The sequence below is a fragment of the Pseudomonas rustica genome, from assembly GCF_018336155.1.
Classification (GTDB): Bacteria; Pseudomonadota; Gammaproteobacteria; order Pseudomonadales; family Pseudomonadaceae; genus Aquipseudomonas; species Aquipseudomonas rustica.
On the sequence record NZ_JAGYHF010000013.1, the window covers coordinates 54,459 to 110,649 of the forward strand.

General features: G+C 57.1%; 57 protein-coding genes and 1 pseudogene (2 of these 58 only partly in view). 24 read left to right on the plus strand and 34 right to left on the minus strand.

Features of this window, described 5'->3' with window-relative positions; genetic code table 11:
• From KFS80_RS22995 to KFS80_RS23010, 4 genes are all read left to right on the plus strand, one after another.
• Positions 1–703, plus strand: partial view of an LLM class flavin-dependent oxidoreductase gene (locus KFS80_RS22995; RefSeq protein ID WP_212546036.1) — the 3' portion only. Its footprint begins 623 nt before the window's first position; only the last 703 of its 1,326 coding nucleotides appear in the window; the start codon falls outside the window, past its left edge; it ends in the stop codon at positions 701–703.
• A gap of 110 nt (positions 704–813) precedes the next feature.
• Positions 814–1,341, plus strand: coding sequence for a GNAT family N-acetyltransferase (locus KFS80_RS23000; protein WP_212546037.1), 528 nt, complete (start codon positions 814–816; stop codon positions 1,339–1,341).
• A gap of 302 nt (positions 1,342–1,643) precedes the next feature.
• A complete protein-coding gene (locus KFS80_RS23005; protein WP_159811425.1) occupies positions 1,644–3,122 on the plus strand; it encodes an APC family permease in 1,479 nt (492 codons plus the stop codon).
• Between the two features lie 51 nt (positions 3,123–3,173).
• Positions 3,174–4,358: an iron-containing alcohol dehydrogenase gene (locus tag KFS80_RS23010; RefSeq protein ID WP_212546038.1), complete on the plus strand. Its 1,185-nt coding sequence runs from the start codon at positions 3,174–3,176 to the stop codon at positions 4,356–4,358.
• 3 nt (positions 4,359–4,361) lie between these two features.
• Here KFS80_RS23010 and KFS80_RS23015 read toward each other — a convergent pair whose 3' ends face one another.
• From KFS80_RS23015 to KFS80_RS27035, 6 genes are all read right to left on the minus strand, one after another.
• Entirely contained in the window at positions 4,362–5,258 is an 897-nt protein-coding gene (locus tag KFS80_RS23015; protein ID WP_053120439.1) for a LysR family transcriptional regulator, read from the minus strand.
• Between the two features lie 130 nt (positions 5,259–5,388).
• Positions 5,389–6,879, minus strand: a complete 1,491-nt coding sequence (locus tag KFS80_RS23020; RefSeq protein WP_212546039.1) for a DUF1254 domain-containing protein — start codon at positions 6,877–6,879, stop codon at positions 5,389–5,391.
• A 17-nt stretch (positions 6,880–6,896) separates the two neighbouring features.
• Entirely contained in the window at positions 6,897–8,315 is a 1,419-nt protein-coding gene (locus tag KFS80_RS23025; RefSeq protein WP_420851070.1) for a DUF1254 domain-containing protein, read from the minus strand.
• A 165-nt stretch (positions 8,316–8,480) separates the two neighbouring features.
• Entirely contained in the window at positions 8,481–8,855 is a 375-nt protein-coding gene (locus tag KFS80_RS23030; RefSeq protein ID WP_371925868.1) for a cytochrome c, read from the minus strand.
• 47 nt (positions 8,856–8,902) lie between these two features.
• Entirely contained in the window at positions 8,903–9,109 is a 207-nt protein-coding gene (locus KFS80_RS23035) for a hypothetical protein (RefSeq protein ID WP_246542003.1), read from the minus strand.
• A 47-nt stretch (positions 9,110–9,156) separates the two neighbouring features.
• Positions 9,157–9,327 carry a hypothetical protein gene (locus KFS80_RS27035; protein WP_246542006.1) on the minus strand — a complete coding sequence of 57 codons (171 nt, stop codon included), beginning with the start codon at positions 9,325–9,327 and terminating at the stop codon, positions 9,157–9,159.
• Between the two features lie 186 nt (positions 9,328–9,513).
• Here KFS80_RS27035 and KFS80_RS23045 point away from each other — a divergent pair, with 186 nt between their 5' ends.
• The gene (locus KFS80_RS23045) at positions 9,514–10,047 is read left to right on the plus strand and encodes an ATP-binding protein (protein WP_212546041.1); all 534 of its coding nucleotides are present in this window, start codon (positions 9,514–9,516) and stop codon (positions 10,045–10,047) included.
• 78 nt (positions 10,048–10,125) lie between these two features.
• Here the strand turns inward: KFS80_RS23045 and KFS80_RS23050 are convergent, their stop codons facing one another.
• Positions 10,126–10,929: a hypothetical protein gene (locus tag KFS80_RS23050; RefSeq protein WP_212546042.1), complete on the minus strand. Its 804-nt coding sequence runs from the start codon at positions 10,927–10,929 to the stop codon at positions 10,126–10,128.
• Positions 10,930–11,001: 72 nt separating this feature from the next.
• Here KFS80_RS23050 and KFS80_RS23055 point away from each other — a divergent pair, with 72 nt between their 5' ends.
• Positions 11,002–11,451 carry a GNAT family acetyltransferase gene (locus tag KFS80_RS23055; protein WP_212546043.1) on the plus strand — a complete coding sequence of 150 codons (450 nt, stop codon included), beginning with the start codon at positions 11,002–11,004 and terminating at the stop codon, positions 11,449–11,451.
• Here KFS80_RS23055 and KFS80_RS23060 read toward each other — a convergent pair.
• The 4 genes from KFS80_RS23060 to KFS80_RS23075 form a co-directional block, all read right to left on the minus strand.
• On the minus strand, positions 11,442–11,864 hold the full coding sequence (locus KFS80_RS23060) for a hypothetical protein (protein ID WP_218959393.1): 423 nt from the start codon (positions 11,862–11,864) through the stop codon (positions 11,442–11,444). The two genes, KFS80_RS23055 and KFS80_RS23060, sit on opposite strands and share 10 nt — an antisense overlap.
• A gap of 88 nt (positions 11,865–11,952) precedes the next feature.
• Entirely contained in the window at positions 11,953–12,660 is a 708-nt protein-coding gene (locus tag KFS80_RS23065; protein WP_212546044.1) for a class I SAM-dependent methyltransferase, read from the minus strand.
• Between the two features lie 107 nt (positions 12,661–12,767).
• The gene (locus KFS80_RS23070) at positions 12,768–13,277 is read right to left on the minus strand and encodes a nucleoside deaminase (RefSeq protein ID WP_212546045.1); all 510 of its coding nucleotides are present in this window, start codon (positions 13,275–13,277) and stop codon (positions 12,768–12,770) included.
• 30 nt (positions 13,278–13,307) lie between these two features.
• Complete coding sequence (locus KFS80_RS23075; protein WP_212546046.1) at positions 13,308–14,648, minus strand: nucleobase:cation symporter-2 family protein; 1,341 nt, start codon at positions 14,646–14,648, stop codon at positions 13,308–13,310.
• A 225-nt stretch (positions 14,649–14,873) separates the two neighbouring features.
• Here KFS80_RS23075 and KFS80_RS23080 point away from each other — a divergent pair, with 225 nt between their 5' ends.
• Both KFS80_RS23080 and KFS80_RS23085 read left to right on the plus strand, forming a co-directional pair.
• Positions 14,874–15,788, plus strand: a complete 915-nt coding sequence (locus KFS80_RS23080; protein WP_212546047.1) for a LysR family transcriptional regulator — start codon at positions 14,874–14,876, stop codon at positions 15,786–15,788.
• A 394-nt stretch (positions 15,789–16,182) separates the two neighbouring features.
• Complete coding sequence (locus KFS80_RS23085; protein WP_212546048.1) at positions 16,183–16,545, plus strand: DUF6124 family protein; 363 nt, start codon at positions 16,183–16,185, stop codon at positions 16,543–16,545.
• A 207-nt stretch (positions 16,546–16,752) separates the two neighbouring features.
• On the opposite strand, the gene KFS80_RS23090 is transcribed toward KFS80_RS23085, so the two are convergent.
• The 3 genes from KFS80_RS23090 to KFS80_RS23100 all read right to left on the minus strand — a co-directional run bounded on the left by KFS80_RS23090 (position 16,753) and on the right by KFS80_RS23100 (position 18,145).
• On the minus strand, positions 16,753–17,319 hold the full coding sequence (locus tag KFS80_RS23090; RefSeq protein WP_212546049.1) for a hypothetical protein: 567 nt from the start codon (positions 17,317–17,319) through the stop codon (positions 16,753–16,755).
• A 76-nt stretch (positions 17,320–17,395) separates the two neighbouring features.
• A complete protein-coding gene (locus tag KFS80_RS23095) occupies positions 17,396–17,803 on the minus strand; it encodes a tautomerase family protein (protein ID WP_212546050.1) in 408 nt (135 codons plus the stop codon).
• A 6-nt stretch (positions 17,804–17,809) separates the two neighbouring features.
• Positions 17,810–18,145: a carboxymuconolactone decarboxylase family protein gene (locus KFS80_RS23100; RefSeq protein WP_212546051.1), complete on the minus strand. Its 336-nt coding sequence runs from the start codon at positions 18,143–18,145 to the stop codon at positions 17,810–17,812.
• A 105-nt stretch (positions 18,146–18,250) separates the two neighbouring features.
• On the opposite strand from KFS80_RS23100, the gene KFS80_RS23105 reads away from it, so the two are divergent.
• Positions 18,251–19,138 (plus strand): LysR substrate-binding domain-containing protein, encoded by an 888-nt coding sequence (locus KFS80_RS23105; RefSeq protein WP_212546052.1) that lies wholly within the window; start codon positions 18,251–18,253, stop codon positions 19,136–19,138.
• Between the two features lie 67 nt (positions 19,139–19,205).
• Here KFS80_RS23105 and KFS80_RS23110 read toward each other — a convergent pair whose 3' ends face one another.
• The gene (locus tag KFS80_RS23110) at positions 19,206–19,838 is read right to left on the minus strand and encodes a LysE family translocator (protein WP_212546053.1); all 633 of its coding nucleotides are present in this window, start codon (positions 19,836–19,838) and stop codon (positions 19,206–19,208) included.
• A gap of 214 nt (positions 19,839–20,052) precedes the next feature.
• Between KFS80_RS23110 and KFS80_RS27370 the strand changes: the two genes are divergently transcribed.
• Positions 20,053–20,313 carry a DUF6124 family protein gene (locus KFS80_RS27370; RefSeq protein ID WP_420851071.1) on the plus strand — a complete coding sequence of 87 codons (261 nt, stop codon included), beginning with the start codon at positions 20,053–20,055 and terminating at the stop codon, positions 20,311–20,313.
• A gap of 86 nt (positions 20,314–20,399) precedes the next feature.
• Here KFS80_RS27370 and KFS80_RS23115 read toward each other — a convergent pair whose 3' ends face one another.
• Positions 20,400–20,855 (minus strand): GNAT family N-acetyltransferase, encoded by a 456-nt coding sequence (locus KFS80_RS23115; RefSeq protein ID WP_212546054.1) that lies wholly within the window; start codon positions 20,853–20,855, stop codon positions 20,400–20,402.
• 208 nt (positions 20,856–21,063) lie between these two features.
• Between KFS80_RS23115 and KFS80_RS23120 the strand changes: the two genes are divergently transcribed.
• Positions 21,064–21,735: a lipopolysaccharide kinase InaA family protein gene (locus tag KFS80_RS23120; protein WP_212546055.1), complete on the plus strand. Its 672-nt coding sequence runs from the start codon at positions 21,064–21,066 to the stop codon at positions 21,733–21,735.
• 261 nt (positions 21,736–21,996) lie between these two features.
• On the opposite strand, the gene KFS80_RS23125 is transcribed toward KFS80_RS23120, so the two are convergent.
• The 4 genes and pseudogenes from KFS80_RS23125 to KFS80_RS23140 all read right to left on the minus strand — a co-directional run bounded on the left by KFS80_RS23125 (position 21,997) and on the right by KFS80_RS23140 (position 24,570).
• Positions 21,997–22,572 (minus strand): hypothetical protein, encoded by a 576-nt coding sequence (locus KFS80_RS23125; RefSeq protein ID WP_212546056.1) that lies wholly within the window; start codon positions 22,570–22,572, stop codon positions 21,997–21,999.
• A 353-nt stretch (positions 22,573–22,925) separates the two neighbouring features.
• Positions 22,926–23,138 (minus strand): annotated as a pseudogene (locus KFS80_RS23130) (transposase); the annotation flags it as partial.
• Positions 23,139–23,229: 91 nt separating this feature from the next.
• Positions 23,230–24,138, minus strand: coding sequence for a hypothetical protein (locus tag KFS80_RS23135; RefSeq protein ID WP_212546057.1), 909 nt, complete (start codon positions 24,136–24,138; stop codon positions 23,230–23,232).
• A gap of 30 nt (positions 24,139–24,168) precedes the next feature.
• Positions 24,169–24,570: a hypothetical protein gene (locus KFS80_RS23140; RefSeq protein ID WP_212546058.1), complete on the minus strand. Its 402-nt coding sequence runs from the start codon at positions 24,568–24,570 to the stop codon at positions 24,169–24,171.
• Between the two features lie 18 nt (positions 24,571–24,588).
• On the opposite strand from KFS80_RS23140, the gene KFS80_RS23145 reads away from it, so the two are divergent.
• Positions 24,589–26,118: a DUF2235 domain-containing protein gene (locus tag KFS80_RS23145; RefSeq protein WP_212546059.1), complete on the plus strand. Its 1,530-nt coding sequence runs from the start codon at positions 24,589–24,591 to the stop codon at positions 26,116–26,118.
• A gap of 666 nt (positions 26,119–26,784) precedes the next feature.
• Entirely contained in the window at positions 26,785–30,915 is a 4,131-nt protein-coding gene (locus KFS80_RS23150) for an nSTAND1 domain-containing NTPase (protein ID WP_212546060.1), read from the plus strand.
• A 355-nt stretch (positions 30,916–31,270) separates the two neighbouring features.
• Here KFS80_RS23150 and KFS80_RS23155 read toward each other — a convergent pair whose 3' ends face one another.
• Positions 31,271–31,636 carry a hypothetical protein gene (locus KFS80_RS23155; RefSeq protein ID WP_212546061.1) on the minus strand — a complete coding sequence of 122 codons (366 nt, stop codon included), beginning with the start codon at positions 31,634–31,636 and terminating at the stop codon, positions 31,271–31,273.
• A 285-nt stretch (positions 31,637–31,921) separates the two neighbouring features.
• On the opposite strand from KFS80_RS23155, the gene KFS80_RS23160 reads away from it, so the two are divergent.
• Entirely contained in the window at positions 31,922–32,338 is a 417-nt protein-coding gene (locus KFS80_RS23160; protein WP_212546062.1) for a glycine zipper domain-containing protein, read from the plus strand.
• Between the two features lie 133 nt (positions 32,339–32,471).
• Positions 32,472–32,744, plus strand: a complete 273-nt coding sequence (locus tag KFS80_RS23165) for a hypothetical protein (RefSeq protein WP_212546112.1) — start codon at positions 32,472–32,474, stop codon at positions 32,742–32,744.
• Between the two features lie 44 nt (positions 32,745–32,788).
• Here KFS80_RS23165 and KFS80_RS23170 read toward each other — a convergent pair whose 3' ends face one another.
• From KFS80_RS23170 to KFS80_RS23200, 7 genes are all read right to left on the minus strand, one after another.
• The gene (locus KFS80_RS23170) at positions 32,789–33,310 is read right to left on the minus strand and encodes a hypothetical protein (RefSeq protein WP_212546063.1); all 522 of its coding nucleotides are present in this window, start codon (positions 33,308–33,310) and stop codon (positions 32,789–32,791) included.
• 172 nt (positions 33,311–33,482) lie between these two features.
• Positions 33,483–34,805 carry a purine-cytosine permease family protein gene (locus tag KFS80_RS23175; protein ID WP_212546064.1) on the minus strand — a complete coding sequence of 441 codons (1,323 nt, stop codon included), beginning with the start codon at positions 34,803–34,805 and terminating at the stop codon, positions 33,483–33,485.
• Between the two features lie 111 nt (positions 34,806–34,916).
• The gene (locus KFS80_RS23180) at positions 34,917–35,891 is read right to left on the minus strand and encodes a 5-oxoprolinase subunit C family protein (RefSeq protein WP_212546065.1); all 975 of its coding nucleotides are present in this window, start codon (positions 35,889–35,891) and stop codon (positions 34,917–34,919) included.
• Positions 35,888–36,760 carry a 5-oxoprolinase subunit B family protein gene (locus KFS80_RS23185; RefSeq protein ID WP_212546066.1) on the minus strand — a complete coding sequence of 291 codons (873 nt, stop codon included), beginning with the start codon at positions 36,758–36,760 and terminating at the stop codon, positions 35,888–35,890. The genes KFS80_RS23180 and KFS80_RS23185 overlap by 4 nt, the downstream gene beginning before the upstream one ends.
• Entirely contained in the window at positions 36,757–38,130 is a 1,374-nt protein-coding gene (locus KFS80_RS23190; RefSeq protein ID WP_212546067.1) for an acetyl-CoA carboxylase biotin carboxylase subunit, read from the minus strand. Before KFS80_RS23190 ends, KFS80_RS23185 begins: the two co-directional genes overlap by 4 nt.
• 10 nt (positions 38,131–38,140) lie before the next feature.
• On the minus strand, positions 38,141–38,386 hold the full coding sequence (locus tag KFS80_RS23195) for an acetyl-CoA carboxylase (RefSeq protein ID WP_212546068.1): 246 nt from the start codon (positions 38,384–38,386) through the stop codon (positions 38,141–38,143).
• A 94-nt stretch (positions 38,387–38,480) separates the two neighbouring features.
• On the minus strand, positions 38,481–39,239 hold the full coding sequence (locus KFS80_RS23200; protein ID WP_212546069.1) for a 5-oxoprolinase subunit PxpA: 759 nt from the start codon (positions 39,237–39,239) through the stop codon (positions 38,481–38,483).
• A 126-nt stretch (positions 39,240–39,365) separates the two neighbouring features.
• Here KFS80_RS23200 and KFS80_RS23205 point away from each other — a divergent pair, with 126 nt between their 5' ends.
• Positions 39,366–40,283 carry a LysR family transcriptional regulator gene (locus KFS80_RS23205; protein ID WP_212546070.1) on the plus strand — a complete coding sequence of 306 codons (918 nt, stop codon included), beginning with the start codon at positions 39,366–39,368 and terminating at the stop codon, positions 40,281–40,283.
• A gap of 108 nt (positions 40,284–40,391) precedes the next feature.
• Positions 40,392–41,276 (plus strand): serine hydrolase domain-containing protein, encoded by an 885-nt coding sequence (locus KFS80_RS23210; RefSeq protein ID WP_212546071.1) that lies wholly within the window; start codon positions 40,392–40,394, stop codon positions 41,274–41,276.
• Positions 41,277–41,368: 92 nt separating this feature from the next.
• Here KFS80_RS23210 and KFS80_RS23215 read toward each other — a convergent pair whose 3' ends face one another.
• A complete protein-coding gene (locus KFS80_RS23215) occupies positions 41,369–41,725 on the minus strand; it encodes a hypothetical protein (RefSeq protein WP_212546072.1) in 357 nt (118 codons plus the stop codon).
• A 97-nt stretch (positions 41,726–41,822) separates the two neighbouring features.
• On the opposite strand from KFS80_RS23215, the gene KFS80_RS23220 reads away from it, so the two are divergent.
• The 3 genes from KFS80_RS23220 to KFS80_RS23230 all read left to right on the plus strand — a co-directional run bounded on the left by KFS80_RS23220 (position 41,823) and on the right by KFS80_RS23230 (position 45,431).
• Complete coding sequence (locus KFS80_RS23220) at positions 41,823–42,281, plus strand: metallophosphoesterase family protein (protein WP_212546073.1); 459 nt, start codon at positions 41,823–41,825, stop codon at positions 42,279–42,281.
• A 72-nt stretch (positions 42,282–42,353) separates the two neighbouring features.
• Complete coding sequence (locus tag KFS80_RS23225; protein ID WP_212546074.1) at positions 42,354–44,729, plus strand: DUF3772 domain-containing protein; 2,376 nt, start codon at positions 42,354–42,356, stop codon at positions 44,727–44,729.
• Positions 44,730–44,969: 240 nt separating this feature from the next.
• On the plus strand, positions 44,970–45,431 hold the full coding sequence (locus tag KFS80_RS23230) for a DUF3574 domain-containing protein (protein WP_212546075.1): 462 nt from the start codon (positions 44,970–44,972) through the stop codon (positions 45,429–45,431).
• 246 nt (positions 45,432–45,677) lie between these two features.
• Here KFS80_RS23230 and KFS80_RS23235 read toward each other — a convergent pair whose 3' ends face one another.
• The 4 genes from KFS80_RS23235 to KFS80_RS23245 form a co-directional block, all read right to left on the minus strand.
• The gene (locus KFS80_RS23235) at positions 45,678–46,586 is read right to left on the minus strand and encodes an APC family permease (protein ID WP_276516109.1); all 909 of its coding nucleotides are present in this window, start codon (positions 46,584–46,586) and stop codon (positions 45,678–45,680) included.
• The gene (locus tag KFS80_RS27120; protein WP_276516110.1) at positions 46,583–47,077 is read right to left on the minus strand and encodes an APC family permease; all 495 of its coding nucleotides are present in this window, start codon (positions 47,075–47,077) and stop codon (positions 46,583–46,585) included. The genes KFS80_RS23235 and KFS80_RS27120 overlap by 4 nt, the downstream gene beginning before the upstream one ends.
• Entirely contained in the window at positions 47,067–49,433 is a 2,367-nt protein-coding gene (locus KFS80_RS23240) for a TonB-dependent receptor plug domain-containing protein (RefSeq protein ID WP_212546076.1), read from the minus strand. The genes KFS80_RS27120 and KFS80_RS23240 overlap by 11 nt, the downstream gene beginning before the upstream one ends.
• Positions 49,434–49,869: 436 nt before the next feature.
• On the minus strand, positions 49,870–50,310 hold the full coding sequence (locus KFS80_RS23245; RefSeq protein ID WP_212546077.1) for a carboxymuconolactone decarboxylase family protein: 441 nt from the start codon (positions 50,308–50,310) through the stop codon (positions 49,870–49,872).
• A 297-nt stretch (positions 50,311–50,607) separates the two neighbouring features.
• Between KFS80_RS23245 and pdxR the strand changes: the two genes are divergently transcribed.
• From pdxR to KFS80_RS23265, 4 genes are all read left to right on the plus strand, one after another.
• Complete coding sequence (gene pdxR, locus KFS80_RS23250; RefSeq protein WP_212546078.1) at positions 50,608–52,041, plus strand: MocR-like pyridoxine biosynthesis transcription factor PdxR; 1,434 nt, start codon at positions 50,608–50,610, stop codon at positions 52,039–52,041.
• Between the two features lie 123 nt (positions 52,042–52,164).
• Entirely contained in the window at positions 52,165–52,458 is a 294-nt protein-coding gene (locus tag KFS80_RS23255; protein ID WP_053121122.1) for a putative quinol monooxygenase, read from the plus strand.
• 211 nt (positions 52,459–52,669) lie between these two features.
• Entirely contained in the window at positions 52,670–53,071 is a 402-nt protein-coding gene (locus tag KFS80_RS23260; protein WP_212546079.1) for a cupin domain-containing protein, read from the plus strand.
• Positions 53,072–53,300: 229 nt separating this feature from the next.
• Positions 53,301–54,014, plus strand: a complete 714-nt coding sequence (locus KFS80_RS23265; protein WP_053121126.1) for a hypothetical protein — start codon at positions 53,301–53,303, stop codon at positions 54,012–54,014.
• Between the two features lie 165 nt (positions 54,015–54,179).
• Here KFS80_RS23265 and KFS80_RS23270 read toward each other — a convergent pair whose 3' ends face one another.
• Positions 54,180–56,191 carry the final stretch of an NAD-glutamate dehydrogenase gene (locus KFS80_RS23270; protein ID WP_212546080.1) on the minus strand. 2,884 nt of this gene lie beyond the right edge of the window, so 2,012 of the gene's 4,896 nt are visible here — the last part of the coding sequence; its start codon lies beyond the right edge, outside the window; it ends in the stop codon at positions 54,180–54,182.

Here is a 56,191-nt window from a genome sequence, read left to right on the forward strand (position 1 = left end):
GCGCACGCCACAGGGTTACCCGGTGCTGATTCAGGCTGGCTCCTCGGAACCGGGCAAGGCCTTGGCCGCGCGCACCGCTGAAGTGGTGTTCACCGCACAACAGACCCTGAGCAATGCCCAAGCCTTTTACGCCGACGTCAAAGGTCGCCTCGCCGGCTACGGCCGCCGTCCTGAGCAGTTGAAAGTCATGCCGGGGATTTCGCCGGTGATTGGCCGCACGCAAAGTGAAGCGGAAGACAAATACCAACAGTTGCAGGATCTGGTCGAGCCACGGGTTGGACTGGCGATGCTCGCGGGCATGGCCGGTGGTTTCGACCTGTCCGAATATGATCTGGACGGCCCGTTGCCAGAGCTGCCGCAAAGCAATTCGATGCAGAGCCGTCAGGCGTTGTTCATCGATCTGGCGCGCCGGGAAAACCTGACAATTCGCCAGTTGTACCTGAAAGTCGCCGGCGCGCGCGGCCATCACACCGTGATCGGCACGCCGAAAACCATCGCCGACACCCTTGAAGAATGGTTCGTCGGCCAGGCTGCTGACGGCTTCAACATCATGCCGCCGTTCCTGCCGGAAGGTCTGGATGACTTCGTTGACGGCGTGGTGCCGTTGCTGCAACAGCGCGGGTTGTTCCGCACTGAGTACAGCGGCAGCACGCTGCGTGATCATCTGGGATTGCAGCGGCCGGGTAATCGTTACCAGCGTTAAGCCGGTAGCGATGGCTCCATGAAAAATCCGTGGAATGGATCTTTCGTTGCACAACGATAGCCCTAGACTGGTTTCTTTCTCAGGACTCACCTGACAAGGAAACCCGTCCAGTGCGCGACTTTGATAACCAACCCGATTTAAGCGGGAACACACTGCAACTGCGACCACTCGCCGACAGTGATTTTGAAGGCATGCTGCTGGCGGCGAGTGACCCGCTGATCTGGGCCGGCCACCCGGCCACGGATCGCTATCAACGACAGGTCTTCGCGCCCTACTTCGCCGCGCGCCTGGCCAGCGGCAAAGCCCTCGCGGTGATAGAGATTGCCTCCGGGCAGATCGTCGGCATGTCGAGCTACTACTCACCGCCCGACCAGCCTGACGCAATCGCCATCGGTTACACCTTTCTGACGCGGGCGAAATGGGGCGGGCCGGCCAATCGCGAGCTTAAGCGATTGATGCTGCAGCATGCGTTCAAGGCGTATGACACCGTCTACTTCCACGTCGCGCCTAATAATCTTCGTTCGCAAAACGCCATGCTCAAGCTGGGCGCAACGCATTTGTATGACGCCGAACTGGATCTGTCTGGAGTGCCTGCGATGTGCAAATGCTATGGGCTTTCCAGAGCGCAATGGGGCTAGCCTGCGCTTTGCCAATCAACGACGGCTGATCACGGTCAGCCGTTCTTCTCTGCTCCCTTCTCCAAACATATGAAATTCCAGAACCCAGCCTACAAACATATGAATTTTTATCGATGTTTGCCTGGCTTAAGCTCCCTTCACTCCTCATGAAGGAGGCCGTTTCGTCGGTACGCCTGAGACAAGGCGATCCTAAAAATAATGTGTCTGCCGACCAAGGAATTTCTTATGTCCGCCCTGCTCGCACGCTGCCGTGCCTGTCATTGCGCGCTCTCCAGCGCCAGCGCTTCAATGGGAGGCCGACAATGACCTCGCCTCTTTCCCGCCCAAACGCCGACGAATCGTTGCTGCACAGCCAAGGCTATGCCCAGGAACTGCATCGCGGTCTGTCATTGTGGTCTTCATTTTCTGTCGGGTTCGCTACCGTTTCGCCGGTGGTGGGCATTTATTCGGTGATGTCATTGGGCGCGATGAACGCCGGGCCGTCCTGGGTCTGGATCGTTCCGCTGTGCCTGGCGCTGCAGTTTCTGGTGGCGCTGGTCTATGCCGAACTGGCCTCGCAATACCCGCTCGCCGGCGGTTGCTATCAATGGGTTCGGCGACTGGCGGGCGATCGCTGGGCGTGGTTCACCGGGTTCATGTATCTGGCCTCGGCATTGGCTTCCTTGACCACTGTCGCCTACTTGGGCGGTTTCTGGTTGTGGCTGTTTTTTACCGGCGCGCCGCCATCGGCGAATGCCCAAGTGTTCAGCGGCGCCGTGCTGTTGCTGCTCGGTTTGGGGGTGAACCTGTTCGGCATCAACCCGCTGAAGTACTTCGTCAACGCCGGGATCATTGCCGAGGCGATCGCCTCCATCGGCATCGGCGTGTTGTTGCTGTTGTTCTTCCGTAACCATTCGCTGTCGCTGGTGTTTGAAGGACTGACCTCCAGTCAGGGTGGCGACGGCTCGTACCTGCCAGGATTTCTGACGGCGATGGCGGTCGGTGGCTGGGCCTTCCTCGGGTTCGACGCCTGCTCGCAGGTGTCCGAAGAAACTGCCGATGCGCGGACGTCGACGCCGCGGGCGATTTTGCGCTCGATGATTCTGGTCGGCCTCACCGTCATGCTCACCGCATTCGCCGTGACGCTGTCGTTTACCGACACCGCAGGCATGGTCTCCGGGCAAATCGTCGACCCGGTGACACCTGCTGTCGTTGATGCCTTCGGTAGCTGGTCGGAACGACCTTTCGTGGGCATCGTGTTGGTGGCGTTCATCGCGTGCATCGTCTCGGTGCAGACCTACATCGGTCGCGCCGTGTTCGGCATGGCCCGCGACTCGATGCTCCCGGCGTCGGCCCTGTTGCGTAAAGTCGACAAGCGCAAAGTGCCTTTCGCGGCGATGGTTTTCAGCACCTGTTTCGCCAGTCTCGGTCTGGCGCTCGGCCTCAACGCAACGGCGGTCGGCACGTTGATCGCCTTCGGCAGCGGCGGCTTTTTCATGGTGTTCCTGATTGTCGTCAGCTGCGCCCTGCTTGCTCGTCTGCGCGGCCAATGGAAACCCGAACCCGGGACTTTCAGCCTTGGTCGCTGGGGTCTGCCGGTCAATCTTGCGGCGTTCTTCTGGCTGGTGTTTGAAAGCATCAACGTCGCTTGGCCACGGGAGTCGCTGGCGCCACCGGGTGCGCCATGGTTTCAGGTGTGGGCGGTGATTCTGGTGTTCTCGATCCTCGCGCTGCTGGGCCTGATCTACCTGTTCCGCGCCAAGCCTTATCTGCGCAGCAGCCTGCAACTGCGCACCGAATAACCCCCCGCCTTGTCATGCGGGGCCCTTGCGCCCCGCGAATCTGGAGTTCAGATGTCTTCTCTTCATTACTGGAATTACCCCACCGAAATTTTCTGCGGGCCCGGCGCGCTGGATGTGTTGGCCGAACGCTGCAAACTGTTGGGAATGCGCAATCCGCTGCTGGTCACCGATCCGGGGATGCTTGCGCTGGAACCTATGGCGCTGATCAAAGCGCATTTGCAGCACGCCGATATTGCCTTCGCGGTGTTCAGCGACATCGACAGCAACCCGAGCCTGAATGACGTCGCCCGAGGCGTGGCCGCTTTCAAGGCTGGCCGGCATGATTCGCTGATTGCTCTGGGCGGCGGCAGCGCGATGGACGCCGCCAAGGGCATCAGCCTGGCATCCGTCGATGCTCAAGGCCTCGAGCAATATCAATGGTCGAATGTCATAGCCAGCTATCCAACATTGGCGGACTTTCCGCACCTCGATCTGCCACGTCTGATCGCGCTGCCCACCACGGCGGGCACGGGTTCGGAGCTTGGTCGCGAAGCGGTGTTGACCCTCAGCGAAGAAAACATCAAGCGTGTGGTCAGCCACCCGGAATTACTGCCGGCCTGCGTGATCCTCGACCCGGTGCTGACCCGTGGCCTGCCCGCCGCACTGACCGCCGCCACCGGCATGGACGCGTTGACCCATCACATCGAAGCTTTCTGTTCGCCGCTGTATCACCCGATGTCTTCCGGTGTCGCGGTGGAAGGTATTCGTTTGATTCAGCAGCACTTGTGCAACGCACATCGCGATGGCCAGAACATGGTTGCCCGCGAAGGCATGTTGATCGCTTCGGCCATGGCCGCGGTGGCATTTCAGAAAGGTTTGGGCGGCGTGCATGCCCTCGCCCATCCGCTGGGCGCGCGTTATCACAAACACCACGGGTTGCTGAATGCGATCCTGCTGCCCTACGTGTTGGTCGCCAACCGTCAGGCAATCAGCCGAGACATCGCGCGACTGGCGCGCTATCTGGAGTTGCCGCAGCCTGATTTCGATGGTTTTCTCGATTGGGTCTTGCAGCTGCGCGAGCAGTTGGGCATTGCCCACAGCCTGGGCGAGATGGGTCTGGACACCGACGCGGCGGATTGGGTTGGCGAACAGGCGCTGGCCGATGTTTCTTCATCCGACACCAACGCCTGTGTCCTCAGTGCCGCCGACTACACGCAAATCTTCCGCAACGCCGTGCAAGGCGTGCTGCCGAGATAAAACTCACAAACCGTGCTCAGCCAGCAGATCTGCGATAAAGGCACGCACGGCCTCGCTTTGCGGGTGCCCGACGTGGGTGATCATGCTGTGCTGCACGTCATAACGCAGCGTCTGGGGGTGCAGCGCGCGCATCTTGCCGCTCTGTAACCATGGCCGCGCGTAGTGCGCAGGCAAATAGCCCAGATGCGTCCCGGCGAGCACGCCGTGGGCCACCGCCTCCATGTGGTGCGCGGTGGCTGAAGCGCGATCAGGCGCAATGGGCAGCACTTGATCGGCCGGCAAGAAACCATGGCAAATCCAGTCACTGGCCTTGAGCTGTTCCAGCGTCGGCGCCTCGACGGCGAACAGCGGATGCGCCTGCCCGCAGAAGATACCGATCTCCTCGCTGTACAGCGGCTGGTAATTCAAGGTCGGTAGCGGACGGCTGAAATAGGAAATGGCGACGTCCAGTTGCCCGTCGATCACTGCGCGTTCGAGCTCTATCGGCGAGTTCACGAAGATATGCAGGTGCATGTCGTGTTCGCGCTGATAAAACCGTGCAATGGCCGCGTCGATGCGCGCGGTCGGCAGGGTCGCGATATTGTCCGCCAGCCCCAGATACAGATCCCCCACCAGACGCCCGGATAAATCCTGCGCCTCATCACGGAAGGCATCCACCGCACCAAACAGCGCCGCTGACGCCTTGAGAATCCGCTGACCTTTTTCGGTCAAGCGAAAACCACCCTTGCCGCGCTCGCAAATCCGGTAGCCCAAACGTTTTTCCAGACTGGAAATATGCGTGCTGATGTTCGACTGACTCATGTTCAGCTCAGCTTGCGCAGCGGTGAAACCACCGCACTTCACCACGATGGCGAAAATCCGCAGCAGGCGTAAATCCATGTCCGTAATGTTTCTGATCACCGGGGTGTCCTGTTCAACGATTTCTTGCGACGTTGCGGGGATCAAGTTTCCATTGCGACGGGCGCCGTCGGCAAGCGTATTGAGGGCATGAGGACGCTGAGGCTCCCATGCCGCTCAAGAACCTCTCAAATCATTGCTTGTGCAAATCCCCCGGCTTCCACACTTTGTCGAAGAACGCTTTGGTCGGGCCGTACAGGCGCAGAATCACGAAGTAGCCTTCGCCCGGCAGGGTTTTGATCCAGTTTTTACCGGCGCCGGGCGAGTCCGGGCCGAAATGCACATCGATCGAACCATCGGCATTGGCGACCGGTTTGTCCATAGTATTGATCGATGGAAACGGCTGGCCGTTGTCCAGGCCGGACGCGGTGATCGAGTCGTACGCGGTGACCGACCAGAACAAGGCTGCGGGGATACCTTTGGGCAGGTTCAAAGTGTAGCTGTTGCTGCCGGAAAGGAATTCACCCTTGGCATCGACGAACGTGGCCGGGTACTTGGCGCCGACGTTTTCCATGTTCACGGCCATGCCCGGGCTGGCGGAATAGGCGTTGGTGAAGAAGCCGGTGCGCGGGTCGATGTAGTTGAACGTGTCGGCGGTAAACGTCGCGTTGCCGGGGAATACATTCAGCCACTTGCGATCCGGGTACCACGTGCCGTTGGCGACAATCGTCTGCGGCGTGTAAGAGATCGCATGGCCGATCTTGCTGGCGGTTTTCGCCGCTTTGTCGAGCAGGTCACGGCTGGCCTTGTCGGGCTGGAACGGCTTGCCCTTGATGATGCCCAGTGCGGCGAGCACGCCACGCATTTCCATGTCCTGCGGGTCGACGTATTCGTGTTCGATAAACCGCGACAGCATGTCGAAAGCGCTGCCATCGGTGGGGTACAGCATGTTGACCGGGGTGTTCGAGGCGTTGGGGAACACCATCGCTTTGGCCGTGGCCTGTTTACCCAACGGATAGATGCGGGTTTTCTCCATGACCGCGACCGGCGCATCGAGCTGTTTCGGATCTTTGAAGAAGCCACGCCAGAACACGAACACGCCGTACGTTCGCGAGCGATACGTCAGATAGCCCGGCGGTACCTCGCCCTTGAAATCCGGCGGCAGCACCAGATATTTGGCGCCCTGCCCTTTGTCCGGCCCCGGCAGACCGACATCGCCACACCACTGGCGACCCTCAATCTGGCCCTCGGAGCAAATCGGCCGCTGGAAGAAGTCATCCAGAATGCCCTGCAAACCCGGCGGCACTTCGATCACCATCGGGCCGTCCTGCTTGAGATCCAGATAGCCCATGGCGTAGATCACGTCGGAGTTGGGCGTGGTCACGCGGGTCTTGGCGTTGAGGCGATCCTTCCAGATCGGCAGCACGTTGTAACCGGCGCCGAAAGCTTTCTCCGAGCCCTCTTTCATGGCGTACATGTTCAACGCCGGCAGAGCCCAGATGTACGACTGCACGGCGCGCTGGAAGAGCAATTCGTTTTGCAGCTGCGCCACGCCTTCGAGCGTCGGGTAACCGCCAGCGAACGGCAGGTCGGCCAATTGCTGGTAATGGCTGGCGGCCTGGGCGCTGGCGCTGATCGAAACGGCCAGACTCAGCGCTGTCAGTGATTTTGCGAACGTGTTCATCGTAAACGTCCTTGCGATCAATTGGCTTTGACAACAGCGGGCGGCACCCATTGGCCGTTCAGCGCAGCCGGCTCAGGCCAGTACGCGCGAATGTAGAGCGAGAAATCCGCACCTTCAGGCGTCGGCAGCCAATTGGTTTCCTTGTCCTTGCCCGGCGAGTCGCTCTGCACGTAAATCGTTAGCGAGCCGTCAGCATTGGCTTGCAGGGATTTGTTTTTGGTGCCGATGGAATAGCGCTTGAGGTCGTTCGGCGAGAAGAAGTGCTGTTCGTTGTACAGGGTCAGCGACCAGAAGCCTTTGACCGGTGGCAGCTGCCCTTTGGCGAAGGTCACGGTGTAGCTGTTTTGCCCGTTGAGGCGCGTGCCGGTCTTGTCCAGATCCTGATAGAAGTACTTGGTTTCTTTCTGCTGGTTGACGAAGATATTCGAGCGCGCGACGGCGGTACGGCTGAAATAGTCGGTGCCGAACGCCGCGCCGTTGCTGATGGTGCTCCAGTGATCCGGCAATTGCAGGCCGTAGTTACGGAACTGCAACAGCGGGTCGATCACTTCGCTGTCGGCTTTTTTCGCTTCATCGATCATCGCGGCTTTGAGCTGAGGATCGGCCTTGGCAATGGCGGCCAGTGCGGCCATTTGTGCGTAGCGAGCTTCTTCGCCCGGCAACGGTTTGGCGTCCTTGAGCAGCGCGGGCAACTCGTCGAAGAACTTCTCTGGCATCACCCATTTGGTTTCGCCACTGCCGGCGGCCTGCGCCGGGAATTTCGGCAGTTTTGCCCAATCGCGGTGTTTGACCTTACCGTCGAATTGCGACAGCGGGTACATGTCGACGCCCGACAACGATGGCTGAATGGCCGCGCGATCGACAGCGCTATCGTCCTGGAACACCCGGGGAATCACGAATCCGGTGTTGGTGCGCGAGCGGAAGACCTTGGTGATCCCGGCCGGGACTTCGCCCTTCCAGTCAGGGCCCACCAGCAGGTAGAAACCGGGTTTGGTGTCATACATTTTGCCGAGCTCGGCAAAGCTGTCAGAACGCAAATCCACCACTTGGTACACCCAGAAACGGCTGCCGAAATCCGGCACCTGCAACACCACCGGTTCCAGATCCAGCGCGATGCTGCCCGCGCCGTAGACCACGTCCTGATTCGGACACGCCACCAGGCGCTCGGCCGGATCGATGTAATCGCTGAGCATCGACAGTCGATTGATTGGCGCGACCGGAACAATTCCGCCCATCAAGCCAGGTTCAGGGAGATCCTTGAACGCTTGGCGACGGTTGAAAATATTGGCCATCGGCCAACCCCAGAAATACGCCTCACGGGCCATCATGCGCACGTATGGCTCGGTGACCTTGGTGTTGGCGACCGGGCCGCTGACGGAGCCTTCGCTCGCGAAACTTTGCGGGGCCAGAACACAGGTGGTGGCCAGCGCACCCATCAAGCTCAGCGCGAACAGATTGAGGCGTTGCGGCAGTTGAGTCATAAAGCATCCTTACTTGTGGGAATCACCCTTTGCTGGTGAGTCGCAGGGAAGATAACGCAAGTCTGCCGAGGTGGTCACTGAATGTTTGGGCTGCGCGCAGCAGGCCCTGATCCGCAGCCCTCAACGTTTTGAAATGACACTTTTCATGTACTGATTCAAATCACGAAAATCCTCAACACTCCAGGCATGCGGCGGCACTTTCACGCCGTTCTCACGCAACGTTCTTGGGATCAAGTCTCCATTGGGACGCAGGATGATTGACGACACAATGACGCCCGGGTAATCGCTCAGCCGTTGCTTGAAAGCGGCTGTTGTCAGATCCGGCGTCGGCGGATTGCTTTTATGCGCCAGCGGCCCTGTACCTTTGATATCAGCGCCGTGACACATCGCACAGCGCTGCACGAAGAGGTTTTTTCCGTTGCTGTTGTCCGCCAGAGACGGCGATGTTTGAGCCAGCGATAAAACGCTCAGCGCAGCGATGAAGACTGATTTCATGTCCATATGCTCGTATACCATCCATTGAATCTATATCGAAGTAGACGCTACGCGCCTTGTTGACCTTCATAACGCGGCAGCTCGATCGCGTCTGCTTTCGGTGAAAGAATTTTGCCAAATACCGTCTTGAAACCCGGTGCGGTGGCCAGCCTTAATACCGCGTGACCGAGGCCGATGCCAAGCCGCGAATGTGGCGAGGCCAGTCGGGGCGCGAACTTGGGCACGTTTTGCGCCTGATTGACGTAGGGGCGCATCAGTTTTTCGTAGGCCGCGAACGCTTGGGCATGATCGTCGTGACGACTCAGTTCGCCCGGATCAGCGCCTCAATGCCCATGCGCTGAACCACCGTACGACCGGCGCCGCGCACATCGTTGCGCGTCAGAATGGCGATTTGTTGTAGCTGCTGGCCGACGACATCGCTGGCAATTTGCAGGCTGCGTGGATCTTCGACTGGCGTTGAGGGTGCGCTCATGCGTAATCCTGTCCGGAATTCAGGGCTGATCGTGACGAGTCGGGGACGTTAACCTATAGCTAACTTGCTTAGCTACTTTCCAAATTCATCGAGGATTCAAGCCGCGCTACCCTGATATCCTGCTCGCCGTCAGCCGCCGCATGGCTGGATAAGACGGACTATCGAACAGTATTCACGGAGGAAAAATTGCGGATATACATTACAGGTGCTTCGTGCGCAGGCGTGTCGACCTTGGGTACCAACCTCGCGCCCTCGCTCGATTTAAAACATGTCGATGTCGATGATTTTTACTGGGCGCCCACCAACCCGCCATTCACAACAAAGCGGCCGCCTGAAGAACGCGTTTCGTTGATGCAGCAGGAGTTGGGCGCCGACAACTGGGTGCTGACCGGCTCTTGTATGGGCTGGGGCGATGCGCTGATCACCCACGCTGATTTGATCGTCTTCGTTGTGACACCAACGCCTGTTCGCCTTGAGCGTCTGGCCGCGCGTGAAAGGGAGCGATTTGGCGACCGGATCGCCCCAGGGGGCGACATGCATGAGATACATGTGGCTTTCCGAGAATGGGCTTCGCAGTATGACGATCCGAATTTTTCAGGGCGTAATCGAGCGTGGCATGAGGCGTGGTTGAGCGGGCAAACGATTCCGGTTTTACGGGTTGATGGGGTGCGTGGTGCGGATGAAATGGTGGCGGATGTTTTGGGGCATTGTCGCCGCTAGCAATTCGGCCAGAAACGTCACTCCAATCGGCTCGGTCAGGGAAGAATCCCATTGCGCAACTACGGCTGTTCTTAACACTCAATCCGCTAAAAGAGTGAAGTACTCCACGACAAAGTAGCCGACCTGATAGATCAGGGTAAACAGCGCAAGTGTCAGTTGTACTCGACGCCGTTTCTGTGTGATGCCAATCAACACGATGCCGAGCATGATGGCGGTGTGGGCGGTATACGCCGCTCCGAGCGTATGCCAGCGGGCATTGCCCTTGAGGGAGGTGTCGATGAGATCCATGGCCGTGATGAGCGCGATGAGCCCGAAGAACCAGGCACGTCGCTCGAGCAGATAGTTTTCGTAGCTGCCGAACTCTCTCACGTCTGACGGAAACAGCATCGTCGACACCATGAAATAAAGGGCGCAATAGCAAACAATGAAAAAGTAGGACTCGAACGTCCACACCGGCACCTGCGTAAGACGAAACTCCCACCACCAGAACGTCATGATTGAAATGAGCGCCCAGACCACCCAGCTCATGTGTATCCACGACCATCCAAATTGGCGCGGGTGTTCGATGATCGAAGCGATCCCCTTGAGTAACGTCGTTATACCCAGCCCCAGGATGATGCTGAGGACGATACGGATATGCGAGTAAATCTGGTCTGGGATCATCTCACTGCGCCGGATTTCAAACGGCCCTACCTGACTTGATCGTTGATTTCCGGGGTTTCCAGGAAATAAACCACTCAGGTCAGGTTCCGCCTGTACCAATGGGTTGCAATCGCAAGCCGTTGATCGCTGCTGCACGACGATCGCAATGGCCTGAACGGTCTTAGCGTAGGTGGACATCAATGATGTATGCGGCTTTTTGCAGATAATTTTGTCATCCATCCAATCTGAAGCCCCCTGGACACACAAACCACAGAGCGCTAGCGTCAGCTCATTCAACTCAAGAGCCGCGCCATGGACGTCATTGCCAATTATTCAAACAACCACCACCGACACGCGGTAATAGCGTTATGGGAAACCGTCTTCGGTTACGAAACCGCCCATAACACTCCCAGCCTCGCCATCGACAAAAAACTCGCCGTCGCCGATGAGCTGTTTTTCGTGGCTCTACGAGATGAAGGAGTCATCGGCACGGTTATGGGCGGGTACGATGGCCACCGCGGTTGGTTGTACTCGGTGGCGGTGCACCCCGCACATCGTCGAGAAGGCTTGGGAGCCAAACTGGTTCGTCACGCCGAGGACGCGCTGATTGCGCGCGGCTGCATGAAGATCAATCTGCAGATCATCAGCGCCAATGCGAGCGTGGCGGCTTTTTATGAAGCGTTGGGTTATTCGATCGAACCGCGCATCAGCATGGGCAAGAAGATTGAAGCGAATATCGTGATGCCAGGGATTCAGGGCTGACCCGCCTGAAACCGTTTACGCAGCAAATTGATCACCAACAGCACACCCGCCGCCATCCCCTGCGAGCCGCACATCAGTCCAAGAATGTGATCGTCAAACAGCCACCAGGCGAACGCGCCGAAGAACAGCGTCAGCAACAGCCCAAACACCAATAACGTCAAATGCCGCACGCTCGGAATGTCTTCCAGCACGTCAGCAAAAATGCTCCAGCAGGCCCACTGCATAAACAGCAACAGCGTCACCCACGGCAGTGTCTGTAGAAAAGCGCTCGGCGGCAGCGAAGTGACAAAGCTGAACGGCACGGCGAAGACCAAAAACAGTGTTGCGGCGATGGTCGTGCAGGTGGGCACGGTATAGGCCGGCAAGGCGATGACCAGTTGCATCAACTTGAGTGCTTGCAGTCGAGTGATCAATTCTCGCGCTCCTGCGGATCGTCCTGGCCGAGTCCGGTGGCCGGTTCAGTGACTATAGATCAGCCGCTGCGCCACGCAAAAACTGCACTCAAACCGCCTTACACGTCAGCCAGGTCCCCCAGAAAAGACTGCTGAAAAACCGCGTTGCTTCGCCAAATCCTGCCTCATGCAGCAATGTCTGAACCGCTATCTCGGAATGCGGCGGATCGGCCCCCTGCAGAATTTTTCCGAGTTTTGCTTGCACCTCATCGGCACTCGCGCCCTGCTGCCGCCAGCGCTGGCCCCATGCTTGCAGCAACAACGGTTGGCTCGCATAGGCGTAATGATTACCCGCCAGAATCAGCGGCGCGCCGGGTTTCAGCCGCGCTTGGATGGATTGCAGAATCTCGCATTTGGGTTCGTCGCCATTGAGGTGATGAAGCACGCCGATCAGAGTCGCGGCATCGAAGGTTTGATCCGCCGGCAAGTCATTGATCTCACCGAGATGCACCTCCGTTCTGTGCAGCAAATCATTGGCCTGCAACTGTTGCACCGCCGCGTCCAGCATCGGCTCGGAAGGATCGACTGCAGTGAAACTCCAGTCCGGCTCCAGTGCCGCCATCGCGATGATTTCCTGCGCCGTACCGCCAGCGCCGACCACCAGAATTTTCGCCGGCCGTGACTGCCCGAGACTCGCAGCCAGCATGCACGCCGCCAGATCATGACAGGCGTCATAACCGGCCAGTGCGATGCGGCTTTGTTGGGCGTATTCGTTGGCGCGGGAGTTATCGAATTTTTCAGCTGAGGATGATTTCACTGGCAGGTCTCCATGTCCTTTTTCAGCAAATTACGCCGGCCAGGGTGACAAGAGAAATTCAATGATTTCATGCACTGCATTCCCATCGGGAATGCAGTGCTTCAACGTTACGACCAGAACCCCTTATGTGGCTCGGCCGCCTCTCCCTCCAGCATCGGCCCCAATACACTGACCTTGCGCTGCCCCTTGGCAAACACTTCGCGGCACGGCAGCGAGAACGTCGGGTTCTCCGGATGGTCACCCGTCAGTCCCAATAACGCGTGCTCCGACAACGCATAAACCACACGGCCGATGCCCGTCCAATACACCGCGCCAGCGCACATGCAGCAAGGTTCGGCGCTGGTATACAGCGTGCACAGTTCCAGCTCTTGCGGCGCCAGCAACTTGGCCGCCGCAGCCGCCGCAACCAGTTCAGCATGCTGAGTCGGATCGCCTTCCGGCGGCATCGAGTTGTTCCCCGCTTCGACGATCACTTTGCCGTTGCGATCAGCCACCAACGCGGCGAACGGGTGGCGACCACGCTGTTTCGAGGCCTCGGACAAGGCGATGGTCTGGCGCAGCAACGCCAGATCGAGATCGCTGACGCCTGCTGGAATGAGCTGAGTGAATTGATTCATGGGTAACTCCTGGGCAGTGGAAAACAAAAGTCAGTCGGCCAATTCAGCCGACGTAGCGCCGATGGTTTCGGTCGATTTTTTTTCATTGTTGAGCAGAATATTGAGCACGATGGCGGTGATCGCACCGAGGAAAATGCCGCTGTCGAGCACCAGTTTCAGCGTTGGGCCGACGTGTTCGAACAGCGCCGGAAAGGACATCGGCAGCACGCCGACACTCACTGACACGGCGACGATGATGCCGTTGCGAGTGCCCTCGAATTGCACCCGCGACAGCTCCTGAATACCGGCCACCGTGGTCATGCCGAACATCACGATCGCGCAGCCACCGAGCACCGGTGTCGGCACCGCCGCGATCAACGCGCCGAGCTTCGGGAACAAGCCCATCAGCACCATGATTGCCCCGGCCGCCGCGACGACGAAGCGGCTTTTCACGTTGGAAAGCGCAATCAAACCGGTGTTTTGCGTGAAGGCGTTGTACGGAAAACTGTTGAACAAGCCGCCGAGCATGGTTGACAAACCATCGGCGCGGAACGCGTTGCCGAGGGTCTGCTGTGTGGTTGGTTTGCCGGTCAATTTGCCGATCGCCAGGCAGTTGCCCGTGGTCTCGGCCATGATCACCAGCATCGCCAGAGTCATGATCAGAATCGGCACCGGCGAGAATTCCGGCGCACCAAATGCCATCGGCGCACTCAGCTCAAACCACGCCGCTTCGCTCACCTTACTGAAGTGGGTCATGCCGCACGCCGCCGCGATCAGGCTGCCGACGAACAAGCCGATCAGCACGCTGAGGTTGCCGAGGAATCCCTTGAATTTGGCGTAGATCACCAGCGTCACGCTGACCGTGGCCAGGCCCAGCAACAGATTGGCGGGGTTACCGAAATCCGCTGAATCAGGATTGCCACCGCCCAACCAGATCGCCGCCGCTGGCATCAGCGAGATACCGATAATGGTGATCAAACTGCCAATCACCACCGGCGGAAAGAAGCGCAGCAATCGGCTGAACACCGGCGCCAGCGCGATGGTAATAAACCCCGCCGCGATCACCGCACCGAAAATCTGGCTGAGCCCGAACTCCTTGCCGATCATGATCATCGGCGCCAGCGCAATAAACGAGCAGCCCTGAATCAGCGGCAAACGCGCGCCGAATTTCCAGAAGCCCAAAGTCTGAATCAACGTTGCCACACCGGAGGTCAGCAGGTTGGCGTTGATCAGCAACACCACCTGCGCCGAGGTCAGCCCCATTGCGCTGCCGAGAATTAGCGGCACCGCCACCGCCCCCGCGTACATCACCAAAACATGCTGCAAGCCAAACGTGAACAACTGTCGCAGCGGCAAAACCTCGTCCACCGGATGAATGCGTTGTGTGGTCATTTCACACGCTCCTGAAGGTGCGGCATCTGTTGAGATCGCGGGCATTCTCAGGGGCGTTTGAAGGGTAGAACCGCCCCGGAGATCGTTTGATGCGGGGCCATAGTTGAACGTTTATAGCGATGAAACAAATTAGCAACCATCGCTTTTTTCGATGGCGCGAACGCGGCGAAATCGGTTATTGATGACGCTTTTTCACCCCTCTTCTTCGACCCGGGAGTTCACTGCTTGCGCTTCTCACTCGATCAACTGTTGATGTTCGTCCAAGTGGTCAAAAGCGGTTCGTTCTCCGCCGCCGGGCGCAAGCTGGGCAAGACGCAATCGACCATCAGCGCGGCGATTGCCAACCTCGAAACCGACCTCGGCGTCGACCTGTTCGACCGCAGCAACCGCAGCCCCACCCTCACCGCCAGCGGCCACAAACTGCTGATCCAAGCCGAAGCCGTGCTCGAACGCTGCATGACCTTCGAAGCCCACGCCGACTGCCTCTCGGACAACGTCGAACCCAGCCTGACACTGGCAATCGAAACACCGTACGGCCCGATCATGCCGGTACTCAAAGCCTTCGAGCAGACCTTCCCCTTCGTTGACCTGATCATCCGCCACCCGGTGCACGGCGACGTCAGCGAACTGGTCAGCAGCGGCCAAGCCGTACTCGGCGTCGCCTTCTCCCAACCGGGCTACCCTGAGGAACTGGCGTTCCAGCAACTGGGCAAACTGATCATGCTGCACGTCTGCCACCCGGATCACCCGCTGGCGCAACTTGACAACGTCACCTTCGACGACCTGCACGTCCACCGCCGCCTCGCCTTCAGCGCCCACGCGAGCAAACTGCCGAGCAGCGAATACCTGCGCTCGACGCAGTTGTGGCAAGCGGAAAGTTATCTGGCACTCTTGGAAATGGTGCGCGCCGGACTCGGCTGGGCCACCCTGCCCCGGCAGCTGATTCAACGTGAACTGGCCAAAGGTGAATTGGTCGAGTTGCAGCTCACAGCGTATCCGCATACGGACTGGCACATTGGCGTGGATTTGCTCTGGGCGCGGCAACGTCCGCTGGGCAAAGCGGAGCGTTGGCTGAAGGAGAAATTGCAGGGGAACAAGGTGTATGAGCTGGATCGGAATGGGCAGATTACGACGCTTTGACGGGGTTGTGGGTGCGGCTGAGTAGGAGTGTGTTTAACGTTTTTCGCGTTGTGTTTAAGGACACTTGGCGTTACGCCCGAAAGGCTACAACACCTTGCGCCTTTGCCTACGACTACGCCAGAATCCGCCGGCTTGTGCGCCTGGAGCGCGGGTTCTATCGTGGGTCGGTCACTGAACACAGTGATCGGGTTTGGTAGCCCGCTACTCCACATGGCGTATCGCGTCACCTAACGCAGATGCTTTCTGGCATCTGCTTGATGGTGGCCATGCGCAGGGCGTCTTCGGGCGCGCCGGTTTTTTCCATGTGGGCCGGTCTACCAACCTTCGTATGGTCGCCACCCCTCGTTTGGTAGCGAGAGTGATGGCTCTTCTAAACACACGTGGAGTTTCATCAATGTTCAAACCAACACCAAACCCACCGGAAACCGATTCGGTCTCACCTTACGAATCGCTCGATTCAAGAAAGCTTCACGACGCAGCTGAGCGTGCGCTCGACCATTACCTCAACCCGACTGCGGCGATCATGGCTGCGCCGTATCAGGCGAGTACGATGTTTTTGGTGAATCCGGAAACGGACACCGAGTCATTACTGGTTAACGCATCCGAATCACTGGCCTCAGCTTCCATCATGCTGGGCGATGTCGCGGGGTTGGTAGATGGCCCGATTCGCAGGACGTTGTTGGGCATTGCGCAGGTGGTGATGCTTGGAGAATTGGCGGTTAACCGGGCGTTGGACAGGGTTGAAGTTACGGACTGAGTAACCCCGTTCAGTGGCGACTTGCCGTCGCCACTTCAAAGCTTTTCAGCCGTGATACCGATCGTCATTTGAGTTCATACAGTCAAGCTACACATCCAGTGTCTTCGACATGATTTGCGCATCGATTAGCTTCATTTTACGTCTCGCTTCCATGTGCAGGGGTTAGCTTCAAGAGTGACTGAACTGGTGCTAAGAGGAGCCAGTCGACTAAGGACTGCTTTTGATGAACTCTTCGGATAACGTGGTCTGTATTCCTGCTTGATGAACGGCAAATTTCTCAGCCCGAAACTTCTCAACCTCTGTCGCGATAGTGCTCAGTCGCTCCAGTCGGGTGCTTTCTCCCAGTGCATAGGGCTCCTGGTCTTGACGCGGAAGAAAACCTTGATGCATCCGTACCACAAAAATTGTCCGTGAAACCCCGCTGATACTTTCTACATAGGATGTCGAATCCGGCGAGCGCTGAACGCTTGCTTGATGCAATGCTGCACCCGTTTCCGTTCCTCGAATCCTGAGCAACGCCCATTCTTTTTCAGGTGGGCCTGACATGACCAATTCAACGCTGACGCCTCCACTGCCCTCATAAGCTCTTACGATGGCCTTCCCCGCTATTGGGGCGGCATAACACTCGTTGCTTGTCCAAAGGGCAGCTCCTGGAGCAATGAACGCCAATGACAAAATAAACGCTCTGTAATAGGCAGTGGGTTTCTGAGCGGCACGCGCCATCGATTCAGTGGACCCATCGGTGGTACCGAACGGGATTGCAGTGGGAACCATTGTTGCCTCTTCAAAATGTGATGAATACAGGCCTTATCAATCAACCATGGTGTTAATAGACACAGGTGACCTTTGTCTATGAAATGAAGGCGCTATACGAACCCGGAGGCTGGTTGGCCCGCCCTCCTCCAAACGACCACTCATCGCTGGCCGTAGTCGTGATTACCACCATGACGTCCTCTGCGCCCAGTCCTGTCGCCCGCCCCAATTTCTCCACCAGATCACGGTAAAACTGCTGTTTGGTCTCGACACTTCGAGGACGGCCTGCGGTAATCGCGATGAGCACAAAGTCATGGCTGCGCGGCCCGCCCAAGTAGTGGGGATCAAAGATCAGCTCACCAATGTCATGTTGGTGGATGACCTGGAAACGATCAGTCTCAGGGACTTCGAAGCTATCGACCAAGGCGGCGTGCAAACCCTCAGACAATGCCTGTAGATACTCGGCCGACTTCCCGCGGTGCAGTGAAATTCGTGAAAACGGCATCGACAATTACTCCCGAGGTTTGGCGGGCCTGGCCTGTTGTTCATTGAGTAATTTCAGCGCCGATGCAGCTGTCGGCCAACCTGAATAAAATGCCAAATGCGTGATAGCTTCAGCCAGTTCGTCAACACTCAAGCCGTTATCCAGTGCACGTTCCAAATGAAAGGGCAGTTGCTCCAGCCGGTACATCGCCACCAGCGCGGCCACTGTCACCAGACTGCGTTCACGCGGCTCCAACTGCGTACGCGTCCACATGTCGCCAAACAATATGTTGTCGGTCAGTTCGGTAAATTTTTTCGGGTAGATGCTTTGGTGTTTTCGCCCCGTGACCATCGATGCACTCATGATGTTTTCCCAATGTCCCAATTGACGAGGGCAAACTATCAAGTCGCGACAATTCCGAATATCAGATTTAATAGCACCCATCATCCCGAATTAGTGGATCATTAAATGCGCCGCCCCACCTTCGATCTAGACGTATTACGCACTTTCGTCACCGGCGTGGACTTCAACAGTTTTGCCAAAGCGGCAGATCGTCTCGGTCGGTCGACGTCTGCCGTAAGCGCTCAATTGAAGAGACTCGAGGAGCAGATCGGTACGCCGATTCTGGCTAAATCCGGTCGCGGATTGGTCTTGACCCCCACGGGAGAAACGCTGCTCAGCCATGCCCGACGGTTGCTGGAAATGAACGATGGCATCTTCCAGACCCTGCATGAAAGCCAGACTGCCGGGACTATACGACTCGGACTTCAAGAAGACTTTGGGGAGCATTTCCTGAGCGATCTGCTGCGACGCTTCGTCCATGCCTACCCGAAGGTGAATCTCGAAGTCAGGATCGCCCGCAATGCAGAACTGCTTGCACTGATCCAAAGCGCAGGCCTAGATCTGGCGCTGACTTGGGACACCGGACCCCTGTCGCCCTACGCCACTCGCTTGGGCGAAACACAGATGCACTGGATCGGGGCCCGCGATCGCCCATTGCTGACGACCCTTGATGACTCACCGTTGCCATTGATCATGTTCGACGCCCCTTGCGTATTGCGCAGCGCCGCCACTCAGGCGCTGGATGCCGAGCAAATTCCTTGGCGGATCGCTCTGACCAGCCCCAGCGTCGGTGGTATCTGGGCAGCCGTCGCCGCCGGATTGGGCCTGACCCTGCGAACCCGCATCGGGCTGCCGAGTCATCTCACCGTCGTTTCTGGATTACCGCCGATGCCGAGCCTTGGCTATGTGCTTCACAGTAGTGACGACGACCCAACACCGGCCGCCCAACAATTGGCCGCAATGATCAAAACGAGCCTGCAAGAACAGGCGTTTCATTTCACCATTACGAAATAATCGAAGGCAGGGTTCAATTCGAGCGAGACAGATGGAGAAATACGCAGCACGTAGGTGATGGGGCCACTTACTTCCCGGAAAAAAGTGCCAAGCGAGTCGCCAAGCCAATGAAAACCACGCCTAAGAGTTGATTAAGTCTCTTGGCAATGCTGGCATTGCTCGCCAGCTTGCTCCCGACTTTGCTGGCCAAGAGAATCACTGCACCATTCACGACCAATCCAATCGCATTCAAAATGGTCGCAAATGCCAACATTTGTACGACCAGCGAACCTTTAGTCGGATCCACAAATTGTGGAAACAAGGCCAGTACAAACAGCGCCATTTTTGGGTTCAACAAATTGGTCACCAAGCCTTGTCGAAAAATGCGCAACAGTGGCGTGGGCGTCAAGGCTTCATCGGGCGCCAAGGGGGAAGAGCTGCTGGTGAGCGCTTTCCAGGCAAGAAATGCCAGATATGCGGCACCGGCAAATCTGACGAGGTCATAAGCCGCAGGTACCGCGGCCATCAATTGTGACAGCCCGAGTGCTGCGGCCAATGCGTGGCAATAAGTGCCTGCCTGAATACCTGCAAGTGAAACAAAACCCGACGCCCGACCTTGGCTCAGACTCCGCGAAGCGATCAACAGCATGTCAGGGCCAGGCGTCAGTGTGAGCGCAACGCAAGCGCCTGCGAAAAGTAATGCTACAGAAACGTCAATCATAAATGCCTCAGGCTCTTATTGTTAAAGTCGCCTTGCCGGCGAATGGCGGCATTCTACAGAAGGCTCGCAAAAGCCCATTAACCGTACACATGCTACTTTCGACGAATTGCGGTCGATGGCAAAGGGCAGCAATGGGTCGAAATTGGACATTTACGGTGGCTGCTTCTGGCCATTCTCTGCCGGTCATGCCGACGATTCGTATTGGTTAAATCCGATGCGATCGCTGGTCAGTACCCATGCAAGTGACTGGTCAAGACGAATGCGAACGGTGGACAAGTGGAGCGCAATTATGTACCCAGCGCGCTTGCCCGAACCACTCAGCGCCAGACCTAAACGTAGAATTTTGCGTCTGGCACTTGTAGCGGGGTTGGTAGATGGCCCGATTCGCAGGACGTTGTTGGGCATTGCGCAGGTGGTGATGCTTGGAGAATTGGCGGTGAATCGGGCGTTGGACAGGGTTGAAGTTACGGACTGAGTAACCCGTTCAGTGGCGACTTGCCGTCGCCACTTCAAGCCTTTTTAGCCGTGATACCGATCGTCATTTGAGTTCATACAGTCAAGCTACACATCCAACGTCTTCGACATGATGATCGTGCGCTCGGACTCGTGAAATGCGTTTCGGATTTTTATAAAGCCTAGCGAAGCATAAAAGCCCTCAGCCGTGATCGAAGAAGGGACACGCAGCAGGTTGCGCCCTTCAGCAATGGCGCTTGATTGAATGCTTTTCATCAGCTGTCTCCCGATGCCCTTCCCTTGATAAGCCGGGTCGACAAACACACTTCGAACAACGTCGTGATCAAGACTGGCCGTTGCAACAATACGATGTTCGAGTAGGGCGACGAACACCTGACGCTGCGTCATCAAAGAGAGGATTGCTTGTGGAGAAAAGCTCAGCTCCACTTGGTTGATGATTTCGGCTGAATAGTCCTGAGCATTGGACTCGCGAAGGGTGCCAATGATGATCTGGCTGATGGCGGCAGCGTCCGAATTCATAGCGATTCGAATCAGGCACTCCATTCAAGCAACTCCTTCCGTGATGTCTTGAGACTTGTGAGTATCCCCCCATTGCCCATATTCGCCACGTAGTTGCGTAAAAGCCAAAACCAAGCACTAACATCTGCGAATGACGGGGAACTATTGACGTCCACCAATAGACTGAGGTGCTATTGCGACCATAATGCAACCGTCGCAAGCAAACAGATTTCTACAATAAATGGAGCACACAATGGGCCGGGCACGCGATGAGTTTGAATTCTGGTGGGGTACGTCGGGGTCGTGGGTTGAACCACCGAATGTGCGCCGGAGCGGCACCAGCGGCGTCCAACTGATCGTTCACGATAACAGGACGTTCTTCGTGAAGCGTCAGACCGGTCACCTGTTTCGCAGTCTCCGCTACCCCACTGGACGGCCCACCGCTCTGCGCGAAGGTATTGCCCTTTCCAGGCTCGAGGAACTGGGCGTGAACGCGCCACGGCCGGTGTTTTACGGTGCGAGAAAAGTCCAAGGCACTTGGCAAGGTGTTTTAGTTACCGAAGACCTCGGTGGCTTCATCGATCTGGATACCTGGTATAGCCAAGGCGCTGCAAGCATGTTGACGACAGAGCAGCATCAGCGACTTTTTGAACGTTTAGCGCAAATGCTGGCGCGGATGCACTCAGGCAAATGGCAGCACGGTTGCATGCGTTCCAAGCACATCTTTATCAAGGCATCGATTACCGACGCAGACTTCGACTTCGAACTGGCGTTGCTCGACCTGGAAAAATCTCGCGGTCGCGCCACGGCCATGGGCGCAGCGCGTCACGATATTCCTCAACTCAGACGGCATTCTTTCTGGGATGAGTCGCAGTGGCAGCATTTCCTTTCCTACTACGAGCAAGCCATCGGCAGAACCATGTAAGCAGGCGTGTTTGTAGCGTTCAGCAGGCGAACCCATTGCAACTCTCGTCGGGGCTGCGACAACCTTGAGGACTGGGTTCGCTTTGGCAGGAAGAAAAGCTGGCAGCCAAATTTGGCTGATAGCGACTGGCTGCTTTCGGCCATAAGCAGACATTCGTAAATGTCCGTTTTCGACCCAAAGCTGAAGTTGACGAAAGTCAGAAATCGGCCATAGCTGTCGCTTAATCTTTTGTTCGCGAAAAAAATGTCGAACCTAGTGGATCTACTTATAGATAAATGTATAGCTGACAATGTAGCTACCTATTTTGTTTGCGCGGGCACTCACCCAAACGGTCTTCATACCCTGCTTTATATTTTCCTCTAAGTCCATTTTATTCGTGCAGAGCTCAATTCTGCGGTGCGTATTTGTATCTTCGATCCACAGACCTGCCTCGCAATGACTAAATCTTCCGATGGAAGGCCCAGGGTAGGTTATTTCATATGAAGACTCATAACTAATAATCTTGCCAGGCAGAAGATAGGCGGCGGTCGCATAAATATTGACAGACAAGCCAAACCCTAAGCAAAACCAACCAATAAAAGAGTCTAAAGTTCGTTTTGCTATTTTGCCACCAGGACGCCGGTATAGTGTGCCAGTTACGGCGGTAAGCCCACTAATAGAACCGATCAACAGGTATGTCGTCCACTCGGGGATTTCAGGCATTAAAACTGTTCGCGCTGAAATACTAGAAGCCCAGCCAGCATAATAAAACCATGCACCAAAGAGCAGAAACGCTATCACTGAAAAAACTATTTTTTTTGATTTTTCCTCAAGCGTGCTGAGTTTCATTTGTAGCATGTTTTGATTTCTTCGTGCTCGAATTAATTATTAAAGCGTCGTAGGTGTTATTGACGACTACCAGATCGCGACTTGAGCCGACAAACGCCAAACGTCAATTGCCACTGCTAGCATATCAAACCTTGGGTAGTGCGGAACAATTGCCGAGAACTCCTGTATGGCAAAAGTCCAGTGACGTGGCAACAAGCCTCGCTGCACTCGGCAGGGGAATACTGGTGAGAATAGTACACAAATTCTGTTTTTTGAACGTCTGCTTTTGGCCGTTTGCTGCCCTTCATGACTGACCACTTTCGACCCATTGCAGCCGTTCGGTAGCGACCGAAATTCGTCGAAAGTAGCATGCCTGCGGTTCATGCAATGTTCTTGTCATCGAAGCCGTAAATCGGCGTTCGTTTATGGGGATTAGAATCGGAGCAAAACTACCATCGCGGTCTCTGGGGATGTCCAGGCGCAATGGGCCGTCATCGGTCTGCACGGTCTTGCCGCTGCTGCCGTTGCGCTGGTTCGAATCCTAGGGGGTGCTCCGCGCCCTGAGGATGGCCAAGGTGGTACCCCGACTCGGCACCCGAGAGCTCGCTCGGTGCGATGACGGCGAGCATTGACGTTTCATCAATAAAACAAGACTTTTTATCTTGAAGAAATCATCAGCAAAATGGACTACCCCTCAAAATCACTAGCGGACGTGCATGCCATTCCGCGTAGCGTTTCGTTACACTCCTGTTCCCCAGCTTCATCTTTTATCAACGAGCAAATATCTCCGGACACCATAACAGCGTTAGGAGAGCTTTCATCTTTTAACTCTCCATCTGACCCAGTCTTATTTAGCGCATAGTAGTAGGCGTTATAATCTCCTGATTTTCCATAATAATACTGCTCTATTCGGCACAATGATTGCCCCCAATGCAACTCATTGTTGGAATACTGGGGGGCATCACCTGCTTCCGTAAATTTAGTTTTACCAACTATCCAATCAGGACTTCCGTTACGAATAATTTTGTGAAGACCTGTTTCGCCGTATGACCGCAACACATAACCAACCACTTTATTATTCATATAAACAATCTGCAATTCATTACCACCCCCTGAATATCTCTCATAAATAGCTTCCTCAGGCAACCCAAGCTTATCTGAAATGCCTTCCGACACAGGGGGGATACCCAGCCTAGTTCTCACATATTCTTTGGCGACCCCTATCTTCAAATCAGAAAGAGCACCGAAACTATCCCATTTAGGTGGAATAGGTTTTGGATTCGAATATGCAATAGCAAAAATCACTGTTCCGCATATTAAAACCGATAAGAACGAGAGTAAATAGTACTGATGAATTTTGTATTCGATCCATTGCTCTGCTGTCAATCCAGGCGGCAATGGAGCTCCCATTTCTCTTGCAACCAGTTCAGCGCGCTGTTCAACAGGGATTTTTTCAAGCGTAGATAACAGGTTTTTATTGCGCTTTACACGCCAGGCAATCGCTGCACTGGCAGCGACTAGCAGCACGTATGCCACGAATGCGTAGGGAGAGGTTGCAGCGTCGGGCAACGCACCTAAAAGCTTTTGAAGGTCCATCACATTGGTACCTAGCTTAAAATTCCCAAATTAAAGCTCATATTCAGCTTTCAGCCTTATAGACGCATCATTTTCGCGCCGGCCAAAGGTGAGTAAGCTCCGAGCCAGTGACTTAATAAAGTTACGAGCACGAATAATATAGCCCATAGAGACAAGTAGTATCAGCGGAATCGTGTCGCAGCAGAAAATCATCAAGGCCGGCAGCGCTGGAGCCTCGGTGGAAAAGTGAAGAGCCTTCAATTTTTCCATGGGCGTATCATTTCTTAGTAATCGAAACAAGATCTGTTGAGGGAGCTCTGTTTCAATTGAACACTCATGCAGTAAATCGCTAATAAAATCATCCTCCAATTTTTTTGGAATTAGGTATATAGCTTTCCCCCCACTTTTTGCACTTGACGCACTTACTAAACTGGTTTTGACTTCACTAACCACTGAAGCAAGGATCCTGCTATGGCCAACATTGTAATTTGCTGCGATGGCACCTGGAATACACCTGATCAGCTCGACAAAGGCGTGCCAGCCCCCACCAACGTAGTCAGACTGCACAACGCCGTTGCAGAAACCGACGCCAAAGGTGCACCTCAGGAAAAGTACTACCACCCAGGCGTAGGGACTTCCGGCAAGTGGTGGGACAAGGCGATTGGTGGTGGCACCGGAGCCGGGTTGGATGACAACATCAAAAGTGCCTATCAGAAGCTGTGTTACAACTACAAAGCAGACTCCGATATCTATCTGTTCGGTTTCAGTCGCGGTGCATATACGGTGCGAAGCCTGTGCGGTTTCATCACCAGTTGTGGTTTGTTGAAGATCGCTGATTTAGAGCCTGCCGAAGTTTGGCGGCGGATAGATCAACTATTGAAACGTGGCTACCGACGCAAACTTGAAGACCGTCCAGACTGGGATGACTTGGGTTGGAAATTTCACAACAAGGCGAGCGCCAGCATTCCGATTCGCTTTATTGGCGTGTGGGATACCGTTGGCGCGCTGGGCATTCCGGATGATATGGCTTTGCTCAACTTGCTCGACGACCGCAACCGCTACACTTTCCACGACACTACTTTGCACAACTCTGTGAAGACCGCGCGACACGCGGTGGCCATGGATGAACGTCGAGCAACGTTCCAGCCAACTTTGTGGACCGAAGTGCCAGCCGATCAAGACGTGAAGCAGTTGTGGTTTCCGGGGGTGCATTCCGACGTGGGTGGCGGCTATCACGAAAACGGCCTGGCGGATGGCGCCCTGCAGTGGATGATCGAAGAAGCGTCCGCGTGTGGGCTGCAGTTCAATAACGCGATCAAGCAGGTCAAACCCGATTACCACGACATGATGCATGACTCCTGTGACGGCGTTTTCAGCTTGCTGCCGACCCAGCCGCGTAGCATCGCCAACCTCGTGGCACAACCTGATCGTTTTCACGACTCAGCACTGAAACGCCAGGACGATCCGCCTATAACCCAATACCCCTATCGGCAGTCGCGACTCATCGCACCGAAACCGCCGGTGTCGCTGGATATCTCGGCACGTTCGCCTTGGAGCGAAACGGGTCTATGGCTGGAAGCGGGCGTGAGCTACACCTTCAGCGCATCCGGCGAATGGCTGGACAGCTCCATCAGTTGCGGCCCCGATGGCACCGATGACGGCAACTTCCAGCCAGCGGAAGTTGCACACTTGGTAGCCAGTGCCCTGGGGCAGGTGGAATCCTGGTACGGCAAGCTCTTCAAGAACAGCGATGCCAATTTCCGCTTCACCAAACGTCACGAACAACACCCCTGGTTCTGCCTGATGGGCGCCATCGCCAACGGCGACGGCGTGGATGCCAAGGGTTATTTGATCAAGCCCGAGACTTTCAAGATTGGTAAGGGATGCAGCTATGTGCCGAAGCGCTCGGGGTATTTGTATGCGTATGCCAATGATGCTTGGAACTGTTATGGCAATAATCGTGGGCATGTGGCGTTGAGGTTGGTAGTTAAAAAGCCTTGAAACAGCGATGGTTGCGGTTTTGTACTCGGTCTTAGCGAGGTGCTTCCGCAAGTGAAGGTTTGCTTTTTGCGGAAACCTGCCTTTCGCGACAAGCCGCTGTTGGCCGATTCTGTTGAAAAAGTCGGCCATGGTTTCCACTGTAGAGAAGTACGCGCTCGAGATTGAAATTTTTACATTGAGCGGAGGATTCCCGACCCGGATTTCGCGTAGCAACGCGCAAAACAGGCGTTTTCAGTGGTCAGTATGCGGGCAGTCCAGAAAAACCGACTTTTTCAACAGAATCGGCCGTTTTTTGCCCCTCGCGACAGACAGAAAACGGGCAGAAGCAGCTATGTGGCTAGCGATTCAGTGGAGGTCCAGAAAGCTGATCCTGCGAACGAAATGAGCGTTAGTTGCGCGCGGTGTTAGGAGGGCTACAGCTACTGGATCATGTTGCAACCAAAACATGAAGGTGGGCACGTTATTGTCGTTTAACACCCAGACAGCCATCATTTTTCTCCAGACTCTGTGCTCGTATGCATAAGCACCCTTAGCAGCGACCCTTTGGCAAGATAATTTCCTGGCCTTGAAGTGGTGAACGCGACACTGTTTGACCGGCTGATATAAAGCGCTAGATTTCTACCTAACGATTTTGTCACCGAAGAGCATCCCTATAAGGGGCAGTGGATGGACCTTAAGCGCTTAACCGAGTGGCTCAGCACAGCGGATGGCTTAGTGAAGGCGCTGCTCTTTATCATTGCCGTGCCCGGGACTATATGGGCGGCGGCTACCAAGGAACTTGAGCCTGTCATTGCCTATTTCGATCTACCGGCATGGGCAGCAAGCACTACCGCTTTCGCCATGATTATTGCCGCTGTGCTCATATTGCGGAGCAGTTTTCGACGATTTTCCCGAGAAAGTCGGCTCGAACAACCCGACGCCTTTACGTTAAAGCCAAGCAGTCCTAGTATGCTTATCGGCCGATCAGATGACTTGGCAAGTCTAATCAATAGCGTTCAGTACTACCGGTTAGTGCTAATGGACGGCGAATCTGGTTGCGGCAAGTCCGCCCTGGTCAGCGCAGGTCTAGAGCCCATACTCCTGCAATCCGATGGCCTGTTGCCGGTGATTATCCGCGACTGGGGGGACGACTGGGTTCGTGGCCCGTTTTCGGCTGCCTTGGGAGCCTTGGTACGTGCAGTCAACTCTTCGGACCGAAAACGACTTGATTGGACCGTATCCCCTGATTTGGCTGCCGAACCAAGTAGATTGGCAGACGATCTAGATGCGCGATTGGAGGCCATCTTTGAGATACTTGGCCGTCGCCTGCTGCTAATCGCCGACCAATTCGACGACTATCAGGCACGCCATCGCAGCCGTTTCCTAGATGAAGAAAGCAATTGGCTGAGCCCTGCCGTACTAACATCTAACAACCGATTCTGGGAATGGGTTAGCGTAGGGTTGCACGCGGGTCGCTTGCACCTATTGGTGATCTCACGGGCGGATACCGCCGCGGGCTTAGCTTGCGTCAGATTTCTTGGCGAGGATCAGAGCAGCGCACGTACTCTTGCTCGAGTCGAGGTTGATTACCTCCATCCACTGTTAACAGGCATCGCCCCTGAAGGCGCCGATCCGGCAGTTGTCAGCCACCCGGAGGGCGGTTGGCATGCCTTACGGGAGCGAATTGAGCGCGATCTAAAAATGGAAGGCGCGATCCTCATGCAGCAGGTGCGGACCGTCCTACTAGGATTGCGTCAAATTCCGCTGCTCACTCTGCGTCACTACTTTGCTGCTGGCGGACTTAGGGGCATCGAGACCTTGGTCGTTTCACGTGCCATAAATCGAGCAGGTGAGATGGCCAGCGGTGGAGAAGAAGGGCGGCGTACGGTGCGTGCCATGTTGAGTGCGCTAATCTCTCCGGGTGGTCCTAACCAGCCACCCAAGTCACAGCGCGCCTCCTTTTCAGTCCTCAGCAATATCGCTGGCGATAAAACTCAATACGAAGCCATCCTCAGTGCCCTACAGCGCGATGAGTTGGTACGTCCAGCCGAGGAACTCAGTGGTGAAATAGCCTGGCAGTTGGATCATGACTACTTGGCTCGTGCTGTCCTAGCCGAGGCGCGACAGGCGGATCGTTGGTCGGTAGCATTACATGAAGGTATGTCCCGTTACGAGGATTCGGTCGGCAATTGGCGGCTCAGGTGGCGTGCGTTGATGTCGTTTGGTCCGCTTACACGGGTCATTTGGGAGCGCATGTGCGGGCGCCTCAGTTACGGGAATGCTGCGAGTTATGTGTGGCTCAGTGCACTTAAGACAGCAGGAGCCGTACTATTTCTATTGCTCATCGGTGTTGCGGCATATTGCTGGAATCGAGATCGCCTACTGACAGACGAGGCCAACCAGCTTGTAAATTCATTTGGCGGCGGTAACGCTGAGAAAGCGGTGTTGATCGTTTGGCGTGCCCCTGCCCCCCTGCGAGAACGCCTCTATCAGCTTTTGAGTGACGATCACACCAAGCTGGAGTTGGCCACCTTAACCAACTGGTCATTGGCTCACAGTGGGCTTGATCCAATCTATGTGCGAGAGGCCCTCGCTTCGTTGCGTGCGCGGATGCTGAACATCGCGACGGGACCGACTTCCCAGTACCCCAAAATGGATAGGCTGTTTCCGCAGTACTTGACCTTGCTGTCGCACTTGAGTAGTGCGGCAGATCTAAAGGCGGAGGCCACAAATCTCCACGAGTTACTGGTGCGGACGGAATTTATACGTAACTCACGTCAACTGGGGAATGCCTACGAGGTTGTAGCGGCGAAGATAATCGACGCTAAGGATTTGAAAGCCGAGGCAACGAGCCTCGGCACGTCACTCGAGCAGCCGGGGGCTTCAACGTTTAACGTTGGCCTTGCAAAAGCCTACTCGAGCGTGGCTTCGCGGTTGTCAAGTGCAGAGGACCTGAAGACCTCTATCGCACGTATACGCACGTTGCTGGCGCAAGATGCTGATTCCTATTATTCCTTTCTTCAACCAGCATATTTGGCGTACGACTACGCCACCCTGATAGCGCGAATAAGCAACCCATCGGACCTGAAGGCCGAGGCCACAAGCCTGCGCAGTATGTTGCAAACAAAGGTGAGCGGATCTGGTAGTGGCTTGGTGATGGCCTACGCGGCCCTGGTGACGCAGATGGACGACCCATCGGACCTGAAGGCCGAGGCCACAAGCCTGCGCACTATGCTGCAAGCAAAGTCGAGCCTTGACTATGAATTTCGTAGCTTGGCGCTTGCCTACGCTTCCGTGGCTCCGCGGTTAAGTGATGTGGCGGACTTGAAGGACTCGGCCAAAACCTTGCGCACGGTGATGGCGACAGGGCTTTGGGGCTTGGCAGATGAGTTAGCGGGAGCCTACGAAGCTGTGATAGGGCGACTCAGCAACCCATCGGACCTGAAGGCCGAGGCGACAAGTCTGCGCACGTTGCTGACGCACGAAACAAGCGGGATAGAGCAAATGGACACCGAAGCCTTAGGGAGGGCCTACGTAGCGGTGCTAACGCGAATGAGCACCCCATCGGACCTGAACGCCGAGGCCACAAGCCTGCGCACGTTGCTGGCGAGAAAAAAAACCGGCTTTGACAATTTTGGCTTGGCGATAGCCTATGGTGCTGTGGCGGCGCGGTTGGGTGATACAGCGTTCCTTACAGATTCAGCCACTATCCTGCATACGTTGATGGTGGAAGAAAGAAATACCGAGAAAAAAGATTTATTGGGGTATGCCTACGAGAATGTAATCTCGCGGATTAGCAACCTAGAGTTCCTTGAGAATGAAGTCATGCCTCTTTGGATATTGGTGATGGATTCGTTATCAAAGGCGGCTGGTGAAGGGCAGGTAAATGGCCTGGTGAAAGCCTGGACGGCGGCGGTAGTGCGTATGTACAAAGTATCGGGGCAGCAGTCCGAGCCTAATTTATTCCTCAATTTACTAGGCGAATTTATCAAACAGACGAGGAATTCTGTGACCTTGAATAGCTTAGGGCATGCCTACAAAGAAATGGTGGCGCAGGTGAAAGACAAGTTGCGCCTGAAGGGTATAGCCACAGAACTGCGTCTTTCTTTGGAGCAAAACGAAACTTATTGCAGGCCAAACGAAAACCAGTGCTCCAATCTCCTGGTGGATGTCTATACGGCGGTGGTGACAAAGGCGAAAGATACTGAGTTTCTGAAGTCTGAAGCCGCAGACCTGGGCAAGTTCTTGGCACAATCTAAGGACTTCACGTCCACCTATGGTGTGACAAAAGCCTATGCGGCCGTGGCGTCGCAGCTGAAAGATACTGATCTGAGGAGCGAAGCCTCAAGCCTACGCTCGTTGCTGGCGCAGGCTGAGGGGAACATGGCCGCCACCCTTGGCTTGGCGAAAGCCTATGGAGTTGTGGCGGTGCAGTTGAGGAGCGCAGTGGATCTGGGTGCCGCCGCCGCAATTCAGCGCACGTTGCTGGAGCAGATGATTGATCAAGAGAGCGCCGATGGCCTGGCGAAGTCCTATGCAGACGTGGCAGCTGGATTGTTTGAGCATACAGATCGTCAGGGCCATAAAGCCTTGACCACCGAGATTCTAACTTTGGCGGGGCAACCTTTTCTTATGGATCCCACCCCTTTACTTGCTGCCCTGAAGCCATATAGCAAGAAGGATTTCGGAGGCGATGTCGGCGGCGCCTTACTCTGGGCCGAGCAGGAGTTTGGCGTCAGATCGGACGAGCTTCGACCGTCACCGCTCCCAATACAGCTAGGGAGCATCACTAAAGCTGGGGAGGATCATACACCGTAAGCACGGAAACCTGAGCCGACCTGGTTTGGATGACGTCGGCTACTGGCATAGGGTCGATTTCTTACTGTCACGACAGGCAGAGCTCGGTCGATTCACCTTGTCAGGCAAGCGATTCAGAGCCGTCAAAGCTCTCAAGTATTTCTCGATAGGCTGCTTTTGGCCGGTTTCTGCCTGCCATGAAGGACCGATTCGACCCAATATCGATGGCCTGTTCTCACGGGCGGTAATCGGCCTATTCGACGCGACGCTCAAGCAACGGTGCTGCGAGTTTAATGAATGAAGGTCAATGGGCGTAAAGGGGGCCACCTCTCCGTGTGCTTGGGTTGGGTGAGATAGTCCGAGTTGCTTTTGCCCGTCACCATAGCGCCTTTATTCCGGTGACAAGTGTTAAGAAACAAAGGACCCACATGACGATTGGCCCTGAAGCACCTTTGAACTTAAGCCCCCAAGCCTCGATTTCGACGTCTCCCGAAACCTGCTCAAGCGCCAACACAAGAGTAAGTGATGTCAACGCTGCTAGAGGGATGCCTATAGCCGCTGCTAAATGATCATAGAGAATTTCGTTAAAGCGTTTGTCGTAGAACGCAGAGCCAACAAACAAAACTAAAAATACAGACCCAATTGTCGCCAATGCGACTACCGATCCCCAACGCATGAATAGCTGCGTCTTACGTACCAAGCTTTCTCCGCGTTTGATGATTTGGTGATCAATCTCTGTCATGGGTTACCTCGACGCTTAATGATTTGGTTAGCCAATGTCAGCTTTTGGCCGAAAGCAGTCACTCATCAACGACCGCTTTTGCCACAGAAAATCATCTTGAAACTCGAAATACGCACCCCGTCGATCTTGAAAACTCGCACTACGAATCTGACGGCTTACGCGATAAACGGTCCCCCTACCCAGCAATTGCTTGACCCAGATTAATGCACGGCTGAATGCGCATTGACCTGCTCAGTTCGAGCCAACAGACTTTCCTGCTCATTTGAATAGTTTGAGGTGAGTTCGATGCGCAGATCATTATCGGTTGTTGCATTAAGCCTGTTTGTTTCTCATTACGCGGTCGCCGGTGAAACCACCAACACAGCACTGGGCGGAGGTCTCGGTGGTGCGCTTGGAAGTGTTGTCGGTCAGTCGGTCGGAGGAAGCACTGGCGCGTTAATCGGTGCCGGGGTTGGCGGCGCGACCGGGGGTGCAATCAGTGCAAAAAGCGGCAAGAAAACTGAAGCCGCGATTGGCGGCGGTATTGGCGCCGCGGGTGGCCAGGTCGTTGGCGCCAGTCTGGGCGGATCAACAGGTGGCCTGATCGGCGCGGGATTGGGCGGCGCAGCCGGCGGTGCAGTGGGCAATAACCTGGCTGACGATAACGACCATCACTCCGGCCATGACCATAAGCACAAGAATAAACACAGTCACAAACATTGAAACTGATCTTCCCCTGCCGACAGCCTGTCGCGACCCTTCAATAAAATTTGAACCGCCACAGTACGCACTCGCCTAATGATCAGCTTGTGAGTATTCCCACAGGCAATGTGCCAATACCGGCATGCTCCGAGAGGTGATCAACGTGGCTAAAGACGAGAAGAAAAGCAAAGGTGAAGCTTCCAAGGCCAGCAAGGACTTGAAGGACAAGAAGTCGTCACCGGAAAAGAAATCCGCGGCAGCCTCGGCGCTTTCGAAATCTTCCGATAAGAAAGACAAGAAAAAAGACGCCGAACCGAAAAAAGCCGATAAGAAGGCCGATAAGAAAGCCACCAAGAAAGCTGATAGCAAGCCTGAAAAGGCCAAGAAATCAGAGAAGGCCGACAAGCCGGCGAAGAAGAAAAAGTAACCTCTGCTATCGGCTAGGGCGCTACGCCCTAGCCTCTTCTCTTCTTACAAATCTTTGTTGATGTCTGGTGGCAGCGGGCCGAGGAACATTCTCTTCAATCGATCACGACCCAATGCGCGCGTCAGTTCTGAAAAGACGCAATACACGAAGATCAAAGTAATCAGCAGAATCTGCACTGCCCAGAATTGAGGCCAGTTCATCGAAGTCCACAACGTGGCGTTCGCGTCCATGAAGCTGTGTGCCTCTTTCCAGAACTCATACAGCCGCTCCAGATAATGAACGACCAGCGCAACCAGCGCGTACATGAGCGTTTTCCAGGTGACGTTCCAGATCAGCGGCTTTTCCGGAAAGCGATTAATGAACGGCAGCATGTCTGCGACCAGCACGGATTTGCCGAGCACCAGCGACGCGATCAGGATTGACGTGGAGACCGGCATCGAAACGCCTGTGCCTTTCATCATCAGCGTACGGATGAGGGCGACGATGTGCAGAATGATGAAGAAAAATACGGTCGGCGGAATGGCCTTCATGACTTCGTGCTTGATCGTGTGGAGTACGGCTTTCATATCGATCCCCTGAGCGAGTACAGCACAGCGCTTGGTGTTTAATGATCGAACGAGCTTAGTCGAAAATTACGGGTTGCCCTCCCCCTGTGCCTTCCGGGCGTCATAACAGGCTAGCCCCTGCCCGCTCTGCCTTGTCAGAGCAGGCGGGCACGGGATAAGTGACTGCAACGTTTTACTCGGCCAGCGCTAACCGCAACCGGCTTCGATGGGACAACCCTGCGTGCAAGGTAAATGCAACGATCACCGTAGCGGGCGCGGAAAAGCTGCTGAAGCCGCCGCCGGAAAACATCAACGCAAGACCTAATGCTGTCGCGCCAAACCAGGCCGTCAAGCCTACCGGATTGAACTCGCCCACCCGATCGAGCGCTGCCACGTCACTGCGTCCGTAGATAATTTGCGCCAACGCCACTCCCACCCAGGCCACGACGAAAATCCCCTGATAGGCCAGCGCCTTGAGGAGGTAGGCAAACACGTCCGCCAGCATCAAGCCGTAGACGATCACCCCCACCGCTACGGCCCACATCAGGTACGAACCGCGAAGGCCAAATCGACCAAAGAACGCCTGCATATTCAACGTCGCCAGGTAGTAATTGGCGGTGTTGATACGGGTTTGCGTAGCCCAGACAAACAGCAATCCCCACAGGCCCATCAACTGCAAAATCGCCATCACCACCGAGACTTCGTTCAACGCGCCTTCGTGGGGAATGCTGCTGACCAGATAAATGCCTGCCGCGCCGTTGAGTAGGAACGTCACCGCGTAGAACGGCATGCCGAAGTTCCAGCGACCGTGGTATCTGGCGTCTTCAGGCTTGCCGAAACGCGCATAGTCGAAGGTGAACAGCATCAACACCCAGACGCCCATGTAGGCGACAAAACAATCCCACCAGCCGAAGGCATCAGGCGTTGCCGGGCCGAAGTCCAGCCATTGCGGCTGGTAGCCATAACGGCTGATCGATAGCCCTACCGCCACCAGCAATCCCCCGAGGTACACCGGCAGCAACACGCCGTTGAGCTTGTCCAGCCAGTGCTGCACGCTGCCCAAGATCATCGGCACGCTGTACAGAACCACCGCCAATGCGGCCAGCGGATAGATCAGTTCGGGATACAAGTGATTAAGCGCGACAGCGATCACCGAACCTTCGAACACCGCGTAATAGATCGCGGTCGAGAAGAAAATCAGCGTCGCCAGGCACGCTCCGGTGCTGCCGAACAATAGTCGTGAAAACAACGCCACCGACAATCCGCTGCGAATCGCAAAGCGGCTGAGCACGCTGTTGACCAGGCCATAACAGATTACCGACAGCACCATGCCGATCAGCGCATTGCGCGCACCGAAGGACAACGCCAAAGAAGCGCCCACCACGATGTAAAACATCGCACTGCACACCGCCCACCAGGCCATCGTCAGGGACAGTCGCCCCATGCGTGCTTCGGCGGGAACGGGATGATGCGCCGGATCTTGCCCGGTTTGATTCGATTGCGATAAAGCAGCCATGTGCGTGAACTCCAAAACCAGTCGAAGGTTGAAGCGCGGGCAGCCGTCACCGCACCGAAGTGCGGCGTTGGCGTACCGTATGGCATGACCCGCGCTTGACGGCGGGCAGAATCAGGAAGGGAACAGCTTGCTCAGGCAGCTGAGTTTTTTCTTATAGGAACGTCGCGCTTCCAGCGCCTCTTCGAGGGTCACCGCGACAAAGCGGGCCTTCTGGTTGGGTTGCATTTGGCCGATCAAATCAAGGTCGGCGCTGATCACCGTACCAATCATTGCGTAGCCTCCACCGGACACCGCATCACGATGCAACACGATGGGTTCGAGCCCGGCGGGCACCTGAATCGAGCCGATCGGATAGCAACTGTCGACGATGTTCGACGGATCGGAACCGGCGCCGAACGGCTGCTCGCGGGGCTGAAAGCTCAGCGCGCTGCCGCCCTTGTAGCGATAGCCGATGCGGTCGGCTTCCGAACCGACCGTCCACGGCTCGGCAAAAAAGCTCTTCGCCGCCGATTCAGTCAAGCGGTGGTAGTACAAACCGGGCACCACCCGCAGAGTGATTTCGCCACCCAGTGATTGCCGTAACGCCATGGGCAAACTGGCCCCGGCGCGGCTTTTGCCACTGGCAATGCCGACGGGCAATTCGTCACCCGCGATCAGACGTCGCCCCTGAAAACCGCCGAGCGCGCCCAGCGCATAGGTGGAGCGACTGCCGAGTACCACCGGCACATCAATGCCGCCGGCCACCGCCACGTACGCGCGGGCACCTGCCTTGGGAAAGTCAAAGCGCAGCACTTGCCCGGCCTTCACGGTGAAGGCGGTGTCGTGGTGCATTTCCACGCCATCGACCCGGGGCGTCATGTGCGCGCCGCTGACCGCCACCAATGCGTCCTGTCGAAACTCCAGCTCGGGCCCGAGCAGCGTGCATTCCAGTGCCGCCAAACCGGGCGGGTTGCCGACCAATTGGTTGGCCACACTCAAGGCGTACTGATCAAGCGCGCCGGACGGCGGAATGCCCAAATGGTAATAACCTTCGCGGCCCAAGTCTTGTACCGAAGTGGCGAGGCCGGGTTTGAGAACCTTGATCATGCCAATACCTCCTGCAGCGACTTGGGATAGCCAACGGGGTCGGCGAGGAACGCGTCCAGCGAAAATTCCACCGGCCGAATCCGCAGATCAAAGCTTCCGGCGTCCACTTCTGCCACCGCGGAGTCGTAGGCTTCTCGATCCATCGGCTTGAATTGCACGATGTCGCCTGGACGGAAAAACACCATGTGTTCTTTCAGGTACGCGAGGTGTTGTTGCGGGTCGTAGATCGGCGCGGGGGTGACGCCAAACATCTGATAACCGCCGGCGCCGCGCACCGAATAAATGCAACCAAAGCAACCGCCGTGGCCCAGGGTCAATTTCGGTGTATCGGTGCGCGGGCGCAGGTACTTGGGCACCTGCAACTGACGCTCACGCTCGACCATCTGAAACATGAAGGGCAGCCCGGCAACGAAGCCGACCATCGAGACAAACCACGGCGCGCCGCTGTGGGCCGCGATGAAGGCATCGACGTCGGCCAGTCCGTTGATGCGGGCAGCGTATTCAAGATCCGTGGCGCTCGGGTCTTGATGACGGTCGCGAAAACGCATCAGGGTTTCGTGAGTCCAGGGATCGTTGTAGAGCACCGGAATCTCGATAATCCGCGTCTGCAATGTGCGCTCGGCGACGGCTCCGGCCTCGGCGATTTTTACCGCTTCGAGCAAGGTGTGAGGGGCGATGCGATCCGGGTCGAAACGAATCTGGAATGACGCGTTAGCCAGGCAGATATCGAGCACGCCATCCAGCGCCAGCCGTTCCACAGCGCGGGTGACGGCCAGACCTTTGAAGAACGCGTCCAGAGACATGCTGTCACTGACTTCGGCAAACAAATGCTCATCGGCGCCAAAGCTGTATCGGATGGGCGTACTCATGCTTCACCTCCGCTGCGGCGCTCGGCCAGCCAGGTTTCCAGGGTGCCGGTGTGAAAGTCGGCGCTGTGCAGCCACGGTTGCTCGAGCAATTCAGCGTGCAACGCCAAGGTGTTGGCCATGCCGGTGAGCGTGGTGTTCGCTACCGCCACTTGCGCGCGGGCCAGCGCTTCGGCGCGATCGGCACCATGAACAATCAGTTTCGCCAGCAGCGAGTCATAGTACGGCGGCACCCGGTAGCCTTGATACAGATGCGTATCGACGCGAATGCCCTCGCCGCTCGGCCAGATCAGTTCTTCGACCAGACCTGGACTCGGGAAAAAATCCCGCGCCGGATCTTCAGCGTTCAAGCGCATTTGCAGGGCGGCGCCGTTGAGTCGGATGTCGCTTTGCTGGAAACCCAGCGGCTCGCCGCCAGCGATGCGTAACATGGCTTGAACCAGATCGATACCGGTGATCAGTTCGCTGACCGGGTGCTCGACCTGAATCCGCGTATTCATCTCGATAAAGAAGAACTCGCCAGTGACGTCGTCATACAGGTATTCCAGCGTGCCGGCGCCCTTGTAGCCCAACGATTCGGTCAGACGCACAGCGCTTTCGCAGAGGGTGTCCCGTTGCTGTTGGTTGAGGACTGGCGACGGCGCTTCTTCGAAGATTTTCTGCCGCCGACGTTGCAGCGAGCACTCGCGCTCAAACAAATGCACGGCGTGCTGACCGTCGCCCAATACCTGCACTTCAATGTGCCGGGCCCGGCTGATAAACCGCTCCAGATACACCGCGCCATTGCCAAACGCCGCTTGGGCTTCGCGCTGGGAGCGGGGAAATTCTTCGCTCAGTTGCTCGGCGTTTTCCGCCAGACGAATACCGCGCCCGCCCCCACCGGCCGACGCTTTGATCAATAACGGGTAACCCACGGACTCAGCAGCCTTGAGTGCCGACTCGACGTCAAACAGTTCACCCGGCGAACCCGGCACCACCGGTACGCCAGCGGCTTGTGCGGTACGCCGCGCCTCGGCTTTATCGCCCATGCGCCGGATCGTCTGCGCGCTTGGGCCGACGAAAATGGCGCCAACCGCCACCACCGCTTCGGCGAAATCGGCGTTCTCTGAAAGGAAGCCGTAGCCGGGATGCACGGCATTGGCGCCCGTGGCTTTCAGGGCGCCGAGCAAGGCCTCGACGTTGAGATAACTTTTATCGGCACGGGCCGGGCCAAGAATGTGGATCTCATCGGCCATGCGCGCGGCCTGGGAATCGACGTCCGCCTCGCTGCACGCAGCAACGGTGGGAATGCCCAGTTCTTTGGCGGCGCGGATAATCCGCACGGCGATTTCGCCACGATTGGCGACCAACAGTTTATGAATGGTTTGAGTCATGATCGCGCCCTCACTCGTCGTCGAGTGTTGCGACGACTTGACCCGGTTCCACCGGATCACCGTCTTCTACCAAAAAGGCACTGAGGCGACCAGCCGTCCCGGCGGTCAGTTCGGAGAACTGCTTCATGACCTCGATCAGGCCAATGACCGTGTCAGCGCCGACCTGTGCGCCGACCTCGACGAAGTTCGCCGATTCCGGGGTGGCTTTGCGGTAGAAGGTCCCCGGCAACGGGGTGATGACTGTGTGTTCGGCCATGTCTGTTCCTTTTGGAATAGTTGTAGAAAGGCAGGCAAAAAGTGAATCGTTGGGCAAACCCTCGCGTCTCTGTGCGAGGTGTTTGCGTCAGGTCTCAGCGCGGTGCGCGAACCGTTATGCCCGCGCCATCCAGCGCGCGACGCGTGGCTTCGACCAACGCCAGAGCTCCCGGCGTGTCGCTGTGCAAACAGATGGAATCAAACTCAATGGCGAAGTCTTCGCCCTCGACAGTGCGCACCACGCCTTGCTGGCAAGCACGCAGCACGCGTTCGGCGACGTGGGCCGGGTCGTAAGCCCGCACGTTGCGGGTGAACACGATGGAGCCACTGAGGTCGTATTCGCGGTCGGCGTAGAACTCGCGAATCACTGGTTGGCCGAGCTCTGTGGCAACCCGCCAGATCACCGAATCGGGCATGCAATACAACAGCAATTCCGGCTCCAGACGCTGGAGATTTTCCACCAGCAAACGGGCGGCCTCCTCGTCCCGCGCCAAGTGCATGTAGAGCGCGCCGTGGGGTTTGATGTGCTGCAGGGCCACGCCTTGAACCCGGGCGAGTTCACGCAGGGCGCCCAACTGATAGAGCATGTCGTCGACCAGTTCCTGGGCCGGCGCGTTGATGTGCCGACGGCCAAAACCCACCAAGTCGCGAAACCCCGGATGCGCACCGATGGCTACGCCCAGACGCTTGGCCTGCTCGACGGTGCGGCGCATGGTGGAAGGGTCGCCGGCATGAAAACCGGTGGCGATGTTGGCCGAACTGATAAAGCCCATCAGCTCATTATCGACACCATCGCCGATGGTCCACGGGCCAAACCCTTCGCCCATGTCAGAGTTGAAATCTACTGCCTGCATAGCACCTGCTCCCGACGCTTGTGACTTCATGCAGGTCAAGTTAGATTCCCGCTACCCCCCTTGGGAAGATCTATTAATAGATAGGGTATCTTCTGAAAAACAGATACCCCGTCACTCGGAGTACCCATGTCACTGACCCTGCGCCAAGTCCGTTATTTCGTCGCCACCGCCGAGATCGGGCAAATTTCCCAAGCCGCGATCCATTTGAATATTTCCCAGTCGGCCGTGACGACGGCGATCAAAGAACTGGAAAGCATCCTCGGCACGCTGTTGTTCCAGCGCTCGGCTCAAGGCATGAGCCTGACCGACGCCGGTCGGCACTTTTTGAATCGGGCTTACGTGATTTTGCGCAGCGTCGATGACGCATTGAACAGCCCGTTGCCGGACATCCGCGCCAGCGGTGTATTGCGCCTGGCGGCGAGTTACACGGTGATCGGATACTTCCTGCCACACCATCTGCAACGGCTTGAGCACTGGCATCCAGACGTGGCCATCGAAGTCCACGAACAGGAGCGGCAAGCGATCGAACAAGGCTTGCTGGAAGGTCGTTTTGACATGGCCGTGGTGCTCACCGCCAACCTCACCCACCCGGACATCGTCTCGGAAATACTCTTCAACTCCGAACGCCGGTTATGGCTGCCCAGCCACCATCCGCTGTGCGAACGCTCGGCAGTCAGCCTCGCCGACGTTGCGAAAGAACCCTACATTCTGCTGACCGTCGACGAAGCTGAACATAGCGCCAAGCGCTACTGGGAACAGGCACATCAGCAACCCAACGTGCGGGTACGCACCAGTTCAGTCGAAGCGGTGCGCAGCATGGTCGCCAATGGCAGCGGCGTGGCAATCCTCTCGGATTTGGTACACCGCCCCTGGTCACTGGAAGGCAAACGGATTGAAACTCTGACCGTCACCGACAAAGTGACGCCGATGAGTGTCGGGCTGGCCTGGCATCGCGAACGCGAATTCAGCCCGGCGATGCAGGCGTTTCGTAACTATTTCCACGATGCATTTCTGGCGCCGCAACAGCTGTCTGCGCGACGGTGACAACCCACTCCACCGCCCACTCCGGAATGCCCAAAGGCGGTTCAAATTGTTTTGCGAAGTGAGCTATCTTGTCGGCCTGCTGATTCACTCAATAGCCTAGGGAAGCCAATGCTCAGTTCGCTCATATCGAATGGTCAGGTACAAACGCCTGAACAATTAGAACTGACGGTGCCTTGGTGGAGTTTCACCAAAACAGTTTTGGCGGCGACAGCCCTGTCGCTGGTACGAGATGGGCTGACTACGTTAGACGAGCCCGTGCCTGATCAGCTTTTCACGCTGCGTCAGCTTCTGCGGCATGAGGCAGGTCTGGCCGATTACGGCGAACTTGCGGAATATCACGCAGCCGTCAGGAATGACGAATCGGCCTGGTCGCCAGATGAAATGATGCAACGGCTTGACGCTGCTCGACTTCGATACAGTCCCGGAACCGGTTGGCGTTATTCAAATGTCGGTTATTCGTTTATCGGCAGGCTCATTGAGCGGCTAACTGATCTGACGCTTGAAGAGGCGGTGCTACAGCGGGCGATTTCACCATTGGGTCTGTCGAATGTTCGCTTCGCTAAAACGCGCACAGACTTACAAACGACTCACCTTGGAAGCACCTTGAATTACGACCCTGCCTGGGTTTATCACGGTCTGCTGACTGGACCGGTTTCGCAAGCAGCGCTATTTCTGGATCGCCTCCTCAGCACTGACTTGCTCTCCTCGAATTTGCGCCAGGCAATGCAGGCCGCGCGAACATTGGGCGGCCCGATACCCGGGCGCCCATGGATCACTCCGGGCTACGGGCTTGGGGTGATGCAGGGCACGATTGGCGGCGGGCATTCCCTCTGCGGGCACACCGGTTGCGGGCCGGGCAGTGTTATCGCTGTCTATCGTGTTCGTGAGGGCGATGCATCAGCGTGTTGCGCTGTTTTTGAGCCGGGTACCAGTGAAGGTGCTGTCGAGGCCAAGGTCGTTGAACAGTTGATGCAAGCGCTGCCGCATGTCTAATTTTTTATGGCATCAACAGCAAGTCGTGGTACATCCTCTCGATCACATCCTGCTCCGAGGCCCACAAGAGTTTTCGATTTCTGTAGCCAGCTTCAATACCCTTTGGCCAGACGCTTTTGCCAATCGCCACCCTGAGCGTTTTCGCACTCCTGCTCAGAATCAAAGCGAACATTGCGATCTGTCAGTTTCAGCTCGATACCTGCTTCATCCAGCGCAATAGCCGTCAGTGCGAAGATCCGGGCTTTTGCGTCAACCTCGGCGAGCTTTCTGTCGGCCAGGGTTTCGAACACCCAGATGATTTTCAGTGTTTCAGCCAGTGCATTCAGGTCAGCCGTGTGGGTAAGCCAGGTGAAGCCGTTGATTTCACTTTTTGCCGTTTCGCACGCTTCGGTCAGCGTGGTGATCAGCCGGCGTTCTATTCGCGCTAGTTCACGTTTTCCTGCGGGCATTGCAAGTTCCTTGGCAGATCATTAAAGGGGCGTAGGCGCACTCTGGCATTTTCGGCTGAACACCGCCATCCACACCAACCCTGCTAATCTGTTCCCCATGAAAATCGCCATCATTTCCGACACTCACGGCCTCCTGCGCCCCGAAGCGTTAACCGCGATCGAAAGCGTCGAACTGATCCTCCACGGTGGCGACATCGGCAGCGCTGACATCCTCAGCCAACTGGCGCAAATCGCCCCGGTTCACGCCGTGCGCGGCAACAACGACTTGAACCTGCCTTGGGCCACCGACCTTCCCGATCACCTCACCCTCAACCTCAACGGCTGGCCAACCCTGCTGACCCACGACATCGCCGACGTCCCCGCCCTTCTCGACAGCCTTACCCGCCTCATCATCACCGGCCATTCCCACAAACCCTTGATCGAGTGGCGTGGCGATCGGCTGTACTTGAATCCGGGCAGCGCTGGGCGGCGGCGTTTCAAACTGCCGGTCACCCTCGCCCTGCTCGACATCCACGCAGAAGCTCTGGAACCGCAATTAATCCACCTCCTGCCCTGAAACTTTTTCACTCCAATCGGCCTGATCACCTAACCTCTTAGACTGTGTGTTCATCGAGAGTCGGTCTGTCCCATGCGCAACACGTTGAAGTCGTTGTTTCTCATCGCATTCATGCTGCTCACCGCCGGCAGTCCATCGCTGTGGGCCGCCGATCTGCCAGCACCTGCCGCGACCACCGCCGCGCCGCTACCGGTCATTTCGCAAAGTGACCTGCAAGCCCTGCAACAACGCCTCGATGGCCTGAAACAGCAAATCTCCGCCGCGAACAATTACAACCAGCTCGAAGGCCCACAGGATCGGGTGCAGGCGTTCATTCTGGACGTCGACAAATTGTCGGCGGCGTTGTTACCGCAACAGGCGCAACTGACCGTGCAACTGGGCGTTTTGGGCGCAGCGCCGGACACCGAGATCGCCGCCGAACAAGCGGATATAGTCGCCCAGCGAGCGACGCTGACGGAGCAAAAAAACAAAGTCGACGGCACGCTGAAAAGTCTGGCGGCGCTGAAGCAAAGTGCGGCGGATCTGATCACGCAGATCGCCGGCATCCGCCGCACATTGCTTGAAAGCGAGTTGACGCTCGGCACCCTGAGCGTGTTGAACCCGGACTTCTGGGCACCGCTGGTCAATCCTTCGCGGGATGATCGGCAGCGTTTCAGTTTTTTCGTTGATCAAGTTTCTGACACCTGGGCGACGGTGTGGGCGCCGGGGCGGCATTTTTATACGCTGGTGTTGCTCGCGCTGGCACTGGTGGTGTGGACGTTCGGCCGTCGTCTGGCCGAGCGTGGGCTGACCTGGGTTTGCATCCACCGCATGCCGGAAGGTCGTTTGCGCCGCAGTGCGCTGGCTTTTGCTTCGGCGCTGGCGACGATTGCGACCACTGCCCTCGCCTTGCATGTGCTGTATTACGCGCTCACCCGTCACGCGCCGCTGACGCCGGTGCTGTCGACGTTTTCCGAGGAATTCGAAAAGGCTGTGTACGCCTGCGTGCTGATTACCGGGCTGAGCCGTGCGCTGTTGTCGATCGATCATCCATCGTGGCGGTTGCCGGCCATTCATGATCAGGTCGCGCAGGCACTGAAGCGCTTCCCACGCATCCTTTCCGGCACATTGCTGGTGCTGGTGACGCTGGTGCAGGTGTGCAACGCCACCGGCATGAGCAGTCAGATCGTTCTGACCGGGCGCGGCGTGACATCGATTGTGGTCATGGTGATTGTGGTGACACTGCTGCTGCGCGTCGGCAAGGTGCGCAAAGCGTTGGTCGCCGCCAATGACACGCAAGCGAACAGTACGTTCGCCGGGGTGATGTACACCATCGCCAGTATTTCGATGTTCGTCTCGGCGATTGCGCTGCTCACCGGTTACGTGTCCCTGGCCCGTTTCATCACCTATGAAGTGGTCTGGGCCTACATTGTGCTGTCGGGCTTTTACTTGCTGATTCAGGTGATCAAGGACGGCTGCGAATACGCGTTCTCGCCCAAGCATGCGAGCGGCAAGGCGCTCAAACAGTTACTGGGAATAGGCGATCGGCGCCTCGATCAAATCTCGATTCTATTGTCCGGTTTCAGCCGCGCGGCGCTGTTGCTGCTGGCGGTGATCGCGTTGTTTGTCGGTGGCATCGGCACCACGCTCGGACAGTTGGCGACCAACATCATGGCGATCCTCGGCGGTGCCGGATTGCGCAAGTTCAACATCGTCCCTTCGCATTTGCTTAACGCGGTACTCGCGCTGTTGATCGGTATCTGGCTGATCCGCGCCCTGAGTCGTTGGCTCGACAATGAATTCCTGCCCAAAACCGACATGGATCCGGGGATGTGCGCGTCACTGAGCACGCTGTTTTCCAACATCGGTTACGCGTTCGTGATTCTGCTGACGCTGTCGTCGTTGGGCGTGCAGTGGACGAACCTGGCGTGGATCGTCAGTGCGCTGTCGGTGGGTATTGGTTTCGGTTTGCAAGAGATCGTGAAGAACTTTGTTTCCGGTCTGATTCTGCTGACCGAGCGGCCGGTGAAGGTGGGCGATTTGATCAGCATCAGCGGCGTCGAGGGTGATATCCGCCGGATCAACGTGCGCGCCACCGAAATTCAGCTCAGCGATCGCTCGATTGTGATCGTGCCGAACTCGCAGTTGATCTCGCAGAATCTGCGCAACGTCACGCTGGGTGGCAGCGCTCAGGGTGTCGCGTCGCTGGAGTTGGTGTTTCCGCTGGATATCGATCCTGAGGCAGTGAAGGATCTGCTGCTGAACACGTACCACGAGAACGAAACCATCCTTGAAAAACCGGCGTCGTTTGTGCGCTTCAGCAAGTTGTCGCCGGACGGGATTACGCTGACGGTGACCGGTTATGTCGGCAGCCCGAGGATTGTCGGGGTGACCAAGAGTGATCTGTTGTTCGAGATTCTCAAACGGCTGGGAGCGGCCGGAATTGCCTTGGCATCGCCCCCACCCTGATGCCCCTGTAGGAGCTGCGGAACGCTGCGATCTTTTGATCTTGTCTTGTAAAAAAATACGATCAAAAGATCGCAGCCTCGTTTCACTCGACAGCTCCTACAGGCTTTCGGATCGTTCGTTGCGCAGTGACCCAAGGGTTATTCCTGAAGCGCCTATCAGCCTGCTTTTTAGGTCTTTATTGGTGATGAAACGGCGACCTTATACTCGCCGGGTTCGCCCAATCATCAATAAGGATGTTCCATGCCTCAACGTCTTTTACTGGCGGCACTGTTCCTTGCAGTCGCCGGTTGCGCCAGCCCTCCTCCTGCTTCCGTTCACACCCACGATCCCGCCAGTTCAACCCTGCAAGGCGATGCCTCACGGCCGGCGCAGGCGCAGTGGTTGCGCACTGAGTTGTACTTCTCGGTGGGGTCGATTGATCGCAAGGAAGGCGCGGTCAGCCCGGCGCGCTGGCGCGAGTTTCTCGACAAGGAAGTGACGCCGCGGTTTCCCGATGGCTTCACGGTACTTGATGCCTATGGGCAGTGGAGCGATAAAGGCGCGAAGGAGCCGGAGCGTTTGAGCACTAAAGTCATTGTGATTTTGCATGAGAACAGTGCGAAACGTGGCAGCGATATCGAGGCGATTCGGTTGGCGTATAAGCGTATTACCGGGGATTTGTCGGTGCTGCGGTTGTCGCAGCCGGCGGAGGTGTCGTTTTAAGAGCCCCTCACCCTAGCTCTCTCCCCGAGGGAGAGGGAACTGATTGGGGGATATTTGAGGGGTTCGCCGACTTGGACTTGCTTTGGCGAATCCAGCATCGACTCGGTTTTTTCAGGTCGATTGAGGCACAGCTTAAAAGCCCCTCACCCTAGCCCTCTCCCCGAGGGAGAGGGAACTGATTGGGGGATATTTGAGAGGTTCGCCGACTTGGACTTGCTTTGGCGAATCCATAATCGATTCGGTTTTTCAGGTCGATGTATCACGCAGCACACCTCGGTCGGCCCCCTCTCCCTCCGGGAGAGGGCTGGGGTGAGGGTTTGCCTTTAAGCGACTCAACCCGGCCAAAACCACCGCGCCAACCAAAAGAACGCCAATCCCCAAAAACACCCCATACCCCACCACGGTCACGCTGGAATACAGCATGTACAGGCACAACCCAAAAAACAGCAACGGCAACAGCGGATACAACGGCACCCGCACCGGCCTCGCCACCTCGGGAAACCGCCGCCGCAATATGATCAACGCGACACTGCTCAAACTCAAAAACAACCAATACACCGGGGTCAAATACTCGACCATGGTGTTAAACCCGCTCTGGGTAAAACTGCCGAACATCACCAGCAACAGCGCCACCGCGCCCTCCGCCAGCAACGCTTTGCGCGGTACGCCATGGCGATCATCCCAATCACCAAAACTGCGCAACTGCGGTACATCGCGAGCCGCAGCGTAAGTGGTGCGCGCGCCAACCAGCAACGTCGAATTGATCGTGGCGATCGCCGCAATCCCCACCATCAGCAGAATCAGCATGACCCCGGGCGCGCCAAAAGCACGGTTGAGCAGTTCAACGGCCGGCGCATTGCTCGCCGCCAATCCGGCAAATCCCAGGCCCTGAACAAACGCCCAATTCAGCGCCAGATAGATAATCATCAACACCGTCAGCGCGCCGATCATGGCGATGAAAATCCCCCGCCGACCATCGCGCACTTCCGCCGATAACGTCGCCGCATCACTCCAGCCGCCGAACGCGAGAAACACAAAAATCATCGCCGCCGAAAACCCGGCCATACCGGTATTTTCCGGCGTAACCGACAAATTCGGCAGCGGCGGCTCAACCCCTTGCCACGCCAGAAAAACCCCCGCACTGGCGATGCTCAAAAAGCCCAACGCGAGCAAGCCAACCAGCAATGTCTGCGTGATGAAACCGAGTGCTTGCCCGTCAGATTCAGCAGCACCAACGCCGCGATCACCGCCCCGGCAAACAGCCCCGATCCATACTGTCCCAACGGCACCACCGCATTCACGTAATCGGCAAACATAAACGCCGACAACGCAATCCACCCGGTGTGCATCACCGAAAACCGCGACCAGGCGAACAGAAACCCCATGCGCTCGCCATACGCCGTGCGCAGAAAATGATAGTCACCGCCCGGATGCGGAAACGCCGTGGCCATTTCCGCAAAGCACAGCGCGCCGATCATCGACGCCACGCCGCCAAGCACCCACACCAGGTAGAAGTGCTCGGGCCCGACGTTGAGCGCCACGGTCGGCGCGGTTTTCAGGATGTCGGTGGTGATCACCATGCCCAGCGTGATCAGCAACGCCTGGAACACCGGCAGATGCCGCCCCGGCCCGGCGTTAGAAACCATAGGTGGCGCGAGCGTAGTAGTAAGCGCCGTTGGTGCCGATTGGCGAGAGCACGTCGTACGGCAGGTTGCCGCCGTAGTTGATCGCCGAGCCGGAGCGTTCCGGGTAGTTGTCGGTGAGGTTGTTGCCACCGACGGCGATGTTGAATTTCGGGGTGAATTTGTAGGCGACCTCGGCGTCCAGTTGCCATACCGCACCGTAGGTCTGCTCCGGTTGCGAGTCGCCGAAATCGAACACCCGAGTGGTCTCACCCTGACGGGTCAAACGCCCAAGCAAGCCCCAATGTTCGCTGGCCCAGTTGGCGGAAAAGATGAAGCGATCCTTCGGCGCGGCGTCGGTCAAGGTGTTGGTTTCTTCGACGCCGACCAGCGCGTCATTGCCGATGCCCAGCGCGGTCAATTGCGATGGCGTGCCTTTGGTGCTGGTGACTTTGGTGTGGTTGTAGGTGTACGCGGTGGTCAGGCCGAGTTGCCCTTCGTAGAACGGCTGATGATAGTTGAGCACCAGTTCGGCGCCGTGGGTGCTGGTGTCGGCGGCGTTGGTGAAGAAGTTGACGTCATGTATGCCGGCCACGCCGAAGTTGTCATTGATGTAGTTTTCCAGCGCATCGCTGCCGATGCGTTGCGACAGGGTGATGCGGTCTTTGACGTCGATGCGGAACACGTCCAGCGACGCATCGAAGCGTTCGTTCAACTGGAAGGTCAGGCCGAGGCTGAAGTTTTTCGAGCTTTCCGGATCAAGTTTTTCTGCGCCCAATGCGCGGGCAATCGGATCGTTAACCGAGAGCACGCGAATGTCGGTCAGCGTGCCGCCATCGCCGAAGTTGCTGGTGGTGTTCTGGAAACCGCTCTGCGCCAGAGACGGCGCGCGGAAGTTGTTCGACACCGCGCCGCGCACCGCCCACTGCTCGGTGAGTTTGTAGCGGCCACTGAGTTTGCCGGTGAGTTTGCTGCCGGCATCGTCGTAATGCTCCCAACGCGTGGCGGCGTCGACGAAGAAACGGTCGGTGAGATCGCCGGACAACTCGGCGTAAGTACCGAACACATTGCGATCCAGATCCGACTCTTCGCTCGGGCGCAGTCCATTGGCGCCATCGGCTCCGGAGCCGACATAGGAAGCCGCGTCACCGGCGTAAGTCAGGTAGTTTTCGTAGCGGTATTCGCCGCCGACGGCCAACACAAATGAGCGTTCGCCGAGGCGCAGTTCGCGGGTGAAATCGAGGTTGGTCGTGGTCTGGCGCAACTCGTAATCGCCGGTATCGAACTCGGTGGGAGAGTCTTCACCGAGACTGACGTTGAGGGTGCGTCGGGTCGATCCATCGAAGCGATTGCGGCCATGGGTGACGCTGCTGTCGAAGTCCCAGTCGTCGCCGATCATGCCTTTGAACCCGGCAGTGGCGGAGACGTCCTTGTTGTCGCCAAGCGATTGCGGCAGGTAGCCGTTGGGGTAGAACTGCGGCTGCTCGTACGGGTAGCGATAGAATTCGGCGCCGGTGGTGTGGCGCTGGTTATAGGTGCCGAAGCTGTAAGCCTTGCCGCCGGCCAGCGGCAGTTCGCTGTTGAACCACAGGTTGACATCGCGGGCGATGCCGTCGCCCATCACGTAGTTGCGCTGGTTGGGGATGTCGTCGAAGCCGTCGAAACCGGCGCGATTGGTCGGGTTGCGATCCTTGTACTCGGTGCCGCCGCGAATGAAGCCGCCCTCCTCGCCGAGGCGCGTGCCGATCTTGGCGGTGGTCACGCTGTTCTGGCCGTCGGTGGTGGTTTTGCCGATCGCGTCCTGATGGGTGTGATAGGCGCCGTAGCTCGTCGTCACTTCGCCGCCCTCGGGGGCGTCGTCGAGGATGATGTTGATCACCCCGGCAATCGCATCGGAGCCGTACTGCGCACCGGCGCCGTCACGCAGCACTTCGATGCGTTTGATCGCGCTGATCGGGATTGAGTTGAAATCCACCGGCGCCGTGCCGCGACCGATCTTCGAGGAGTCGTTGACCACCGCCGAAGTGTGCCGGCGTTTACCGTTGACCAGCACCAACACCTGATCCGGGCTCATGCCGCGCAGTTGAGCGGCGCGTACATGGTCGGCACCGCCGGAGTTGGACTGGCGCGGCAGGCTGAACGATGGCAACAGCGTCTGCAAAGCTGCGCCCAATTCGCCATCCGCCGCGCCGGCGGCTTTCAGGTCATCAGCGGTGAGCACGTCGACCGGCACTGGCGAATCCAGCACGGTGCGGGATGTGCCACGAGTGCCGGTCACCAATACGGTATCGAGTTTGGCTTCATCGTCAGCTTGCGCGGGAAGTTGCCAAATGGACGTGAGCACAGCAGCAGCGAGTAATGAACGCGAACGGTAATACATGCAACAGCTCCTTGAATCGCAGCTAATACCCGGCCCTGCCAACCAAAAGTCGTCGGCCATCAGTGCACGGCAATGTCTGCTGTAGTTTTATAAAACAGGAAGGCAGCGAAGGCTGTTAGATCGGAAAGTGCAAATAGAACGCAGGATCCCCAAAAGTAAGCTTTTCCCCTTGGAGGCCGATGCTAGACGAGCGGAGAGCTGTGGCAAAAGAACCAATAACGCTTAGGTTATATCGGCTTGGCGGAGTGTGCTTAGAGCAACATAAGTGTTGCCCAGGCAACACTAAATCCAACTAACAACAACAAACTAACGGATGGATACAAAACCTGTGGGAGCGGGCTTGCTCGCGAATGCGGTGTGTCATTCAACAATGATGTTGTCTGATCCAACGCCTTCGCGAGCAAGCCCGCTCCCACAGTTTTGATCGGTGCTGGGCTCAATCACTCGGGGTTTTCCGAAAACTCACCGCCAGCCGATTCCAGCTGTTGATCGTGGTCACGGCCATGGTCAGGTCGACCAGCTCCGCTTCGTTAAACTGCTCGCGCGCCTGTTGATACACATCATCCGGCACATGGCTCTCAGCTAACAATGTCACCGCCTCCGCCCAGGCCAGTGCCGCGCGTTCACGAGGATTAAAAAAACCGCTGTCACGCCACACTGCAATCGCATACAACCGCCGATCACTCTCCCCCGCTCGCCGGGCTTCGACCGAATGCATATCCGTGCAAAACGCACAGCCATTCAGTTGCGAGGCGCGGATCTTGATCAGTTGCAGTAACGGCTGTTCGATGCTCAAGTTGCTGGTCAGCGCCTCCATGGCAATCATCGCTTTCATCGCTTTGGGTGAAGCGCTGTAGTAATCCAGACGCGGGGACATGGCTTGATCTCGGCAGGCGCAATAAAGACTTCAAAGTAAGCGCCAAGAGGCTAGCGTTACAGCCCCAATTCCACGGAAAAGTGCCACACCAATAGCGGGCTCAACACAAACTCCTTGTAGGAGCTGCCGAAGGCTGCGATCTTTTGATGTTGCTTTCTAAGATCAAGAGATCGCAGCCTTCGGCAGCTCCTACAGGGGTTTATGCCAATTTCGGGTATTTGTGCTGCGCAACTTCTGCCAATCGCCCAACAGCGCTAATCTGGCGGGCACTTCACATTGCCTCGGAGCCACGTCGGTATGGAACTTCATGTCGTGATCAACGGCCGCAAGGATCTCGCCGGTCAGTTGTACCAACAGCTGCGCGGCGCCATCGAATCCGGGCGTCTGGCCGCCGGCACGCAATTGCCGCCCAGCCGCTTGCTCGCCGAGCAACTGGGGATCTCGCGCAAAACCATCTCCGACACCTACGCGCAACTGACCTACGAAAACTTCCTCACCGGCGTGATCGGCAAAGGCACCTACGTCAACGCGCGCCCCGCGCAGGCTCAGCGCAAGCAAAGTCACAGCGAACTGGCCAGCGCCGAGGTGATCGAGAGCTGGCGCAATCTGCCGGTATTCCTGCGGCACCCGACACTGGAAGGTTCGCTGCGTTACGACTTCATAGGCGGCGCCACCAGCAAGGGCCAGTTTCCGCAGGATGACTGGCGTCGCTGCGTCGCTCATGCGATGCGGCAGATGGCGCAGTCGAAAGGCTTTTACAGCGTTGCCGAAGGTTTGCCGTCGCTGCGCAACGCGATTGCCCGACACATCGCATTTTCTCGTGGGGTGAACTGTCAGGACGAAGACATCGTGGTCTGCAACGGCGCGCAGCAGGCGCTGGATCTGATCGCCCGTGTGCTGCTGCGTCCCGGCAGCCTAGTGGCGATGGAAGACCCGGGTTATCCGCCGGCTCGCCTGCTGTTCGGCACGCACGGCGCCACCGTGGTCGGTATTCCAGTGGATGCCGAGGGCATTCAGGTCGAACACATTCCCGAAGGCACGCGGCTGATTTACGTGACGCCGTCGCACCAGTTTCCGTTGGGCATGCCGATGAGTCAGGCGCGCCGCGAAGCCTTGCTGGTGCGTGCGCATGAGCTCGGCGCAATCATCATTGAGGACGACTACGACAGCGAGTTTCGCTACGAAGGCCGGCCCACTGATTCGCTGTACAACCTCGACCAGCGCGGTCTCGTCGCGTATGTCGGCACCTTCTCGAAAACCCTGCTGCCCGAGTTACGCCTGGGCTACGGAATTCTGCCGCCGGCGATCCTCGAAGCGGTGATCCGCGCCAAGCAGCTCACCGATTTGCACGCGTCCACCCTGCCGCAATGGGCGCTGGCCAAGTTCATCGCCGAGGGCTGTTTGCTCAAGCATATTCGCCGCTGCCACACGATTTATGCGCAGCGCCGCGAACGGATTCTGGCGCGCATGGCCAGCGATCTATCGCCTTGGCTTGATGCGGTGCCGGCCAGTGCCGGATTCCACATGGCGGTGTTTTGCAAAGTGCCGATCGACCTGCCGCTGGTGATCGAACTGGCGAAAAAGGTCGAAGTCGGTCTGTACGCGATCAATGGCTTTTATTACCAGCAGACGCCGCGTGATGGTTTGTACTTTGGCTTCGGCGCGATTGAGACGCTGGACATTGATATCGCCCTCGATCGCCTGCGCGACATTCTCCAGCAAGTCGCCTGAGCGATTGGCCTAACGGATTAACCGCCGATTGGTTATTGGTGATCGGCGGGGGCAGGCCTATTCTGCACAGGCGTTATCCCTCAATGAGCAGGATTCGTCCGGCCTGATTCAGGAGTGTGAGCAATGTCCAATGAAGTGATCAACACGGTGCAGGTGCAGGCTGCTGCCGGCCGCTCTGACGAGCTGGGCAAGCAACTGCAAAGGATCGTCGAAACCCTGCGGGAAACGCCGGGCTGCGATTCCTACCTGGTCGACCGCTGCCCCGAGGACAGCCATCGCTGGACGGTCAGTGCGCGCTGGCAGTCGGAAGCGGCGATGCAGGCGCATTTCAACCGGCCCGAAGCGCAGGGCTTTATAGACTTGATCGATAGCCGGCTGGCCAATAGTGTCGACTTCAACAGTTTCCCCATCGTCTGATCTGACGCCTTCGCGAGCAAGCCCCGCTCCCACATTTGAGATGCTCTCCACTGTGGGAGCGGGCTTGCTCGCGAAAGCGGTTTCCGGCCCACCGATAATTTCCCATAAACCCCGCCAATTGGTCACCCAATCTTCCCGAATATTGGCCGTTTGCTTGCCCCGCCCCTCGGACTACTGTGATTACCAACCACCCCCCAACCGGTAATCCACCATGAAAACCCTGCACCTTGTCGCTGCCGCCCTCGCTCTGGCCCTCTCCACCTCGGCCTTCGCCCACGACCCCTCGGAAAAAGTCACCGTACTGCAAGACCAGATGCTGAAAAACGCCCCCGGCAAAAAAGCCATGATGATCGAAGTCGACTACAAACCCGGCCAATCCTCCATTGCCCACAAACACGACGGCACCGCGATGGCCTACGTACTCGAAGGCGAAGTGATCTCTCAGGTGAAGGGCGAACAGGCGATCACCTATAAGAAAGGTCAGTTCTGGTACGAACCGGCCGGTTCCGAGCATTTGGTCTCGAAAAACGCCAGCCAAACCAAGCCAGCCAAGTTGCTGGTGTTCATGGTGCTGTCCCCGGATGAGCAAGTGCTGATTCCGCTGAAAAACTGATGGTTGTTTAGCCAGCCATAAATAAAAAGGCGCAAATTGCCGATTTGCGCCTTTTTATATCCCGATGCAATTAACCGGATCGGGTTACAGCAAATAAAACTATTCAATACAAAACCAGTCAGCAAATTGTCAGCTTATTTGCCGCGCGACGGGGGTAGTCTGAATTAACTGCCGTCACTGATGGCAACTTTAAACTTTCCGACTGATGTTGTTTCACGGGAGAAACACCATGAAACTTGCGTTCACCAGTATGTTGGCGATATCGGTTTTAGCCCTCTCCGCCTGTTCAGTGCCGACGGCGCCAAAAGCAGTCTCGTCTCTCGATACCCTGCTGCCGCATCCAACCGGTCGCAGTAGCGCCACTCAGGTAAAAAGCGGTCCCGGCGTGTCGCTCGGCGTGGTTTACAGCCCAAGCACCCAGAGCAACCGCGAATACCTGCGCGACTATCAAGCCAACGCCGGCACCGGTTTCGGCCAGAGCCTGCTGGTACAGCCGATCCACGACGCCTACGTCGCCAGCTCGAAACCGGACATGGCGGTGGAATGGGTCAACGCCTCCCTGCAACGCCAGTTCGGCTCGGTGACGGTGTATCCGGACATGCAAAGCCTGCGTGCAGCCAAACCGGATGTCACCGCAATCGTCGACACCCACAGCCAGCTAATCACCTCACGCAGCTCCGACATCAAGGCTGACGTGAGTGCCGATTTTTATGATGCGGGATTGAACTACATCGGCACGGCGAAAGGTTCAGAAGCGAAAGAACTGACCCCAGTGTGGGCGGACTTCAAACGCTCGGAAGAGATTGTTGCCGATATTAACCAGCAGCAGGACGTGCAAGTTCGGGCGCTGCAAAAGTTTGACCAATCGCTCAACAATTTAGTCGCACGGCCTGCGGATAAAGTGTCGATGCTTGATACTAAACCGGCTCAGAAGTTGTATTGAATGTAAGGGCCTCTTCGCGAGCAAGCCCCCTCCCACATTTGAAATTCGTACCTCCTGTGGGAGCGGGCTTGCTCGCGAAAGGGCCGCAATAGGCAACACAAAACTCGCAGACACAAAAAAGCCCCGGCATCTCACGATACCGGGGCTTTTTCATTCAGCGCTTACTTATGCCGTTTCAAGCTCGGCATTCGCAGTCGCCGCAGGCACTACCGCTTGCCCGCTCAACGCCAGATCCAGCAGTTCACGGTTGGCCACCGCGTACATGGCGTAGTCCGTGCCGCTCGCAGCGCGGATTTCCACCAGCATGGCGCGCCAGCGCGAGATCATGCTTTCGTGCTGTTCCATCCACAGCGCCAGACGTGCTTCCACGTCCAGTGTGCCGTCGCCCTGTTGCAGGACGGAGATGGTGATCGCGCGTTGCTGCCAGTCGACATCATCACGGAACGCTTCACGGGCCAGCGCTTGCCAGTTGTTTTCAACCGGCAGCGCGCTGATCTGTTGCAGGTACCAGGTGATGTCCAGCGCACTGCCCACGGCGAAGTAGGCTTTCGCCACTTCGGCAGGGTTCTGGCCAGTCACGTCGGAGGCTTCGATGATCGGCAGCAAGGTGTACAGGTGCGAGGTGCCCGCAACCATACGCGCCAGCAATTCCGGCACACCTGCTTCGACGTACGCCTGATAACGCGCCTGCCAGTTTTCACGGATTTCGCCGCTCAGCAGTTCGTCGAGTTTCAGGCCCAGCTCTTTCAGGTGCGGACCGAAATGCGCGACGTCACGGGCAGCGTTCTGCTCGTTGCGACGGGCACGCAGGAACCAGCGTGTAGCGCGGCGACCCAGACGCATCAGCTCGTCCATCAGCTCCAGCTGAACGTCAGCGGCAACCTGATAGTCCAGCGCTTCGATCTGACGGAACCAGTGCGGGAGGTGGAAGATGTCGCGCACGATCACATAAGCGCCAGCGACGTTCGCCGGACTCATGCCGGTCGACTCTTTGAGTCGTTGAACGAAGGTGATGCCCATGTGGTTGACCAGGTCGTTGGCGATCTGAGTGCTGACGATCTCGCGCTTCAGACGGTGGCGACGCATGGCTTCGGAGAACTTGCTGACCAGGGTCGGCGGGAACGCCGTTTCCATGTCGCGGGTCAGGTAATCGTCGTCCGGCACCAAGGAGCCCAACAGCTGCTCTTTGAGATCGATTTTGCTGTACGAGATCAGCACCGACAGCTCAGGACGGGTCAGACCGTGGCCTTCAGCTATGCGCTCGGCCAGTTGCTCTTCGGTCGGCAGGAACTCGATGGCACGGTCCAGCTTGCCACGGCCTTCCAGATCGCCCATCAGACGCTTGTACTCAGCGATGCGCGCATAAGCACGACGCGCCGCCAGCGACAGCGCCTGAGTCTGCTTGTAGTTGTTGCCCAGCACCAGATTGCCGACTTCGTCGGTCATGCTTGCCAGCAACTGGTTGCGTTGCTTGTCGGTCATGTCACCGGCCTGAACCACTTCGTTCAGCAGGATCTTGATGTTCACTTCGTGGTCGGAGCAGTCCACACCACCGGCGTTGTCGATGAAGTCGGTGTTGGAACCGCCGCCATTCAGACCGAATTCGACACGACCCAGTTGGGTCATGCCGAGGTTACCGCCCTCGCCCACGACTTTGCAGCGCAGCTCGTTGCCGTTTACGCGCAATGCATCGTTGGCCTTGTCGCCGACATCGGCGTGGCTTTCAGTGCTGGCCTTGACGTAAGTGCCAATACCGCCGTTCCACAGCAGATCCACCGGCGCCTTGAGCAAGGCGTTCAGCAGTTCGGTCGGGGTCAGTTTGTCAGCCTTGATGTCGAAGCGTTCCTGCATCTGCGGGGAGATTGCGATGCTCTTCGCGCTGCGCGAGAAGATACCGCCACCTTCGGACATGATGCTGGTGTCGTAGTCGGTCCACGCCGAACGCGGCAGGTCGAACATGCGCTGACGCTCGACGAAGCTGGTCGCCGGGTTCGGGTTTGGATCAATGAAAATGTGCAGGTGGTTGAAGGCAGCGACCAGTTGCAGCTTGTCTGACATCAACAAGCCGTTACCGAACACGTCACCGGCCATGTCGCCGACGCCGACAACAGTGATGCTGTCTTCCTGAACATTGATGCCGCGCTCGCGGAAGTGACGTTGTACGCCGACCCACGCGC

Bases quoted from the DNA above. Each gene is read 5' to 3' on its own strand.
- KFS80_RS23030 (WP_371925868.1), bottom strand. From the start codon at position 8,855: ATGAAATCAGTCTTCATCGCTGCGCTGAGCGTTTTATCGCTGGCTCAA.
- KFS80_RS23195 (WP_212546068.1), bottom strand. From the start codon at position 38,386: ATGGCCGAACACACAGTCATCACCCCGTTGCCGGGGACCTTCTACCGC.
- KFS80_RS23245 (WP_212546077.1), bottom strand. From the start codon at position 50,310: ATGTCCCCGCGTCTGGATTACTACAGCGCTTCACCCAAAGCGATGAAA.
- KFS80_RS23210 (WP_212546071.1), top strand. From the start codon at position 40,392: ATGCTCAGTTCGCTCATATCGAATGGTCAGGTACAAACGCCTGAACAA.
- KFS80_RS27120 (WP_276516110.1), bottom strand. From the start codon at position 47,077: ATGGTTTCTAACGCCGGGCCGGGGCGGCATCTGCCGGTGTTCCAGGCG.
- KFS80_RS23240 (WP_212546076.1), bottom strand. From the start codon at position 49,433: ATGTATTACCGTTCGCGTTCATTACTCGCTGCTGCTGTGCTCACGTCC.
- KFS80_RS23125 (WP_212546056.1), bottom strand. From the start codon at position 22,572: ATGCTACAAATGAAACTCAGCACGCTTGAGGAAAAATCAAAAAAAATA.
- KFS80_RS23215 (WP_212546072.1), bottom strand. From the start codon at position 41,725: ATGCCCGCAGGAAAACGTGAACTAGCGCGAATAGAACGCCGGCTGATC.
- KFS80_RS23010 (WP_212546038.1), top strand. From the start codon at position 3,174: ATGTCTTCTCTTCATTACTGGAATTACCCCACCGAAATTTTCTGCGGG.
- KFS80_RS23150 (WP_212546060.1), top strand. From the start codon at position 26,785: ATGGACCTTAAGCGCTTAACCGAGTGGCTCAGCACAGCGGATGGCTTA.
- KFS80_RS23120 (WP_212546055.1), top strand. From the start codon at position 21,064: ATGGGCCGGGCACGCGATGAGTTTGAATTCTGGTGGGGTACGTCGGGG.
- KFS80_RS23160 (WP_212546062.1), top strand. From the start codon at position 31,922: ATGCGCAGATCATTATCGGTTGTTGCATTAAGCCTGTTTGTTTCTCAT.
- KFS80_RS23070 (WP_212546045.1), bottom strand. From the start codon at position 13,277: ATGAATCAATTCACTCAGCTCATTCCAGCAGGCGTCAGCGATCTCGAT.
- KFS80_RS23005 (WP_159811425.1), top strand. From the start codon at position 1,644: ATGACCTCGCCTCTTTCCCGCCCAAACGCCGACGAATCGTTGCTGCAC.
- KFS80_RS23190 (WP_212546067.1), bottom strand. From the start codon at position 38,130: ATGACTCAAACCATTCATAAACTGTTGGTCGCCAATCGTGGCGAAATC.
- KFS80_RS23155 (WP_212546061.1), bottom strand. From the start codon at position 31,636: ATGACAGAGATTGATCACCAAATCATCAAACGCGGAGAAAGCTTGGTA.
- KFS80_RS23050 (WP_212546042.1), bottom strand. From the start codon at position 10,929: ATGGATGACAAAATTATCTGCAAAAAGCCGCATACATCATTGATGTCC.
- KFS80_RS23205 (WP_212546070.1), top strand. From the start codon at position 39,366: ATGTCACTGACCCTGCGCCAAGTCCGTTATTTCGTCGCCACCGCCGAG.
- KFS80_RS23200 (WP_212546069.1), bottom strand. From the start codon at position 39,239: ATGCAGGCAGTAGATTTCAACTCTGACATGGGCGAAGGGTTTGGCCCG.
- KFS80_RS23020 (WP_212546039.1), bottom strand. From the start codon at position 6,879: ATGAACACGTTCGCAAAATCACTGACAGCGCTGAGTCTGGCCGTTTCG.
- KFS80_RS23220 (WP_212546073.1), top strand. From the start codon at position 41,823: ATGAAAATCGCCATCATTTCCGACACTCACGGCCTCCTGCGCCCCGAA.
- KFS80_RS23035 (WP_246542003.1), bottom strand. From the start codon at position 9,109: ATGCGCCCCTACGTCAATCAGGCGCAAAACGTGCCCAAGTTCGCGCCC.
- KFS80_RS23115 (WP_212546054.1), bottom strand. From the start codon at position 20,855: ATGGAGTGCCTGATTCGAATCGCTATGAATTCGGACGCTGCCGCCATC.
- KFS80_RS23055 (WP_212546043.1), top strand. From the start codon at position 11,002: ATGGACGTCATTGCCAATTATTCAAACAACCACCACCGACACGCGGTA.
- KFS80_RS23170 (WP_212546063.1), bottom strand. From the start codon at position 33,310: ATGAAAGCCGTACTCCACACGATCAAGCACGAAGTCATGAAGGCCATT.
- KFS80_RS23175 (WP_212546064.1), bottom strand. From the start codon at position 34,805: ATGGCTGCTTTATCGCAATCGAATCAAACCGGGCAAGATCCGGCGCAT.
- KFS80_RS23025 (WP_420851070.1), bottom strand. From the start codon at position 8,315: ATGGGTGCGCTGGCCACCACCTGTGTTCTGGCCCCGCAAAGTTTCGCG.
- KFS80_RS23180 (WP_212546065.1), bottom strand. From the start codon at position 35,891: ATGATCAAGGTTCTCAAACCCGGCCTCGCCACTTCGGTACAAGACTTG.
- KFS80_RS27035 (WP_246542006.1), bottom strand. From the start codon at position 9,327: ATGAGCGCACCCTCAACGCCAGTCGAAGATCCACGCAGCCTGCAAATT.
- KFS80_RS23075 (WP_212546046.1), bottom strand. From the start codon at position 14,648: ATGACCACACAACGCATTCATCCGGTGGACGAGGTTTTGCCGCTGCGA.
- KFS80_RS23105 (WP_212546052.1), top strand. From the start codon at position 18,251: ATGCGCCGCCCCACCTTCGATCTAGACGTATTACGCACTTTCGTCACC.
- KFS80_RS23255 (WP_053121122.1), top strand. From the start codon at position 52,165: ATGTCCAATGAAGTGATCAACACGGTGCAGGTGCAGGCTGCTGCCGGC.
- KFS80_RS23135 (WP_212546057.1), bottom strand. From the start codon at position 24,138: ATGGACCTTCAAAAGCTTTTAGGTGCGTTGCCCGACGCTGCAACCTCT.
- KFS80_RS23265 (WP_053121126.1), top strand. From the start codon at position 53,301: ATGAAACTTGCGTTCACCAGTATGTTGGCGATATCGGTTTTAGCCCTC.
- KFS80_RS23100 (WP_212546051.1), bottom strand. From the start codon at position 18,145: ATGAGTGCATCGATGGTCACGGGGCGAAAACACCAAAGCATCTACCCG.
- KFS80_RS23095 (WP_212546050.1), bottom strand. From the start codon at position 17,803: ATGCCGTTTTCACGAATTTCACTGCACCGCGGGAAGTCGGCCGAGTAT.
- KFS80_RS23110 (WP_212546053.1), bottom strand. From the start codon at position 19,838: ATGATTGACGTTTCTGTAGCATTACTTTTCGCAGGCGCTTGCGTTGCG.
- KFS80_RS23085 (WP_212546048.1), top strand. From the start codon at position 16,183: ATGTTCAAACCAACACCAAACCCACCGGAAACCGATTCGGTCTCACCT.
- KFS80_RS23260 (WP_212546079.1), top strand. From the start codon at position 52,670: ATGAAAACCCTGCACCTTGTCGCTGCCGCCCTCGCTCTGGCCCTCTCC.
- pdxR (WP_212546078.1), top strand. From the start codon at position 50,608: ATGGAACTTCATGTCGTGATCAACGGCCGCAAGGATCTCGCCGGTCAG.
- KFS80_RS23230 (WP_212546075.1), top strand. From the start codon at position 44,970: ATGCCTCAACGTCTTTTACTGGCGGCACTGTTCCTTGCAGTCGCCGGT.
- KFS80_RS23145 (WP_212546059.1), top strand. From the start codon at position 24,589: ATGGCCAACATTGTAATTTGCTGCGATGGCACCTGGAATACACCTGAT.
- KFS80_RS27370 (WP_420851071.1), top strand. From the start codon at position 20,053: ATGCGATCGCTGGTCAGTACCCATGCAAGTGACTGGTCAAGACGAATG.
- KFS80_RS23185 (WP_212546066.1), bottom strand. From the start codon at position 36,760: ATGAGTACGCCCATCCGATACAGCTTTGGCGCCGATGAGCATTTGTTT.
- KFS80_RS23225 (WP_212546074.1), top strand. From the start codon at position 42,354: ATGCGCAACACGTTGAAGTCGTTGTTTCTCATCGCATTCATGCTGCTC.
- KFS80_RS23090 (WP_212546049.1), bottom strand. From the start codon at position 17,319: ATGGTTCCCACTGCAATCCCGTTCGGTACCACCGATGGGTCCACTGAA.